37 protein-coding genes, 1 tRNA gene and 1 pseudogene (2 of these 39 only partly in view) are annotated in these 57,671 nt (G+C 34.0%); 10 read left to right on the forward strand and 29 right to left on the reverse strand.

Translation table 11 applies throughout. The features are described from left to right. The 7 genes from FDM27_RS13405 to FDM27_RS13435 form a co-directional block, all read right to left on the reverse strand. On the reverse strand, nt 1–308 hold the 5' end (the start) of the coding sequence (locus FDM27_RS13405; RefSeq protein ID WP_083382017.1) for a SusC/RagA family TonB-linked outer membrane protein. It extends 2,857 nt beyond the left edge of the window; only the first 308 of its 3,165 coding nucleotides appear in the window; the start codon lies at nt 306–308; the stop codon falls past the left edge of the window. Nucleotides 309–700: 392 nt separating this feature from the next. Further along, nucleotides 701–2,251 carry a sulfatase family protein gene (locus FDM27_RS13410; protein WP_140487203.1) on the reverse strand — a complete coding sequence of 517 codons (1,551 nt, stop codon included), beginning with the start codon at nt 2,249–2,251 and terminating at the stop codon, nt 701–703. A 25-nt stretch (nt 2,252–2,276) separates the two neighbouring features. Continuing rightward, nucleotides 2,277–3,698 (reverse strand): sulfatase, encoded by a 1,422-nt coding sequence (locus FDM27_RS13415; RefSeq protein ID WP_140487206.1) that lies wholly within the window; start codon nt 3,696–3,698, stop codon nt 2,277–2,279. Between the two features lie 7 nt (nt 3,699–3,705). Then, on the reverse strand, nt 3,706–6,774 hold the full coding sequence (locus tag FDM27_RS13420; RefSeq protein WP_140487208.1) for a chondroitinase family polysaccharide lyase: 3,069 nt from the start codon (nt 6,772–6,774) through the stop codon (nt 3,706–3,708). A 137-nt stretch (nt 6,775–6,911) separates the two neighbouring features. Beyond that, nucleotides 6,912–11,444: a polysaccharide lyase family 8 super-sandwich domain-containing protein gene (locus tag FDM27_RS13425; protein ID WP_140487210.1), complete on the reverse strand. Its 4,533-nt coding sequence runs from the start codon at nt 11,442–11,444 to the stop codon at nt 6,912–6,914. Beyond that, nucleotides 11,441–11,983, reverse strand: a complete 543-nt coding sequence (locus tag FDM27_RS13430; protein ID WP_071186025.1) for a hypothetical protein — start codon at nt 11,981–11,983, stop codon at nt 11,441–11,443. Before FDM27_RS13430 ends, FDM27_RS13425 begins: the two co-directional genes overlap by 4 nt. Before the next feature lie 587 nt (nt 11,984–12,570). Further along, nucleotides 12,571–13,554 (reverse strand): alpha/beta hydrolase, encoded by a 984-nt coding sequence (locus FDM27_RS13435; protein WP_140487212.1) that lies wholly within the window; start codon nt 13,552–13,554, stop codon nt 12,571–12,573. A gap of 304 nt (nt 13,555–13,858) precedes the next feature. Here FDM27_RS13435 and FDM27_RS13440 point away from each other — a divergent pair, with 304 nt between their 5' ends. Beyond that, nucleotides 13,859–15,073 carry an IS3 family transposase gene (locus FDM27_RS13440; RefSeq protein WP_140487214.1) on the forward strand — a complete coding sequence of 405 codons (1,215 nt, stop codon included), beginning with the start codon at nt 13,859–13,861 and terminating at the stop codon, nt 15,071–15,073. A gap of 36 nt (nt 15,074–15,109) precedes the next feature. Here FDM27_RS13440 and FDM27_RS13445 read toward each other — a convergent pair whose 3' ends face one another. The 6 genes from FDM27_RS13445 to istA all read right to left on the reverse strand — a co-directional run bounded on the left by FDM27_RS13445 (nt 15,110) and on the right by istA (nt 20,027). Continuing rightward, on the reverse strand, nt 15,110–15,550 hold the full coding sequence (locus tag FDM27_RS13445; protein ID WP_140487216.1) for a hypothetical protein: 441 nt from the start codon (nt 15,548–15,550) through the stop codon (nt 15,110–15,112). After that, a complete protein-coding gene (locus tag FDM27_RS13450; RefSeq protein ID WP_140487218.1) occupies nt 15,522–16,691 on the reverse strand; it encodes a nucleotidyltransferase in 1,170 nt (389 codons plus the stop codon). The genes FDM27_RS13445 and FDM27_RS13450 overlap by 29 nt, the downstream gene beginning before the upstream one ends. After that, the gene (locus FDM27_RS13455; protein WP_140487221.1) at nt 16,688–17,449 is read right to left on the reverse strand and encodes a hypothetical protein; all 762 of its coding nucleotides are present in this window, start codon (nt 17,447–17,449) and stop codon (nt 16,688–16,690) included. The genes FDM27_RS13450 and FDM27_RS13455 overlap by 4 nt, the downstream gene beginning before the upstream one ends. 80 nt (nt 17,450–17,529) lie before the next feature. Then, complete coding sequence (locus FDM27_RS16095; protein ID WP_181161672.1) at nt 17,530–17,673, reverse strand: hypothetical protein; 144 nt, start codon at nt 17,671–17,673, stop codon at nt 17,530–17,532. Nucleotides 17,674–17,725: 52 nt separating this feature from the next. Then, on the reverse strand, nt 17,726–18,463 hold the full coding sequence (istB, locus tag FDM27_RS13460; protein WP_140487223.1) for an IS21-like element helper ATPase IstB: 738 nt from the start codon (nt 18,461–18,463) through the stop codon (nt 17,726–17,728). 16 nt (nt 18,464–18,479) lie between these two features. After that, complete coding sequence (gene istA, locus FDM27_RS13465; protein WP_140487225.1) at nt 18,480–20,027, reverse strand: IS21 family transposase; 1,548 nt, start codon at nt 20,025–20,027, stop codon at nt 18,480–18,482. A 39-nt stretch (nt 20,028–20,066) separates the two neighbouring features. Here istA and FDM27_RS16100 point away from each other — a divergent pair, with 39 nt between their 5' ends. Together FDM27_RS16100 and FDM27_RS16285 are read left to right on the forward strand one after the other, a co-directional pair. Then, nucleotides 20,067–20,228 (forward strand): hypothetical protein, encoded by a 162-nt coding sequence (locus tag FDM27_RS16100; protein WP_181161673.1) that lies wholly within the window; start codon nt 20,067–20,069, stop codon nt 20,226–20,228. Nucleotides 20,229–20,268: 40 nt separating this feature from the next. Further along, on the forward strand, nt 20,269–20,484 hold the full coding sequence (locus FDM27_RS16285; RefSeq protein WP_410503848.1) for a hypothetical protein: 216 nt from the start codon (nt 20,269–20,271) through the stop codon (nt 20,482–20,484). A gap of 395 nt (nt 20,485–20,879) precedes the next feature. On the opposite strand, the gene FDM27_RS13475 is transcribed toward FDM27_RS16285, so the two are convergent. The 6 genes from FDM27_RS13475 to FDM27_RS13500 all read right to left on the reverse strand — a co-directional run bounded on the left by FDM27_RS13475 (nt 20,880) and on the right by FDM27_RS13500 (nt 31,783). After that, the gene (locus FDM27_RS13475; protein WP_140487228.1) at nt 20,880–23,060 is read right to left on the reverse strand and encodes a glycoside hydrolase family 97 protein; all 2,181 of its coding nucleotides are present in this window, start codon (nt 23,058–23,060) and stop codon (nt 20,880–20,882) included. Nucleotides 23,061–23,110: 50 nt separating this feature from the next. Then, the gene (locus FDM27_RS13480) at nt 23,111–24,478 is read right to left on the reverse strand and encodes an alpha-amylase family glycosyl hydrolase (protein ID WP_140487230.1); all 1,368 of its coding nucleotides are present in this window, start codon (nt 24,476–24,478) and stop codon (nt 23,111–23,113) included. A gap of 124 nt (nt 24,479–24,602) precedes the next feature. Next, on the reverse strand, nt 24,603–25,682 hold the full coding sequence (locus FDM27_RS13485; protein ID WP_140487232.1) for a SusE domain-containing protein: 1,080 nt from the start codon (nt 25,680–25,682) through the stop codon (nt 24,603–24,605). Between the two features lie 10 nt (nt 25,683–25,692). After that, nucleotides 25,693–27,207, reverse strand: a complete 1,515-nt coding sequence (locus FDM27_RS13490; RefSeq protein ID WP_140487234.1) for a RagB/SusD family nutrient uptake outer membrane protein — start codon at nt 27,205–27,207, stop codon at nt 25,693–25,695. Nucleotides 27,208–27,214: 7 nt separating this feature from the next. Beyond that, nucleotides 27,215–30,490, reverse strand: a complete 3,276-nt coding sequence (locus tag FDM27_RS13495) for a TonB-dependent receptor (RefSeq protein ID WP_140487237.1) — start codon at nt 30,488–30,490, stop codon at nt 27,215–27,217. A 129-nt stretch (nt 30,491–30,619) separates the two neighbouring features. Continuing rightward, a complete protein-coding gene (locus FDM27_RS13500; protein ID WP_140487239.1) occupies nt 30,620–31,783 on the reverse strand; it encodes a FecR family protein in 1,164 nt (387 codons plus the stop codon). Nucleotides 31,784–31,898: 115 nt separating this feature from the next. Between FDM27_RS13500 and FDM27_RS13505 the strand changes: the two genes are divergently transcribed. Next, nucleotides 31,899–32,495, forward strand: coding sequence for an RNA polymerase sigma factor (locus tag FDM27_RS13505; RefSeq protein ID WP_140487241.1), 597 nt, complete (start codon nt 31,899–31,901; stop codon nt 32,493–32,495). A gap of 62 nt (nt 32,496–32,557) precedes the next feature. Here the strand turns inward: FDM27_RS13505 and FDM27_RS13510 are convergent. Next, nucleotides 32,558–32,812 (reverse strand): annotated as a pseudogene (locus FDM27_RS13510) (IS3 family transposase); the annotation flags it as partial. A 57-nt stretch (nt 32,813–32,869) separates the two neighbouring features. On the opposite strand from FDM27_RS13510, the gene FDM27_RS13515 reads away from it, so the two are divergent. Continuing rightward, nucleotides 32,870–34,044, forward strand: a protein-coding gene (locus tag FDM27_RS13515) for an IS3 family transposase (RefSeq protein WP_255510544.1) whose coding sequence is annotated in 2 segments (ribosomal slippage) — nt 32,870–33,137 and nt 33,137–34,044 — 1,176 coding nt in all. Because the reading frame shifts where the segments join, the coding sequence is not laid out codon by codon here. A 1-nt stretch (nt 34,045) separates the two neighbouring features. Here FDM27_RS13515 and FDM27_RS13520 read toward each other — a convergent pair. Then, nucleotides 34,046–34,417, reverse strand: a complete 372-nt coding sequence (locus FDM27_RS13520) for a hypothetical protein (RefSeq protein WP_140487246.1) — start codon at nt 34,415–34,417, stop codon at nt 34,046–34,048. A gap of 99 nt (nt 34,418–34,516) precedes the next feature. Between FDM27_RS13520 and FDM27_RS13525 the strand changes: the two genes are divergently transcribed. Together FDM27_RS13525 and FDM27_RS16105 are read left to right on the forward strand one after the other, a co-directional pair. Continuing rightward, nucleotides 34,517–34,795: a YtxH domain-containing protein gene (locus FDM27_RS13525; protein WP_140487248.1), complete on the forward strand. Its 279-nt coding sequence runs from the start codon at nt 34,517–34,519 to the stop codon at nt 34,793–34,795. Nucleotides 34,796–35,154: 359 nt separating this feature from the next. Next, complete coding sequence (locus FDM27_RS16105) at nt 35,155–35,328, forward strand: hypothetical protein (protein ID WP_181161674.1); 174 nt, start codon at nt 35,155–35,157, stop codon at nt 35,326–35,328. Nucleotides 35,329–36,075: 747 nt separating this feature from the next. On the opposite strand, the gene FDM27_RS16110 is transcribed toward FDM27_RS16105, so the two are convergent. Then, nucleotides 36,076–36,173, reverse strand: a tRNA-Met gene (locus tag FDM27_RS16110). A 332-nt stretch (nt 36,174–36,505) separates the two neighbouring features. Here FDM27_RS16110 and FDM27_RS13535 point away from each other — a divergent pair. The 3 genes from FDM27_RS13535 to FDM27_RS13545 all read left to right on the forward strand — a co-directional run bounded on the left by FDM27_RS13535 (nt 36,506) and on the right by FDM27_RS13545 (nt 44,638). Further along, nucleotides 36,506–37,567 (forward strand): pectinesterase family protein, encoded by a 1,062-nt coding sequence (locus FDM27_RS13535; RefSeq protein WP_140487250.1) that lies wholly within the window; start codon nt 36,506–36,508, stop codon nt 37,565–37,567. After that, nucleotides 37,564–40,095 (forward strand): glycosyl hydrolase family 95 catalytic domain-containing protein, encoded by a 2,532-nt coding sequence (locus FDM27_RS13540; RefSeq protein WP_140487252.1) that lies wholly within the window; start codon nt 37,564–37,566, stop codon nt 40,093–40,095. Before FDM27_RS13535 ends, FDM27_RS13540 begins: the two co-directional genes overlap by 4 nt. Before the next feature lie 148 nt (nt 40,096–40,243). Beyond that, the gene (locus FDM27_RS13545) at nt 40,244–44,638 is read left to right on the forward strand and encodes a hybrid sensor histidine kinase/response regulator transcription factor (RefSeq protein ID WP_140487254.1); all 4,395 of its coding nucleotides are present in this window, start codon (nt 40,244–40,246) and stop codon (nt 44,636–44,638) included. 65 nt (nt 44,639–44,703) lie between these two features. On the opposite strand, the gene FDM27_RS13550 is transcribed toward FDM27_RS13545, so the two are convergent. The 7 genes from FDM27_RS13550 to FDM27_RS13580 all read right to left on the reverse strand — a co-directional run. Then, a complete protein-coding gene (locus FDM27_RS13550; protein WP_140487256.1) occupies nt 44,704–46,332 on the reverse strand; it encodes a glycoside hydrolase 43 family protein in 1,629 nt (542 codons plus the stop codon). Nucleotides 46,333–46,381: 49 nt separating this feature from the next. Beyond that, entirely contained in the window at nt 46,382–49,432 is a 3,051-nt protein-coding gene (locus FDM27_RS13555; protein WP_140487258.1) for a glycoside hydrolase family 2 protein, read from the reverse strand. A 14-nt stretch (nt 49,433–49,446) separates the two neighbouring features. Continuing rightward, nucleotides 49,447–51,915, reverse strand: coding sequence for a glycosyl hydrolase family 95 catalytic domain-containing protein (locus FDM27_RS13560; RefSeq protein WP_140487260.1), 2,469 nt, complete (start codon nt 51,913–51,915; stop codon nt 49,447–49,449). A gap of 72 nt (nt 51,916–51,987) precedes the next feature. Continuing rightward, nucleotides 51,988–52,683: a hypothetical protein gene (locus FDM27_RS13565; protein ID WP_140487262.1), complete on the reverse strand. Its 696-nt coding sequence runs from the start codon at nt 52,681–52,683 to the stop codon at nt 51,988–51,990. Then, complete coding sequence (locus FDM27_RS13570) at nt 52,680–55,325, reverse strand: T9SS type A sorting domain-containing protein (protein WP_140487264.1); 2,646 nt, start codon at nt 55,323–55,325, stop codon at nt 52,680–52,682. The genes FDM27_RS13565 and FDM27_RS13570 overlap by 4 nt, the downstream gene beginning before the upstream one ends. Before the next feature lie 141 nt (nt 55,326–55,466). After that, a complete protein-coding gene (locus tag FDM27_RS13575; RefSeq protein ID WP_219846417.1) occupies nt 55,467–56,513 on the reverse strand; it encodes a pectinesterase family protein in 1,047 nt (348 codons plus the stop codon). Nucleotides 56,514–56,644: 131 nt separating this feature from the next. Further along, nucleotides 56,645–57,671, reverse strand: partial view of a DUF5123 domain-containing protein gene (locus FDM27_RS13580; protein WP_140487266.1) — the 3' portion only. Its footprint extends 566 nt past the window's final position; the window shows 1,027 of its 1,593 coding nt (coding positions 567–1,593); its start codon lies off the right edge, out of view; the stop codon is at nt 56,645–56,647.

Genomic DNA, 57,671 nt, shown 5'->3' on the forward strand with positions numbered 1-57,671 from the left:
GCTACAGTTGTTTTATCTTGAACAGCAAGAGTACTGGTTTCAAAACCGATGTAAGTAAAAATCAATTGATCTTTTGATGCAGCGGTTATTTTAAATTGACCATTTCCATCTGTTAAAGTAGCTACTTTAGTCCCTTTTACAGAAACTGTAACCCCAGGAAGAGGTTCATTTAGATTATCATTTACTGAACCTGATATTATTCTGTTTTGTGCATGTATAAATGCTGGAGCAATCATACAAAAAACGCCCATTAAAAACTGCTTTAAAGCAATATTAAATATTGGGAATTTCAATTGGTAATTTTTCATAAGCCTCTATTTATATGGTTAATATGTTAGTTTATACTACAATATTATGCAAACGTTATTATATAAACAAGATAAAGCATGAAAAAATGTGCTCGAGCACAAAAAATTAACTAAAATGTAATAAAATGACCCTTGTTTTAATTTTTATTTTTTTTATTAGCTTAAAAAAACCATATTATTAACTATAAAAAAGTCATTTAGTTAGAATTATTATTTTTAAATTTTATTGTGGAAATAAGAACTAAAAAGTTGCTGAAATTAACTTAAAGAAAACCAACAATGTAAAATCTTAAAAACTAAAAAAGAATTAATTTAATAAATAAAAAATTGCATTCATAAGCCAATTTCGAATTGGAAAATGAATGCAATTTTTTTTAAAATTATTTTCTAATTTACTCTTTTATCTGAGTCTTTTCTTTTAACAACTTGGCTAACTCATTAACTTTATTTGGAAATTTTTTAGCTAAATTATTTTTTTCACCTAAATCTTCGTTTAAATCATACAATTGGGGTTCATTCGCATTACCTGTTTCAATACCCACTAATTGATCATAAGAAATTCCATCATTAGCAGGGATAAATTTCCAATTGTCTTTTACTATAGCAAGAGTTCCACCTTTACCTAATGTGTTTCCTCCTTGTTCTATTAAAATAGTTCTTCCTTTTTCTGATTTACCAAGAAAAGTTTCTAATGTATTTTCACTGTCTGGCGCATCTTCTTTTAGAATAGGTTGTTCCAATAAATTAGAAAAAGATGCTAATAAATCCATTTGACAAACCATTCCAGAAGATACTTTTGGTTTTACAACATCCGGCCAACTTAAAATAAATGGCACTCTTGTTCCCGCTTCCAGAACACTATACTTTCCACCTCTTAAAATTCCATTTGGGGTATGTCCATTTAGTTGACTTACTGCTTCATCTTGATAGCCATCATCCAAAACTGCACCATTATCACTTGTAAAAATAACCATCGTATTTTGGTTAATTCCCAATGTTTCTAGCTGTTTCATGATTTGACCTACCGTCCAATCTAACTGCAAAATTGCATCTCCACGATAACCCAGACCACTTTTTCCCTTAAACATCGTGGCAGGCATACGCGGAACATGAGGTTCAGTAAGAGCAAAATACAGAAAGAATGTTTTCTTATGATTCTCCTCTATAAATTCTTTTGCTTTTTCTAAAAAAGTTGTAGAAATTTCCTCATCAACCCATCTTGCTTTATTACCACCACTCATGTAACCGATACGTCCAATACCATTAACAATTGTATTGTCATGTCCTTGTCCTGGAGAAGATTTCATTTTTAATAATTCAGGATGCTCTTTCCCCGTAGGATCATTACCTACTTTACTACTGTAATCTACTTGAATTGGATCATTAGTATCTAAGGCAACAACCTTGTGATTTTCCATAAAAACGGATGGTACCCTATCAGCCGTTGCAGGGAAAATAAAGGAATAATCAAAACCAACTTCATTTGGGCCTGGCTTTATTTCTCCATTCCAATTTTTAGCTACCTGATCTCCTAAACCTAAATGCCATTTACCTACATTGGCTGTTCTATAACCTGCCTGCTGAAATAATTTTGGCAAAGTCATTTTATTTGTTGGAATAATTAAAGCTGCATCTCCCGGTAAAATCCCCGTTCCTGATTTTCTCCATGGATATTGCCCCGTAAGCAATGCGTATCTGGAAGGAGTACATGTTGCCGAAGTACAATGAGCATTGGTAAAACGTACCCCTTGATTAGCCAGTTTATCCAAATTTGGAGTTTTAAGCTTAGTTGCTCCATAGCAGCTTAAATCACCATATCCAAGATCATCTGCGTAAATAAAAATCACATTGGGTTTGGCTGAAATCTGTTTATTTTGAGACTCTTGGGAATAAAAACTAAAAGTTATTAAAGTTAAACAGCCAGTAATAATTGATTTTATCATTTTTAAAATTTATTTAAAGTTATTATTAATATGGCTTGTCAAAAAGAGCACTAGAAGACAATTTACTGTTACTTGGTAAGATTACTTTTTTTAGAAAAGAGGCGTCACCTGTAGATTTACACCAATCTAATAAATACTCTCGGTATTGATCTAAAATTTTTGAATGGGATTTAGAATCAGTTAAATTATTCATTTCTAAAGGGTCATTTTCAAGATCAAATAACTGTTCTCTATTTTTACCCCAACTGTATAAAACATATTTAAAACGTTTCCCAACAACCGCTCTACCACTTGAACCAAAAGCATTCTTACCTTCAAATTTAGTCTCAACAACAATAAAATCTCTATCTAAAGTACTATTTGATATTTCAAAAACCGTTTTTAAACTTTTTCCGCTTAATTGTCTTGGTACTTCAACACCAGCATATTCACAAATGGTAGGATACAAGTCAAGTCCATTCGAAATCAAAGTAGTATTGACTTGATTGGTTTTAATTTTTCCTTTATAACTAGCGATAAAAGGCACTTTAACAGACTCTTCAATAAGTGCCGTTTTTTGATTCCATCTGTGTGAAGCATTACCATCACCGTGGTCACTTGTAAATAGTATTAAAGTATTTTCTCTAAGATTAAGTTTATAAATAGCATCTAGAATTTTTCCAATTTCCAAATCTACTTTTTCAATCAATTTATAATAAGTATATCTATATTGACGCCAGTCTTCTTCTGTATAATTAGCAGTTGGATAAACTTTTTTGTTAGCATCTTGTTCCATTTTAAGAACTTCTGGAAATGAGTTCCCTTGCTGATAATTTTTAGGTAACTGTGGTGTCTCATGTAATGGTACACTCAAAATATTTCCATAAGGTAATGGCTCATTTCTTGCCCATTCGCATATATTATGAGGATTATCAAAAGACACCGTCAAAAAAAATGGCTTTTTTGATTCTTTTTTTGCTTTTAAATAATCAATACTTTTTTCAGCTAAACCAATGTCTCCCATAGGAGCTATCATATCAAAACCATTACCGGCAACCATACTTGATTCATGTGCGTGCCACTTTCCTCCGTATGCACAATCATAACCTGCAAGCTGTAGTGCTTTAGCAAGCATCAATTCTTTTTCAGATAATTTTATAATATTATCTCCAACTTCATTCGAATTTACGCCTAAATTATGAGGCATTTTACCTGTAAAAATGCTTGACCTTGACGGAGTACACAAAGGAAAAGTTACATACGTTTTTTCAAATCGCATACCACTTCTTGCTAACCTGTCTAAATTAGGAGTTTTTACATCTGCATTACCTGCAACACTCAATGCTTCTGCCTGATGTTGATCCGTCATTATTAATATAATGTTCGGTTTTTCTTTTTTTTGGGCATTAACTCCAATAAAAGCTCCAACAAACATTACAAAAAATAATATTTTAAATTTAGTAATCATAATAAATTTATTTGGTCAAATTAATTTTATTAGAAAATCCATGTCTACACTCTATAGTTATTAGTGTATTGTTACCCGTAATCACAATAGATTTGACTACTGAATTAGCTGCAAGTTTCCATTGCCCTTTTAAAGTAATACTCAATTCAACAGGCAAGCTATAGCCACTAATTGTCTTATCTTTTACTTCAGAAAAATTAAGATCTGGCTGAACCGCACTTATGGTAACATTTTCTCCTTTGTTTTTAATCATCAAAAGCGAAGGGACTGAAACACCTTTCAAAATAGAATTATCCAACTCTTTACTCGAATCAAATATTACGAAGCCTGTTGTTGAACTCTCATTATCTCTTACAATATGAGCCGTGTTATCAGCTCTCAAAATCTGATAGGATTTATCTTTTTCAATTTTATTTTCAAAAGAATTAATATCTTCCTTTTGAAGACCGGGATAAATAACATACTGATAAGAGGCGTCTTTAGGAGCTTTACCGTGTTCAATCCATGAAGAAGTAAAATTGCCTCTAGTAACGCTAATTCCTTTGTTTATTGAATTAATCTCTTTTGTTCTTATAGAATAACTATTAATATAAGATTCTTGAGTTTGTCTTCTAATTTCAATTGTATTGGGGGATAAAATATAGTATCCATTTTGATAAGCATCAATTAACCATTTTCGGGAATTACCAACTACTTCTATCTTCGATTGATAAGGAAACGTCGAAATGTCTTTCTTTTCAGATAAATAAATAGGCATCGAAGTACTACTCAGGAAATTTTGAAATAAGTTTGTTTGTATTGGATTTACAGTGTCAACGCTTGAAATTCCTGTTCCAATACAAATTAATTTATCTCCAAAAGAAAAAACAGATTTATTAGCCTTAAGTTTTCCTGGAAATCCTATATTTTTTTCTGGTCCATCTGCATTAGAACCTTTTGATTCATTTAATTTCATTCCAAAAACACCATTATTATCTAAAATTACTGCTCCTGCAAAAGTCTCCTCAGACCTAAACATTAACAATGGTGTATTAGGCTCTAATTCTTTAAACGGAAGATTTACAACTGTTGTTCCCGGATAACGATTCCAATCCCAACCTTCTTGCTTAAAACCACTCGCTTCATCTCCTCCAATATTATTTATCTGAATACTCCCATTTGCAGGATATCTTCCATATCTATTGGCATCAACATATATCTCTGAGGCCCAAACATATTTACTGTATCCTTTGATAAATGCGGCCCAATCATTTCTCCTATGAATAGCAGTTGCTGCATAAGTGAGTACATGATACCCCGGCAAAGTATCCTTTCCAACATTATCTATATCTGCAAATAAAGTAGTATTTAATTTATCGCTTTCGCCCCACAATCTTAAATAAGCAGCTGCCACTTCATTATCTATTTTGGAAGTACCTTCAGGATTTCCTGAACGAGCCATTAACAAAAATGAATTTTTCAAGGACTTAATAGAATAGTCTTTTAACGGATGGCGCCCTGCATTTCCAAAACCAAAATCCAACAATTGACTGTACAACCTTGTTGTCATTAATGCTTTCTTAAAGTTTTTGTGCCCGGCCTCGTTAATTCTAAATTGAGTTCCGGAAAGTGTAAAAATCACAGGAGGTATACTAGTAAAAGCTCCTAATCCATAAGCTGGATAATGCCCATTGTGATGCCATGAAGTACCATCTATCTTAAACACACCTATTTCGTTGTCCTGAGCCAGAGTTTTTGATATATAATTAGAATAAGCCTCTAATAATGCTGTTTGTTTTTCAACATTATCCGACATAAAAATTAGCATCAAATGATAAAAAGATTGAGTATTAAAATAATCAATATTAGCTTCAAATTCTTCTTCTGGTCCCAAAATCTTACCCAAATTAAAAATCCATTGTAGACTATTCCCCACCTCATTTAGTAAACCTGCATTCTTTAATGGTTCTTTCATCATATAAAAAGCATCTGTAAGCTCTCGAACATTATACCCTATATGATGTCTGGTACCTCCTGACGCTCCTTCCTGCCAACCTTGATCTAAAAAATATTGGGATGCAGTAATAAACATTTCTTCTATTTGAGCCTTATTTTCATCAGTGCTTTGAAGGTAATAACTAGCTATTTTCTTTAAAACTTTACCAAAATCTTGAATTTCTGAAAAATTTTTCTGATTTACATCTTCTCTATCAAAGTAAACCTGTTCAATTTTAAATGTCAAAGGAGCTCCTAAAACAGTCTCATTTTTCACCAGATTTAATTTAGCATATTCTTTTTTCGCTTTTAATAAATTATCACTCTTTTCAGTACTTTTATCAAAAGTATCATCAATACGTTGTTTAATAATCCGTATTTCTTCTTTTTGTAGATTTGAAACTGGTTTTACAAGCATTTCCTGAATGCGTTTCATATCTCGAATCAAAGGCATCCAATGATCTTTTCCTTCTTCTATATCTTTTTTAATAAAAGGTACCATCACATCTGGATAAGAGTGACGATCATCTTGATATTGAGAAAACACAATATCATCAAAAAACAATTTCCCTTTGCTCCTAATAGAACTACAACTTACTTTAAAAGTATCATAAGCTATAGCATCTCCTTTTTTGGGCGGATTACCATTCATCTCATAAAAAGGAACCCAAATAGTACGCCATCCAGTAAAATTTAATTTGATAGAAAACCAAACTTCTTCTTTACCTTCTTTTTCATAAGAAATTTTAATGATTTCATCCTGAGATTTTTCATTATACAAAGACATTACCAAAGTTGGGCTCGCAGGAAAATGATCTCCATATTTCAAAGGGCTATCCTTTTTACTCAATATTCCAAAATTAGAAGTTTTAAAAAAACTCACTCCTGACCATTCCCATTGTAATGATGATTTCCCAAATTGATGGTGTTTATTACTAATTGATAAACTACTCGACTTATTTTTTTTGAAATTGATTATCGAAGATTCACTCTCAAAGGATTCTTTAGCCGGATTACTTTCTTTTAGCTGCGCAAAAGACAAAACCCCTGTTATAAGAGTTATGGCTGTAATAAACTTTTTAGTCATTTTGATTCTTTTCATTTTTTTTACTATTAATTTCAATACTAAGCAGGTTCTATTTTTATTACCTAAACTAAAACTTAAAATCTATATGTTTAAAATTCCTAATCAAAATTTAAAACTTATTTTGATTAGGAATTTTCATGTTTTCTAATCACTTATTTTTTTATAATGGTGTACTGCGCTATTTGATTTCCATTTTGAATCACTACAAAATAAGTTCCAACAACCAGATCGCCAACATATAAATTTTGAGGTATAGTAGTAAATGCTATTTCCCTCATTTTATTTCCGTAAAAATTATACAAACTTATTTTTGCATTTACCGCTAATTCAGTTACACTAACATTTAGAAAATCCTGAACCGGATTTGGATAAACAACAACTGGTGTTGATCCATCTAAACCATTACCCGAACAAGTCCCCAAATGATCACCATGATCCAGATGTGATTGAACTGCTGATTTGGCTACACAAATGATTTTTCCGTTATGACAAATTTGTACTTTATCTGTATTATTACCACAGGATACATCCAAAGTATTAATAGTAATGGAAGCCGATGCATGGCACCCCCCTGCATAAGTTATTGTTACGGTATAAGTTCCTGCTTCTGAAACTTCAATAGTAGCTGTTTTCGCTCCCGTATTCCAGCTATATGCCTCAGCCTGATTATCTAAAACCAAGGCTGTTAGTGTCAATGATGATGGGCCATAACCGATATAGAGTGTGTTTTTCAAATCTACACTTGGATCCATTGCATAAACATCTGGAATTAACAATTGTACAGGAGGACATGCTACATTTACATTAACTATTTCTGATGTACTAACCGCATTATCATTATCAGTAGCTTTAGCGGTTATCGAATAATTTCCTGCCAAAACATTATCCCATTCAAAACTATACGGTCCAGTTACAACTTCTCCTAACTTATTCGCTTCATTAAAAAATTCAACCTTTGTAATTGTTCCATCTGCATCTGATGCATCTGCAGTAAGAGTAATTTTTGCAGGAGCATAAAAACTTTTATTTGACAAAGACGAATCTATTGTTACCAGTGGTGCGACAGGCTGCGGATCAATCACGGCATTAGTTCCTGAAGAAATACATCCGTCGGCATTTTTAGCATATACCGTATAATTACCCGGTGACAGATTCTCAAAAAGACCTGTAGTATTATCAAATGTGATTTCATCCAAACTAAAACTCAAATTAACAATTGTACTGCTAACCTGAATACTTCCTGCTTCAGTATACGTTGGCTGTGTAATATCTAAAATGGGGGCTTCAGGCGTTCCGTTTAACAGTGCACATGGATTTTCTAAAGCCAATTTTATTTCTACCGGAAGTCCATCAAAAGTAGTAAATGCAATTGTTGTAGCTGTTTCAGTTGCCGAAACAATATTGGCATTAGGATTAGTTTCCAGTAAATTCCATTTATTATTTAATGTTAGTGTGATTACTTTAGGAGAAGAAGGTGAGGCACCTAAATCAGGATTACTTACTGACAAAACAATTTGAGAATAGTTTTGATTTAAAGACCGATACATAACCAAACAAGGAGTATCATTTGCGTTAACAAAACCATTTGTTATGTCTGTATTTGCAGCTGGCAAAGCATAAGCCCAGGTTTTAGAAGTTATATGTTCGATTATTTGTTGGTTAGTGTTATTCTGATAAACTTTATAAGGTTTGTCCTCTGCTGATTGCATTTGCTGTGCAAAGTTGGTCATTTGAGATGAATTTGTAGCAGGTACACAAACAAACTCATACGAGTCATTTGCAGGAGCATTTCCATGATCAAGATAAGCCAGATGGTAATTATTTCCACTATTACTTGCGATAGTCTCATCCGATGGATTAACTTGATTTTGATAAGGAGTAATTTGGTTAGAATTTCTAATTTTTAAAGTTCCGGAATTAGGTAAGATGTAATAACCCGTGTTATAATTATCAATTATCCAGTTAGCCGAAGTCTCTCCAAATGATTCAGCACTTTGGTTGGTTTTTACCGCTCCATTAACCAAAATATCAGCTGAATTATTATTGAGTCTTTGAAACAAGGTTGTTACAGTCGAATTAACATCATCATTATTTTTAATACCATTTGCCAGACAAATAATGTAATTATCAATTGCAAAATAGGTTTTTGTAAACTCAAATGTAGCATTATGAGTTATAGTTCCATAAGAAATTCCAAACCCTAAATTATTACGCTCTTTAAATTTCATAGCAAACAAACCTGATTGTCCAACAGTATTAGACAAAACATCATTATTGATCTGATTTAAAGCTAATGAACCTGCAAAGCCATAGGTATTATATTCATCTACACGTTCTCTTTCGGCATGTAACTTATTCCAAGGTAAAACAATCGTTGTTGTACCCGGATTATAATTCCAGTCCCATCCTATATCACTATATCCATTTCCGGTTGTACTATTTCCTGGATATATAATTTCTAAAGCACCGTAGCTTTGATATCTTCCAAATCTATTTTGACCGGCATAAACCTCAGACCCCCATAAAACATCAGACTGTCCTTTCATGGAAGCAATCCAGTTATTTTTTCTATACACTCCTAAATTACCCGAGTTAAACTGAATGTAACCTTCTTCAAAAGGAGTAATTGTATTGTTGTTGAATTGGCTGTTAACACCATACTTTCTATTGTAAATTCCTGCCAAAACCGGATCTGCACCACCTAATCCTAAAATTTTACCTCCAGTTATTGCTACATTGGATAATGTTTGTGAGGATAAGGAAGTAGTTTTAATTTGTGGGTTTCTTCCTGCTAAAGCAAAAGATTTAACACCTGTGTCATTGCTATACATCGCTTGTGCATAAACGGCATCCCTAAATCTCTGATAAGTAGGTTGATCTATTTGAAAATTAGTTCCTTCTAAAGATTTCAATGCAACGGAAATTGTATTAAAGGCATACATATAACCGTCATAACCAACCCCATGATGATATGATAAACCATCTTTTTTCAAACCATCTTCCTGACCATAAGTATATATTAAAAAACGATCTAAAAATCTTTTTACCGTTTTTAAATAGCGTATTTTTTCATCATTAGTTTTAAACCAATCAGCATAAGCAAACAAGACATCAATATCCAAATACATTATATCAGTAAGAATAGCTCCGTTACTTTGTGTAATACTAAAATCATAACTTGAATCAAAAAGATATTTAAATGAATCAGTCTCTATAGAAAGAGTATTCCCAAACAAATCTTTCACATTGTCGGGAAGAAAATTATTCAGAAAAATTGCAGGACGGGTAAATGTGGGATAATCATAAAAATCAACTGCAGAATAAGCACTCGTTCCGTTATTACAAAACAAGCTTGATATATACCAAACAGTTTTAACTGCCTTATCGCTAATATTGGTATCGCTTGGATTGAATTTTAAATATCTGGCAAAAATTTTCAAGAAACCAATCTGTGCAGCACTTGTTATAGGATTTCCTGTTATAACATTCCCTGAAGCTGTAATATTCAACGCGTTATAATCACTAATTGCAGTATTTAATTGAGCCATTGTTGGAGCAGATGTTCCTAAAATCTGATTAGACAAACTCGCACGGATAGCTGCTAAATCATCTATTTCTGAAGTGGTAGCAGCTGTAAGTGGTAAATCGAAATTAAAGACAGGCTTACATACCGGAAGCATATTTATGAATTGTCCATTCACTTTTACATAATCTAAACCAGCCTGACGAACAGGATTCAAATCATCGGCACGAACAAATCGTATCCTAATTTGATCTCCATCACTTGATGCAGTAAAAATATGATTTAATGTAAGTGTTCCCACACTACCTGACGAGGTAGTAACTGCAGCAGTTTCTGCTAAAACAACATTATCAGTTACATTATAAATCTGCAACTTGAATTTGCAGTAAGAAACTGCGGTTTGCCAATATTTAGTTTCAATTGTAATTTGACCATTTGCAAAAGGGCTTCCAGTCAACAAATATTGAATTCCCTGTAAAGCAGGTGTATTGGAAGTTCCTTTAATAAGTACAGCCCCATCATTAAGACCATCTCCATTATCAGCATCAGTTTTAACGGTAGAAACAGGAGTAGTATCTTCAATTTTGGACCAGGAAAAATCACTTACATCGAAGTTAATCTGCGGTGCCTGCATACTAATAAATTGTCCATTTACTTTTAAATAGTCTATACCTGCCTGACGAACAGGATTTAAGTCATCGGCACGGACAAATCGAATTATAATTTGGTCACCAACACTTGAAGACGTAAAAGCATAAGATAATGGAGTTGTGCCTATACCTCCAGTTGTTGTAGTAATCACTGCTGATTCTGCCAAAACAACATTATCGGTTACATTATAGACCTGCATTTTAAATTTCAAAAACGAACTCCCTATCTGATAATAATTTAGCTCAAGATTAATTTGTTCACCAACAACAGGACTTCCAGCCAGTTGATATTGAACTCCTTGTAACGCAGGTGTATTTGCAGCACTTTTTAGCAACATTGCCCCATCGTTAAAACCATCGCCATTATCGGCATCAGTATTAACCACAGTTACGGGAGTAGTATTTTCAATTTTAGACCAATTAAAATGAGTAATGTCAATTGTAATTTGTCCTTGCATAACGCTTGAAATTAAAATCAAGCAAATGATTAAATGAGTAATTTTAATTTTCATTTCTTGCTTTTTTTGAGTTCAATAAACTGATCATTTATCTTTAAATAATCTAAAGCTACTACTCGTACTATATTTAGATCATCAGCTCGGACAAATCGAATAACAATTTTATCTCCTACGCTAGTATCAGTAAACTTATAATCCAAAGAAGCCGTACCTACTACTCCAGTAGAGGTGGTGATTACATCTGTCTCAGCCAATACAAGATTCTTAGTTAGATCATAAAGCTGCATTTTAAATTTCACATATGATGCTGCATTTTGGTAATATTTCGCTTCAAGGCTAATCTTTTCACTATTATGCGGACTTCCCGATAAAGAATATTGTATCCCTTGGAACTCTGGCGTGTTTGCAGTCCCTTTAATAACAATTGCACCATCATTAAGACCGTCTCCATTGTTGGCATCATTATTAACAATAATAACTGGGGTTCTATTTTCAATTCTAGACCAATTATATCCGACTTTGTCAATAGTAATTTGTGCTTTAGTAAAAGTTGTTATCAAAAACAAACAAATTGTGAGATGAGAAATTTTCATTTTATGATTTTTGGTTATTTTTTAGTAAATGTTTCTTCAAAATCATTTCAACATTTAAATTCGAGTTCCAAAATGTTGTACAAACCATTTTATCATTTTTTTAATCTTGTAATTAAGAAAACAAAAGAATCTATTCAAATCAAAATGCTAATCAGATTAATTATAAAGGCTTAAGCTATACAATATTATGAAAACGCTTTTATAAGAACAAGAAAAAAAAACAAAATGTTATCGAGCACATAATTATGTTTTCGAGCACATTTCAATAAATTCAGGGCTTAAAGAGCTAAAAAAAAAAATCAGAAAAAATAAAAAAATATGTAATTTCTTTCTAAAATTAAGACATATGTCAACAAAATAAATTAGAAATTAGTATTATAAAACCTTTTGATTTTTTACAATGATTATTCAACCATTTTCAGTATTCAAAAAAACTTCTCAAATTGTAAGTGGTTAAATAAACTAAATACTTTTCCAAACGAGCAAGAAAATTATAGAAAATCAGATTATAATCTTTAAATACCAATATCAGGTATATTCATCAAAAGAATGAAGTATTGAAAACTATATTTTATTTATAATTCTAATTATCCTACAAATATTTTCAAAATCCAATTAATACACGAATCAATCCAATTGATATCACTTGTTGGATTAACTATACCATAACCATGTCCCCCATTAGCATAGAAGAAAGATTCGACAGGAACTCTATTTTTTTGTAATGCAGCAATAAATAAAATTGAATTCTGTACTTTGACTGTATTATCATCAACAGAATGGGTAATAAATGTCGGAGGAGTTTCCGAAGTTACTTGAAGTTCATTCGAATATTCATTAATCTTTTGAGGATCTATAGATAAATTTGCTAATTTTTGTCTCGAGGTTTTCTTATCCATCAGAATTAGATTTAATTCTTTTGGGGATAACCCTTCTCCAATCAAATTGTATCTTGAAACAAAATCAGTTAAACTATCTGCCATGCTGATAACTGGATAATTTAAAATCATAAAATCAGGACGCAAACTTATTTTTAAAGGATTATCAATAAATTCTTTATTAAAATGTGTGCCTGCGGTAGAAGCCAAATGACCTCCAGCAGAACTTCCAGCAATTCCAATTTTATTGGGATTGATACCAAACATTTTAAAATTTCTCCTTACTATCTGAATAGCACGTTGAGCATCTTGTAAAGGAACAATTTGTTTATTGATAACATACTCAGCATTGGGTAAACGATACTTTAAAACAAAAGCTGCAATACCTTTTTCATTTAATTTTTTAGCTATATCATAACCTTCGTGATTAATTGCTAAACCCAAATAAGCCCCACCAGGACAAATAATAACTCCTATTCCTGTAGATTTACTTTTATCGGGTAAAAAAACTGTTAAATCTGGAGTATGAACTCTTGTAACAAATGAAAATTCTTCTGTTTCTGTCGAAAAAATGTCGGTGGTATCTACATCTTTAGAATTAGGTATTTTTTCATCATAAAGTGGAATCACTTTTTGTACATTACTAATTGTAAAACACGATAATTGGTCTATATTTAAAGATTGTTTTTTCATTTTTGAAATCATTTAGAGAATAAAAATATACTAAAACTACAAAATTTCATTTAGCGTACTTCAAAATCAAAACCAAAAGTACTACAATTCAAGTCTATTAAATATCTATGATCGCAGTAATACGCCCCAATTAATCAAATTTTCTTCAAAGTATATATCAAAAATTACGTCTTTTATCAAACTATCCGAAAGCTAATTATCGCAAAAGTATAGCATACAAAAAGTGGAGTTGCCTCCAAAAGTGCCACAGAAAATTAAGGCGAATTCTGTCTAAAGCGGTTTAAAAGCGGGATAAATCTGCGTTATGATCCTAGTACAACAGGACAGAATAACGCACCTAACTTTTGAAGGCATGAAAAGCAGCAGAAAAAAATACAGCGCCGAATTTAAAATCTGGGCCGCCAAAACCTGCATCGAGCATAAAAGCGTGCGGCTGGCCGCCGCCAAGCTGCGGATCAACAAGAACAGCCTGCAGCACTGGAAAAATCTCTTCCGGGAAGGAAAGCTCACCCTGCACCTGATAAGCGGTCCGGATCCGGACAGAAAGGAAACAGCCAGGCTGCACAAAGAACTCAAAAATATCACGCTGGAGCGGGACATATTGAAAGAAGGAGCCGGAATCCTACGCCGGGACAAACGCTCCGTATACCGGTTCATACGGGAAAATACAGGCAGATTTCCCGTCGGGAAAATGTGCGCTGTTTTTCAGGCGACTCCCAGCTGCTATTACAAATGGCTCAGAAGGCTTTCCACCGGCAGGGCCACGCACAAAGCTTTTGTAACCTCAGAGATCACCCGGATCTACCACTGGAGCCAGTGCAGATACGGAAGCCCGCGAATTGCAAAAGAACTCTCAGTTATCGGCATTAAGGTCTCCAGAGCCTTTGTCGCTAAAATTATGATGGAAAACCACCTGCGCAGCATTTTGAAAACGAAATTCAGAAAAACCACAGACTCCTCCCATAAATATCTGACCGCCCAAAACATACTGGAACAGGAATTCAGCACATCCCGCTGCAATGAGGTATGGGTTTCGGACATCACCTATATCCAAACCAATGAGGGCTGGCTCTACCTTACGGTGGTAATTGACCTTTTTGACCGAAAAGTGATTGGATGGTCGCTAAGCGAAACGCTCAAAGCGAAAGAAACCAGCATCAGGGCTTTCAAGAATGCGATAGTGAACCGTCCTTTAGAGAGCGGCCAGAAACTGCTGTTCCACTCGGACAAGGGCGCACAGTACGCCTGCCTGTGGTTTGCGTCAATGCTTGAAGGCACCGGCCAGATAACCCGCAGCATGAGCGGCAGGGGAAACTGCTATGACAATGCGGTAGCAGAGAGCTTTTTCAAAACGCTGAAAACCGAACTGGTCTACCATAACACCTATGCCACGAAAGAAAAAGCAAAGGAATCCCTTTCCAGCTACATAGAAAACTTTTATAATAAACATAGAAGGCATTCCGCTCTGGGAAATTTGACAATAGAAGAATTTCAGAAACGCAATCTTTCTATAAAATAGTGAATGCCTTTGTTTTGCAACTATGATTTTCACTAATCAGTGTTTTATCTCTTTATTCAGCCATACGCCATATTTCTTCCATTGATTATAAAAAACAATCCATTCCGTTATCCAAGGTATCATCTTAAATAAGGGAACAATCTGCATTATGGGCTTATCAATTACAGGATGATACAAGCACAATGACATATCACTGTACAAATGAATTTTACTGCTGTATTGTATCGATTTATCTCTAATATAGATTCTGTCAAATCTAATATCGAAAAATGGTGAATAATACAGCTCAATGTCGTAATTTTTTCCGTTTACAATTAAGTTTCCTCTTCCGTATAAAGATTTTGTTTCACTTTTAACCTCCATTTTCAACCATTTAAAATGCTGCTCAACTAATGCTTTTTGGATAATTAAAAAAACATGCCAATTCTTCCTGTTGCGCGCCTTCAGATCAGCTTCCAAAGTTGTGATGAGATTCATTTTTAATTCCTGTATTTGAATTTATTTGGCCTTGAGTATTTGTATAGGCCTTTCCGCCGATAATCAGACCGCTTACATTTGTAAAATCATCATCTGTATTCTTTGAAAAAGTTACTATCTGCTCATTTAAAGATTTTTTATAAACACCTTCTCCAAAAAGCTTAATGTAATCGTCTTTACCTGTTTCGAAAGAAGTTTTAAGATTCTGCCACTGAATATATAAATCTGAAATAAAACCATAAAAACTCTTAGAATGCTCATCAGTCCAACTGTCGGTAAAATCTTCCTGAGGATTAACTGGATTTAAAACTTCAAATTTTGCCTTTGATTTTACAGCGTCAAGATAGCTTCCTTTTATCTTTTCCAGTACATTGTCAATTGTATCAAAAATTGAATTTTCTCCATTGTAAAAATGAGCAGCCAGTGTTGTAATAACAATGCTTGACACTCTGTACTTTTTGTCGACGTAATATAAGTCCCTGCATCGTTTTATCAATTGAACACCCCTTTGAAGCGGTGTTTTCTGGTATAGCTCCACAGGCAGAGGTTCTGATTCCACCTTCGCCTCCATCAAAGCGCGCATATGCGTTATCAATACAGGATTCTTAACCGAATCGGCAATTCTTAAAAACCATTCCGAAAAGCCCTTTGGATTTCCTGAGGACCAGCTTCTCATCATTTTCTCTGGAATCGCAATCTTTTGTTTTTCAAAATGGGAGGGCATGCATGCTGGGAGAATATCCATATGAAAATCGCTTTTATAATTCAAACGGACGCATCTTTTCTTTTTTTCCATTATGGATTTATAGTAGCTGTCCTTCTCCAAAGCCTTAACTAATGCATTATAGATTTCATCAGGTGAATATCTATGATAGACATCATAAATATGAAGGACTGTATCCAAATCAAAATCCTCATTATTAATAGGTTTAATACTGGTCCCTATTCGCTTAGAACCCTGAGCATAAACCTCGATTTCTACATCTTTAAAAAAGTCCTCGTCATTTTTCAGAAGGTCGGCTACGGCATTATATGCACTTTCCATTCGCTCTAGACGGGTTTTATCCAGCTGTAATTCCTGCGCAATTCTAGCCAGAAGTTCATCTCTCTGTAATGCATAGTTTTTAAATATATCTATCATTCTTTCAAAGTTTTATTTATAATTAGTTTTGTGTGTTCTCCAATACGTGCTATCTGTTTCCCGTCTACTACAAGCCGAAGATGTTCAATATCATCACAATCTGCTATTGCAAATCCTCTTGCCAAATCTAAATCCTGCTGAGCTAAATCAATAAGACTTCTCTTCTGCTGCTCATTTGGAATAAGCTCAAAAACATCATAGATTTTTACCTCATAGCATTTAAAGTATTTACTCCAGTTTAGACTGTCAGAATATCTTCTTATATGTTTATAAGTGAGATTCTGAAAAACATCAGAATTCAGAATACTTGTATCTAAAAGTTCTTCTTTAAATTCCCGGTTTGGATCTGTTTCTCTCTCCTGCATGCTTTCAAACCAGTTCATTACCTCAATGACGTACTTTCCCCTAACCATAAATCGTAGATCTGAAGAGCTTTTTTTATCAGTATCCAACCCATTTCTTTTGTTATCGGGTTTATACTGCCATTTGTTGAAAAGAGAATCATCACCATATCTTTTATATACTCCTCCAACTGGCTGAAGCTGGTTTTCAATCCTTCGGTTCAGCACCAGCAGATATTTATTCGTATCTGGTATTTGAATCTTAAAAAGGTAACTGATTGAAAATCGAATATCCTTATTCTTATATGAACCAAATTTGGTTCTAAAAAAAACACTTAAATGTTTTCTGTTTTCCCAAGCTATTGCCGCCCCTTTAATAAATATAGGTTTCAATAATGCTGTAAATAAATCTGCCATGTATCTCTGTCATTTAAATATTATTGAAAGAGGGAAATTCTCCCTCTTTCAAAGAAACAATCTCATCGTTATTCATATTCTCAGGAATTTTGAAAAAAGAATTCTAAGCTAAAGTGCAAATTCCAGCGATATTGACCACCCAATTCCAATTTAAAGTGACCACCTGATTCCAATTCAAAATGACCACCTAATTCCGGAGCAAAATGACCACCTCCATTTTTCATTAAAAACTACTCTTTTTCATCTGTTAATTAGTATTCAAATATACTTAAAATATTACCCTTTGTTTATGCCTCTTTTCTTTCTCATAGATTCTCCATGTAATTCGAGTCGGTGAGATTGATGTATAAGCCTGTCCAAAATTGCATCAGCTATAGTTTTTTCGCCAATTATATCATACCAACCTTGCACTGGGATTTGTGATGTCACAATTATAGAAACGTTATTATGCCTGTCTTCAATGATTTCCAAAAGGGTAATTCGGTTGTGACTATCTAATGCTTGGAGTCCAAAATCGTCAAGTATAATGACGTCTTGCCTTTCAATTTTGGCAAGTTCTCGCAGGTAAGAACCATCTGCTTTGGCCATTTTTAATTTAGCAAACAACTTCGAAGTATTAAAATAACTTACTTTAAAACCTTGTATACAGGCTTGATAACCCAATGCGGTACCTAAATAACTTTTACCTACACCTGTACTTCCTGTAATTAAGATGTTTTCATTCTTTTCTACAAATTCACATTCTGCCAGACGCAGTACTGTGTTTCGGTCAAGATTTCGTGATACATCAAAATTGACGCTTTCAATATTTGATTTGTAATGGAATCGGGCATTCTTGATACTGCGTTCAATACGACGATTGTGCCTTTCGTCCCATTCGGCATCAATAATCATCGATACAAACTGATCGAGTGTGTAATGGTCTGTTTTCCCGCTTTCAATGGCTGTTTTAAAAGCATTAAACATACCATAAAGCTTCATTTGTTTCATTTTTGTTACTGTGGATTCATTCATGTTTTCAAGATTTAATTTAGTTATAATAATGTTTCCCTCTTATGTTACCGTGATTCGGGAGTTCTTGTTCGGGTTCTTGTTCAAAATCAATATGGTCTAAGTTGTTTTCCAAAATATTCTGTATCGTTTTAAAATTGTATATTCTAAAATCGAGTGCCCGTTTACAGGCATTTATTAATCGCTGCTTACCAACCTTCTTTTCGAAGTTTAGTATTCCTAAACAACTTTTATAAGCCTGTTCAGGATGGTTTCTGCTTTCGATTATCTGCATAATATATTCTCCTACTGATTCATCAATACTATTTGCCCAATCAATAAATCGGGCAGCACTCCACTGAGCTATAAATTGATGGGTACTGGCTAAATGTTCCGGGGTTGTGGTATAGACATAAGGTTTGTAATTTCGCTGATGGACAGCGATTCGATTGTATTTATAATAGATCTCCACGGTTGATTTGGTATACAAGAGTTTCGCTTTTTTCTTTACATATTGATACGGAACACTGTAGTAGTTTTTGTCTTGACTTAGTTGGACATGCCCGTTTTGCATTACCGTTGCAAAGGATTGGTATTTGATTTCAAAGCGTTCTTGTGGTAGTGGGCGCAGTTTTTGTTTCTCATCCTCTAAAAACAATTCTTTTCGAGAGTAAGGACGTCCTGTGAGTTTTCGACTATTATGAGTGTCTAATAAATCCCATATCTGCTGGTTTAATTCTTCTAGGCTAAAGAATTTAGTTTCTTTTAGGGTTACATAAATTCTTCTGTACAATATCTTAACAGCTCCTTCAACTAATGATTTATCTCTTGGTTTATAAGCTCTGGCAGGTAAGATTGTAGTTTCGTAATGTTCTGCTAAATCAGCCAAGGTTTCATTAATTGTCGGTTCAAAACGACTGCTTTTTATTACTGCAGATTTTAAATTATCCGGGACAATTGCCGCAGGAGTACCTTCAAAAAAGCGCATGGCATTTTCTACCGAAGTGACAAAATCTTCCTTCTGTTGGCTCATGGAAGCTTCGGCATAGGTGTATTGACTGGCTCCCAATATGACCACAAAAAATTGTACTTCTTTGATTTCCCCAGTGTCGTTATCAATAATGGAGAGTGTTTTTCCGGCATAATCCACATACATTTTATCTCCGGCTTTGTGGTTCATGTGCATTACCGGATTGACTCGTTTACTCCATTCTTTGTAATGATGAGCAAATTGTGAACTCCTGTAACCATCAGGGTTTGTGGCAATATATTGCTCCCACATATGTTGTATGGTAACGCCAACTTTTTTTAGTTCACGCTCCATTTTAGGAAAAAAATTATGAAGTGTCTGCAATTTGGGATTAATTGATTCAACAGTAGTCTGCGAAAACATAAGTTCTAGTTCCGCATCTGTTTTTTTATCAATTAATTCAAAGCTTAATCCGAGGACTTCGAATAAAGAAATATACTTCTTTACCGTATTCCTGGAAAGGGATAAGTAGCTACTTATAAATAACTTACTCTTTCCATCACAATAGAATTTAATTACTTTTCTAATTTTACTCATGTCTGTTATTTTGTTTGCCATAATCCGTATTTTTTTTAACGAATGTATGGTTCTAACAACATGAAAAAGTCAGTAGTTTTTAACAATCAATTTACCCCAAAGTTAGGTGGTCATTTTGAATTGGAAAGTGGTGGTCAGTTTGCTCCGGAACTGGTGGTCAATTTACACTGGAAAGTGGTGGTCAATTTGACCGGTTTTTCCAGTTGGATATGCAACCAGTAAAAGTCCTTTAGGACCTTGGAAAAAATCAACAGCGAATCCTATAATTTCACGAAATTTATTAAAAATAAATGGTCCAGGTCACGGTGACTTATTTTTAGACAAAGACAACCAATGGCAGTATGTACTTCATACCCATTATAGTATTACAAATGAAGCCCCAAGAAAGGCAGCAATCATTGAAATGAATTTTATTCAAAAAGAAAATGAATTGCAATTAGAAGCAAAAAAGGATAGTTTTCGATTTTTGAAAAACTAATAAAATAAAAAGTAATTTTACAATTTCCAAACCTCATATTGTTGCAAACTACACCAGAAAAGAATCGATAATATAAAGCATTTCAGATCAAAATATCAAAATAAAAACCTACAATTATAAACAACTCATAAAAAAATTATCTGTTCAAACGTTTGTTAAATTCTCTCATCAAATATATACGTAAACCCTATAGCTTCATCAATTTAATAACAACTGCTAATCCGTCTTATTTTACAATATCAATAACCTGATTATCATTTTATTACAACTAAACAAAAACGTCAATTGAAGTGTTTTTTTAGAAACAGAAAAGAATAAAAATTCTCAATATGTTACGTCCACTATCATTGACGTTTTTATTTAATCAAGGTTCGCCACGCTTAGCCTGACAAATTTTAGAGCTTATTTAAGCCTTTCATATCCGATGTAGTTCCTTCTTTAATACTAATGGCAACACCACCACCCGGAGCAATGTACTGTTTTAAAACACTTTTAGAAGTTACAACAACTTTAGTTACGGTATATTTTTGTGGGTTTTTATTCCAATTAGCATCTTTTGCATCTGCATAGATAGTAGCGATATATTTTTTACCAGCAGGAAGATAATCGAAAGTGATATTTGCAGTTCTTACATTTTCATCTGTAATTCCTCCAACAAACCATTCGTTTTTCGCTTTTGCTTTACGCGCAATAGTGATATAATCTCCAGGTTCAGCTTCCAGAATATAACTGTTGTCCCAATCTACGGCAACGTCCTTTATGAATTGAAATGCATCTGGAAAACGCTCGTAATTCCCCGGAATATCAGCAGCCATTTGTAAAGGGCTGTACATTGTAACATAATATGCCAGTTGTTTAACCAAAGTAGTATTTACACGTTGTGTACTTCCAGTACCATAATAAGAAAGATCTGTTTGAAAAATCCCAGGTGTAAAATCCATAGGTCCCCCCATTAAACGTGTAAATGGCAAAATGGTAGTATGGTCTGGAGATAGTCCTCCCATAGATTCAAATTCTGTTCCACGTGCTGATTCCTGTGCAATCCAGTTTGGGAAAGTTCGGTTCAATCCAGTTGGACGAACAGCTTCGTGACTATCAACCATAATTTTATAATCAGCTGCACGTTTAGCCACATGTATGTAATGATTGACCATCCATTGCCCGTCATGGTGTTCGCCACGTGGAATAATTTTGCCTACATAACCTGTTTTTACGGAATTATATCCGTTGTCTTTCATAAATTGAAACGCGCGGTCCAAACGTCGTTCATAATTGGTAGCCGAACCCGAAGTTTCATGGTGCATCATAATTTTCACTCCTTTTGAAGCTGCGTATCCATGCACTGCTTTTACATCAAAGTCTGGATAGGCTGTCATATAATCAAAAACTTCTTCTTTCCAGTTATTAATCCAGTCTTCCCATCCAATGTTCCAACCTTCGATAAGAATAGCGTCAAAACCATTTTTAGAGGCAAAATCAATATATTCTTTCGCACGTTCCGTTGTAGCTCCGTGTTTTCCGTTTGGCGTTAGTTTCGAAAAATCATCCGTTAGTTTTACATTGTTTTCTACTCCATATGCCCAAGTACTTTTACCCGCTACAAAATATTCCCACCAGATTCCAATGAATTTAATTGGTTTAATCCAAGATACATCTTTGTAACTTGTAGGTTCGTTTAGATTCAAAATCAATTTTGAAGCCAAAATCTCTGTTGCTTTATCACTCACAACAATAGTTCTCCATGGAGTTTGTGTGTCGGTTTGCATATAGCCTTTATTACCAACAGCATCTGGTGCCAAATGACTACGCATTTTATTGGTAACTGGATCTACTTCAAGATACATTGCGGGATAATTAATTAATGCTGCTTCGTGAATATTGATGTATAAACCATCAGCTGATTTCATCATAGATGGAGTTTGTACCGCTAATTCTTTAATTGGCCATTGTGAATTGATTTCGATAGTAGCTTTTTGCATTAAAGAAGGAATTTCTGAAATTTTAGAAGTCGTATAAGCATATTCATTGGTGTCATAATCTCCCGGAATCCAGAAAATTTTATGGTTTCCTGCCAATTGAAATTCAGTACGTTCTTCTTTAATTACAAAATAATTCAGGTCATTTTGTTTTGGAAATTCATATCTGAAACCCAATCCGTCGTTGAATAATCGGAAACGAATACGAATATATCGGTTGTTGTTTTTCGCTTGCGCTAAAGTGACAACCAATTCGTTGTAGTTATTACGAATTGTTTTTTCTTCACCCATAACTGGGTTCCAACTATTATCAACTGAAGATTGAGCCGTATTTGTGATGGAAAAACCATCCATAAATGAAGGCATATCTTTAAGTTCTAAACCTAATGAACTCGGTTGGATAACTGGCTTTTTCTTACAAGTCAATTGGTACGTTGGAACGCCATTTTCTTTTATTTCAAATTTTAAAGAAAGATTTTTGTTAGGCGAAAAGATTTCTTGTGCATGGGCCCATAATGAGTTCGCAAACACAAACAGTAAAAGCATAACTATCTTGCTCAAACGAATTTGAGGAAGCATTTTTTTAGATTGAAAATTCATGTAATTTATTTTTTATGCAAATTTATTTTTTTGCTAAAGTTGCTTTTGGATTAGTTTTTTAACACTAAATATTGGAATGGTGCTAATGTAATTTCGCTGCCAACTATTACCGTAGCAGCTGTAAAGGCATCTTTCCATGTTCCTTTTAATGTATTGGTAACAAGATACTTTGTAGTAGCATTGGTTAAGTTAGAAAGTATAAATACTTTTTCTGCATCCTTTACCATAGTAAATGCACTAATGGCATTATTGCTATATCCAGTATATGTTCCTTTTTTAATCGCATTGCTAGTATTTCTAAAAGCGATAATTTTTTTGTATTCAGCAAGCATTTCTGAATCTGCGGTTGACCAGTCGATTGGGGTGTTACTGAAATAATTAATTCTTTGTGCGTATCCAACTTCCTGTCCGTTATAAATCATTGGAACAGATTTCATGTAAGCGGCAACAACAAACGTAGCAACAGATCCTTTTTTACCTCCAAAAAGTTCTAATGGTGTTCCTTCAATCCAGTTCACGTCATGGTTGCTAGTATATCTAACTATTCTGTTTTGTTCGTTGTAATTAGTTGCATATTCTGTCGCATTAGAATCTTGTATAGTTGTTGCAGGCTTACCATCTTTAAAAAGCTGCTCTAAAGTACTGAAGAAATTAAACCCAAAAGTGTAATCAAAACCAGCATCAAAGTGATTTACTTTAGTACCTTCAGCCAACATCAATATTTTCTGGTCTTTTTTAATGTTTCTTAACTTAGAAATTGCCTCAGACCAAAAGCTCTGTGGAACAAAATCAGCATAATCACATCTAAAACCATCGATATTTGCAGTATAAACCCAGTATTCCATTGCATCAATCATAGCAGATCTTACTTCGGGATTTGTAAAATCCAATTGGGCAACATCAGCATATCCTGGAGGAGAAGCAATTTCACCAGTTTCGGAATTTTTTTGATACCAATCTGGATGAGCGGTAATCCAGGCATTGTCCCAAGCAGTATGGTTAGCAACCCAGTCCAGAATAACCGCCATATCTTTCTTATGTGCTTCTTCAACCAAAGTGCGCAGGTCTTCCAGAGTTCCAAAATCAGTATTTACCGCTTTGTAATCTTTAACCGCATAAGGAGATCCGATACCTTTTTCAATACCAATAGGGTAAATAGGCATTAAATAAATTACATTGGCTCCCAATTCCTTAATTTGTGTAAGTCTGTCCTGAACTCCTTTTAAGGTTCCTGCCTGACTAAAAGCACGTATATTAACTTGATAAATAATTGCATCTTCTTTTTTAGGCATTTTTTCAAATGAGGTACCATATTGAGGATAAGGCGAAGGAGTATTTGAATCATCATCAGAAGAACTACAAGAAACAAACGCTAACGTAAGCAGCAGTGCATAGACGAAATTTATATTGGATTTCATAATTTTAAATTTTAGTTTTTAATAAATTAAAAGTTTGTTTTAAATAAATAAAACGTTTAGAAGTAGCCTGCCCTCCATCAATGGAAGACAGGCAATACCCCAACCAAACTATGCTAGATTTTAATTATATTTTAGTTATAGTATAAGTAGCTGTTGGAGGATATCCATTAGTAGCTGGATCTACTTCCTCTATTTTGAAAGTGATTTCATAAGTTCCTGCTTCACCAATATAATAGGCTCCCGGATCGTCTAAATAAACTAAACCATCAGTTACATTTTTATGACCATAATTAATTGTCCAGGCATTGTTTAACCTGAATTTTACATTTCCACTCACTAGAGATGTAGTTATTTTCCATGTTTTTGTTACATGATCATAGCTCATTGGGGTACTATTGTCCCAACTTCCAGCTGTGGCATCACCAACAATTCCCCATGAGTAAGGAGTAGCTGTCCATTTTAAAGTATTTGTATTTACTTTTATAAGATAAGATCCTTCTCCCGGAAGTACAAAATCAACATCACTCGGTCTTTTTAGATCTGAATTTGTGTCACCTGCACCGTAAAAGAATTCCCAATTTCTTTCTTTATTCAATTTGAATCCTAAACCTGCTCCAGGTAAAACACTCATGTAGCCTTGATAAATGCCTTTTTCTATTTCAGGTAAAGCAGCTGCAGTTTCTATATTCCATCCCTGATAACTTCCAGGCATATATAATTCTCCAAAAACATATACGTTTAAATAAGGTGTAACAGTTAATGTAAGATTTTCGGAATAAATTTTATGATCTAAACGGGCTTCTACTCGAACAATTAATTTACCTGGAAGATCAGGAGTAAGTCCAAGATCCAGGGCAATTTTGTTTATTTCTTTTCCTAGAAGCGCTTTACTTAAAACGTCTTCTCCCACTACAACTATTTTGGCTTTTTGCCAAGCTGTAGGGCCAGTAATATCAGTAATTAAATCAAATTGTAAGCTGTAAGTAACAGGAGTTCCAACTGGAAATGTTACTGCTGGCCATGAAAATAACTCTACAGGTTCATCTTCACTGGCTTCTGTAAGTACTAAATTAGTTGTAGTTGCTTCCAGATTTGATGGAAATGTAACAGTTTTTAAAGTCGTTAATTCGGCATCATTTTCACAGGACGTACCTAAAAAAAGTAAACTGCCTAATAGGAATAATTTAGTTATATATTTTTTCATGATGTTCTTTTTATTGAGGGTAACCCGGATTTTGGTTTAACGATGGGTTAGCATTTCTAGCTGCTGTTGGAATTGGGAATAATTTTCTAAAATCAGGAGATTCAGCTGTTTTGAATTCCCTTGATAATAAAAATTTGTCAAAACGAATCATATCCTGTCTTCTATGTCCTTCCCAGTTTAATTCAAATCCTCTTTCATTATACACATCGTCAAGAGTTGGATTAGAATCTAATGCACTAAGTCCTGCACGAACTCTAATAGCATCAATAAATGGTTTTGCAGTTCCTGCATTTCCTAAACGAACATGACATTCAGCCATCATTAACATTACATCAGCATATCTGAAAATTGGAAAATCATTTGAAGCTCCTCCTCCGGTACTTTTTCCGGCAGGATAAAATTTCAGACAACGAACACCAGCTTGTGGGTCTGCTCCTGGGATATCTATAGAGTTGACCTCTAATGTATAATTAGTACCTCCATCCTGTGGCCCTACTAAAAACTGCTTTTTACGAATGTCATTATCGGCATATTTCATGTAAAAATCACTAGGAACAATAGTTCCATTCCAACCACTAAACCCAAATAAAACTTGTGCATGTGGTCCATTTAGACTTCTAACTCCGTAAATATTTCGAGATACAAGATCCACCGTAGCGAAAATGGATAAAATAGTCTCATCCTGAGGAGAAACATCTCCAAATAATTCATAATAGGTATTTCCTAATGGCGAATCATTACTAACAGCGGGATGAAGTGTAAACCCACCTTCGCTCACTTTATTACAAGCTGCTAAACACTCAGTCCATTTTGCTTCACCAGTATAAACCTCGGCATTTAAATATACTTTTGCTAATACGGTATAAGCTGCCCATTTGTTAAATCTTCCGTAGTAAGCTCCACCGTTCGTATTAGAAAGCAATTCTGCATTTTCTGTTAGTTCATTTACAACAAAATCAAAAACCTCTTTACGACTTGCTTGTGGGATTTCTGATGAAGGAGTTTTGTTATTGGTAGTAAGAGGAACGCTTCCAAAATCATCCATCAATAAATAATAAAAAAACGCACGGGCTACTTTAGCTTCCGCAATCCTCGAAGCATCTGCATTAGCTTTTTCTAATAACTCTATTGCTTGATTGGCTTTAAAAATAGCTCTGTATAACCAGTTCCATGTATTTTCTATAATCCCCTCACTTGCTAGCCATCCATGTTTGTGAAAACGGGCAAAATCCTGTTGCCAGTTACCGTCATTTCTATGCGGAATAACCTGCTCATCAGATGACATACAGTTCATATCATACCAGCCATTGTCTGCTCCCGCATAACCAACTCCATTATAACCTTCTCTTGTAAATTCTCCCGGAATTTGGGCATATATACTCGAGAGTAAACTGTTCATTCCTTCAGAAGTTGAATAAAATTCCTCCTCAGTATATTTGTCGTACACAGTTTCAGTAAGATCAGTACAACTAAATAAGGTAAGAAAACACAAGCTTCCTGTTAAAAATATATTTTTAATTTTCATTTTTTTACTATTTAAATTTTACACTTAAACCAAATGCAATACTTCTGGTACGAGGATAATAACCTCTGTCATTACCAAAGCTTAAATCGCTGCTTCCGTTTACATTAATTTCTGGATCCATACCTGAATAATCAGTAATCACGAATAAATTGTTTCCTGTAAGAGAAAATCGGATAGACTCGATATATCTATCAGTAAAGCGTAAACTATAACCTGCTGTAATATTTTCTAATCGAATGAAAGAACCATCCTCTAGCCATAAATCAGAACTGTAAGTCGAGGTACGTATACCTTTGTCAAGACCACTCTTTAAAATATTTGATGAACCAATGTTGTCTAGTGTGCTTAAATTTTGACCTAGAGAGTTGTAAATTTTATTTCCACCGGAACCTTTCAGTAATAGAGACATATCAAAATTTTTGTATCTGTATGAAGGGCTAAAACCAAAGGTATAGGTTGGTAAAGCAGAACCTGCATAGTAACGATCAGGACTTGAAGGTTCAAATCCAGGTTCAGTACCACTTCCATCAAGATCCGCTACAATTTCTCCTCCATTGCTATCTACACCTGCTGATTTAAAAATATAAAAAGCACCTGCTGGTTTTCCTTTAACCAAATAGGAGTTTGGTGCACCCCATCCTATGTAATTAGTAAGCAAATTCTCGTCACCAAATGTTCCGCTTAAATTTAGTACTTCATTTTTCATGAATGAAACATTCCCCGCCAAAGTAAGTGTGCTGTTATCTGTTTTAATCAAATCATATCCCAAAGAAACCTCTAAACCTTTGTTTAAAATACTTCCTACATTGGCTGTTATTCGATTATAATCATTTGTTTGTTGAGAAATTGTGTAATTAAATAATAAATCATCTGTTGTAGCAGTATATACATCAAATGTTCCTCTTAATCGATTGTCCAAAAGGGCAAAATCAAGACCAATATTAGTTTGCTTCTTTGTTTCCCACTTCAAATCAGGGTTTGCATTCTGACTTGGACCATAATAATTTATTGTTTCGCCACCAAAATTAACTAAACCTTGTGGTCCTACTAATGCAATAGATCCCTGAGGAAAAAGTCCTTGTTGGTTTCCGGTTATACCATAACCTGCACGCAATTTTAATTCGCTAAATAAATTCTGATTCTCCATAAAAGACTCTTTATTTATTTGCCATGCTACAGATGCAGATGGAAAATCTCCCCATTTATTATTAGCACCAAACACTGATGAGCCATCACGTCTGTAACTTGCTGTTACTAAATAACGATCTAATAAAGAATAATTAATACGTCCTAAAAAGGATACTAATGTTCTATCATTTTTATAAGAACTAAGATCTCCCGCTGCAACTTTTGAAACATCACCAAGTCGAAGTTGATTGTATGTTGTTATATCGCTAACAAAACCTTTAGCTCGTGCATAATTACCCTGATAGGTTTGATTTTGCCATTCATACAAAGCCAACGCATTTATAGTGTGAATACCAAATGTTTCTTTATAGTTAAGACTTGCATTGGTTAATTTTTCATTTTGTCTTTGATTGTTAATGTCTGCAAATCCTTTTTGATCAATAGCATACGCATTTGTTGATGCAGCTGGAAGATAATAACCACTCATTGCGCTTGTTTTTCTCCAGCTTCCAAACCAGCTTGCCGTTAAACCTTTAGCTAAATCCAAATCTGCCTTTAAGCTACCAAATAAATTATCTTCTTGCCTTTCATTAGTAACTGTTTGGGCAGCTGCATAAGGATTAAAGTATTGAAATACATTTGGATCAGTATAATAACTTCCGTCGGTATTAAAAACAGGATCTGTAGGTCTCATTAAATAAGCATTAGTAATCAGATTTGCAGAAAATTCTACTGCACCAATATCTCCAATACTATTATTCCCACTGAAAATCCCGTTGTTAAGATTAAATGTCAATTTTAATTTATCATTAAGACCTTTTTGTGTTGCTTGAATACGCCCAATGTATTTTTTATTGTCCGAGTTTATAACTACTCCTTCTTGTAAAATAGCTGTTATAGAGGCTCTATAATTAAATTTATCAGTTCCTCCTCCAAAAGATAAAGTATGAGTTTGTGAAATACCAGTTTGAGTCAAAAGTCCATACCAATCAGTATTTGAACCGTGATTTGCTGATGCTGCTACATCATATTTTTGAGCTGCACTCCACCATTCGTCAGCATTCAACATATCTAGTTTCTTTGGTATAAAATCTATCGAAATGGATGCGTTATACTCAATTGTTGATTTTCCTTCCTTATTTTTTTTTGTAGTTACAATAAGTACACCAGGTGCACCTCTTGAACCATAAATTGCAGTTGCTGAAGCATCTTTTAGGATATCTATACTTTCAATTTCACTTGGAGGTATCTGATTTAGTAAATCCATATTTCCCTGAATTCCATCTACTACTACTAAAGGATCATTTCCTCCCATTAAAGAACTAATCCCTCTAATACGGATACTTGGTGTTGAACCTGGTTCACTAGATGTTTGCGTAATGTTTACCCCGGCAGCTTTTCCTGAAATCAGTTGTAATGGACTTACAATTACTCCCTGGTTCATGTCTTTTGCTTTTACAGTAGTTATAGCTCCTGTAACATCTTTTCTAGAGGATGTACCGTAACCAACCACTACAATTTCTTGTAAATCTGTTGTTTCAGGGTAGAGTTGTATCGTTACATTTTGTTGACTTGCAGTAATTTTTTTAGATTTATATCCTTGATAACTAACCACAATTATAGCATCATCGTTATCAACAGTTATTTCAAAAACACCGTCAAAGTCTGTAATAACACCATTTTGTGTGTTTTCTACAATCACATTGGCTCCGGGTAAAGACATACCGTTTTCGTCAATGACTTTTCCTTTAATTATTTTTTTTAGAAAAAGATTATGTTCAGATTTTACTTCAAAAGGTTTTTTTAAAATTATCTGAGTTTCTTTAACCTTAAAATCGGTAGCAGTTCCTTTGAATAATTTGTTCAAGACAACATCTATCGTTTCGTTTTTGACACGAATAGAAATGACACGATTCAAATCAATATCATTCAGTTTATAGATAAAGCGAAAGTCTGTTTTTTGTTCAATGGTCTCAATAGCTTTTTCTACGGTAGTGTTTTCCAATTCCAAACTTACTTTTGTTTTTTGGGCATAAGAAGTGTTGGCTCGAATAGAAAACATGGCGACCAAAATAAATAATGTAGTTAGTTTCATTTTCAGGTCAAATTTGAACAATGGAAATTGCATACCAATGTTCTTTGGTTTTTTTTTCATAGTTTTGTAAATAGATTGTGTTTAATCAGTTATATTCAATCGCTTATTTAATCGGAAATTGTTCGCAGCTCTTTCCGATTTTTTTTATTCTTCTGTTTTTATTCTTTCATTTTTCATGGTTTTTAGTGGTTATTTAATTAGTATTTGATCATTTTTTATGTTGTATTTTATGCCATAAACATCATTAAAATAGCTTAATACTTTTTCTATAGACTCATTGCTTTTAAAGCTGGCATTAAATAATTCGTTTTCTAATTTTGTGTTTTGTGTTTCAATGCTAACATTATAATGTCTTTCTAGTTTTTTAGAAATATTTTTAAAACTCATATTTCTAAATGTTAATCCTCCTTGCATCCAAGATGTATAAGTGCTCGTAACCACTGAAGCTGTGTTAATACGTCTGTCCTTTTTACTAAAACTTCCCTTGAATCCAGGCTCTAGGATAGTATTTTTGGAAACATCAAATTTTTCGTTTGTTGGGTACATTCCAACAGAACCTTCCACCAGAACTACATCTGTTACATCATCTTCTGCATAATTTGAAACATTAAAATGAGTTCCCAAAACACGGATGTTTAAATTATCAGCATTAACAACAAAAGGATGTTTTTTGTCTTTTGAGACATCAAAAAAAGCTTCTCCATCTAAAAAAACTTGTCTATTTTGACCAGCAATAAACGCTACAGGATATTTAAGAGTAGATCCTGAATTTAAATGCACCAAGGTTCCGTCAGACAGTTCTAATTCAAATCGTTTTCCGTAAGGAATTTTAATAGTATTGTAGGCTAATTTGTTTAAAGGAGTTTTAATATCGTAAATAATTTTGTTTCCGTTTTGATTCCCTATTACATTTCCTTTAGAATCTGTTACTTTATTTTTTTTCCCTACAGTTATGACTTGTACTTCTCCATTTTCCAGTTGCAGTGTAATCTCATTTTTTGAGTTTACAAACACTTCCTTATCATTATTGTTAATAAAAAATTTCTTTTGCATTAAAAATCCGATTCCTAAAAACAGAATGGCAATTGCTGCATATCTCATTAGTATCCCTATCCTATATTTAGGCTCTTTTTTCTTTCCTTTTCTAATTTCTTTTAAAAGTTCATTTTTTATAGCGGTAATGTCAGGATCGTTCATAGCTAATGTTACTGCAAAATGCGTTTTTACATATTCCTGAAAAATCTCTTGATTTTCTTGACTTTCAATCCATTTATTTAATACATCTAAGTCATCCATGTTCGCGGATTGTGAGAAGTATTTAGTAATTATAATTTCAATTTCTTGGGAATTCATCGTTGTGCTTTTTTTATATAATACAAGACAAAATTACAATACCCTAATTTTTTATTAATATTTTTTTTAATATTGATATATTTTTTTTCTTTATTTTGCCTAATAAATACTTTTCATGGATTTTGATGATAATGCAATTTTAGTGCAATGCCTTGTAAATGGAGAAGAGAATGCCTATAAGTTTCTATTGAATAAATTTCATAGAAAATTACATGCTTATGCACTTACCTTAGTAAATGATCATTCGATGGCTCAGGATATTGTTCAAAATGTATTTTTAAAAACATGGAAATCCAGAAACAAACTCAATCCTGAATTTTCTATTCAGAGTTTTTTATACAAATCGGTTTATAATGAGTTTATCAATACCTATCAGCAAAATAAAGCTATGATGTTGTTGCAACAAAAATATATTGAATCTATTCAGAACGTTGTTGAAACGACAGATGATAGTTCTATAGAGCGTATGCTGGCTATTATCAATAAAGAAATACAAAATCTACCCCCTAAGTGCCAGCAAGTTTTTATTCTTAGTAAAAAAGAAGGTCTTACTAATATTGAAATAGCAGAACATTTGGATGTTTCTATTAAAACGGTGGAAGCTCAAATAAGTAAAGCTTACAAGATCCTAAAGGAAAAATTAAAAGACAAGTATAGTTTGATGTTATTTTTACTTTTTTCAAATCCAAATAAAAAACTGTTTGATGTATGAAAATTTAAGCCTTTTTTATTCAATAAAGGTGTTGGATGTGCAAATGAAAATTACAGTTTGAGTTAAGCTACATTTTTGTAAATGCAGTTTTGGTTATTAAACTCTTCTATTGTTTTATAATTTAAAGCACGATGTCTTCTTTTTCTATTATACCATATTTCGATGTATTCAAAAATTTCAAGTTTCATTTCTTCTTTTGATATTAGCTTATTTCCATAGATAAGTTCTGTTTTTAGAGATTTAAAGAAACTTTCTGCCACTGCGTTATCCCAGCAATTTCCTTTTCTACTCATACTCCTGATTACTCCATAAGACTTTGGATGTACTAATTTAGCTTACAGTGTGAGTTAAGACTAAAATCTTAATTTTAACACATGAAACAAGAAAGAAAAATTTATGATCCAGCTTTTAAAATTAAAGCTGTAGAATTGAGTAATGAAAGAAGTAATTTATCAGAGTTAGCCAGAGAACTTGGAATAAAAGTTTCATTGCTTTACAAATGGCGTAAAGATTACCAAGAGTATGGTGATGGCAGTTTTCCTGGAAAAGGAAATTTAAAATTGACACCTGAACAAGAACGTATTCACGAATTGGAGAAAAAATTGAAAGATGCAGAAATGGAACGTGATATATTAAAAAAAGCAATCAGCATTTTCTCCAAGAGCGGTCGATGAAATATAGGTTCATTAAGAATCATGAAAGCCTGTTTACGATTGAGAAAATGTGTTTGATTTTAAAAATCAGTCCAAGTGGTTATTATAAATGGAAAAACAGGAGTGTTTCAGAAAGATTACTAAAAAAGAATATGCTCAAAGAAAAAATAAAGGCTCTTTATTTTGAATTCAAGCAACGTTATGGTAGCCCAAGAATAACATCTGAGCTACATGCTTTAGGGTATCGAATATCACGATTTACTGTTGCAAAATACATGAGACAACTTGGTCTACGAAGTAAAGTAAGTAAGAAATTTAAAGTTACAACCAATTCAAAACACAACTATCTAATTGCTGATAATGTGCTCAACAGAAACTTTATGGTAACTAAACCTTCAGAAGTTTGGGTATCTGATATTACCTATATTCAAACAAAAGAAGGTTTTTTGTATTTAACAACAGTAATTGATTTATATGACCGAAAATTAATTGGTTGGAGCTTAAGCAATACCATGAGTACCGATGATACGTCCCTAGCTGCTTGGAGAATGGCTATAAAAAACAGAGCTGTTAAAAAAGGATTACTATTTCATTCCGATCAAGGGGTGCAATATGCAACTAAGAAATTTGCTAATACTATTAAGTCTTATGGAGTAATCAGGAGTATGAGTAGAAAAGGAAATTGCTGGGATAACGCAGTGGCAGAAAGTTTCTTTAAATCTCTAAAAACAGAACTTATCTATGGAAATAAGCTAATATCAAAAGAAGAAATGAAACTTGAAATTTTTGAATACATCGAAATATGGTATAATAGAAAAAGAAGACATCGTGCTTTAAATTATAAAACAATAGAAGAGTTTAATAACCAAAACTGCATTTACAAAAATGTAGCTTAACTCAAACTGTAATTTTCATTTGCACATCCATTTTATCAATAATATATTTGTCTAAAACCAATATGTCATTATTTTGCAAATACCGCTCTTTTACGCTTTCAATAGAATCTTTCTCTTTTGAAAAAACAGCAATACGTTTGTCTAAATAAGAAACGGTATTGTTGAATAACTTTTGCTTATTGAACACAATATTTTTATCGAGCAATACGATCAGTTCGTCAAGAATTTTTCTGGAACGTTCCGGATTTGTTCCTTCATGAGCCAGAAGTAAATTGGTGTTTTGATTATCAACTGTAGTCACACTAAGTGCCGATTTTAAATTTTTAATTGCTACAATCGTAGGTTCGAGACTTACAGCGTACTCTTTATTCATATAAAGAGAAAGATTCTGTTTAGCCTTAGCAATCAATTGAATCGTAAAAGGTAAATCTACTGACGTCCTGATTTAATTAATAAATTAAATTTTACATATATGAAAACAGATAAAATGGTATTAGGAATACTGGGCGGTATTGCTGCCGGAGCGATATTAGGAATATTATTTGCTCCCGAAAAAGGAAGCCAAACAAGAAAAAAAATTCTGGATAAAGGCACCGATTATGTCGATGGTCTAAAAGGTAAATTAGACAAAGTTATAGGGACAGTGACAAATAAATACGAAAATCTTTTGAAAGAAGGGGAAAACTTCATTTCAGAAAAAAAGGATTCTTATGATACTGTAAAAAACGAAATTAAAAATGGTGCTCTTTAATTTTTAAAACATGGAAACGAAAGCAACAACCCTAGAATTACTTTTTGAAAAAGCCGAGAATTATGTTAAAACAACCGTTGAGCTCACTAAACTAAATGTTATAGACAAGTCTTCCGATGTTTTATCTTCTCTAATGACGCAAATTATTATCCTTGCCTTTGTTGCTTTGTTTTCATTTTTAGTTAATATTGGAATTTCACTCTGGATTGGCGAACTATTAGGTAAATCGTTTTATGGCTTTTTTATAGTAGCCGGAGGTAATTTAGTCCTCATAATCCTACTGTATCTTTTTAGAAATTCATGGATTAAAATTCCTATCACTAATCTCATTATTGCTAAAATAGTAAACCCAAAACAGCATGAAAAAAAATACCCCTATCGATTTGTTAAAAGAAAATATTGCTGTTTTAAAATTCAAACAAGAAGAGGATTTAGCCATTCTTAAATGGCAATTGGAAACAACTTTTGATAGTCTTAAACCTCAAAACTTACTAAAAAGTGCTATTATGAGTATGACATCGGTAACTGGTTAAAAAAATAATCTGGTCAGCAATGCTATCGGATTAACAACAGGCTATCTCTCTAAAAAAATAATCTTAGGTGATAGTCATAATCCTGTCAAAAAAATTTTAGGCAGTATATTACAGTTTATCATTACCAATGTGGTTGCCAAAAAAACTAATACTTTTCAGTCAAAAAACATAAAAGAATAGTTTAGGAAATACTACTATTATTGAGTGTTCTTTTTTAGTATCTAGTGAGAAGGAGATTATGCTCGACCAAATAAAGGATTTTGTGCTTCTCAAAATCTACATTATTACGGATACAAATTACATATAAAAATGATAGTGTTCGACTTTATTTTATACTAATTCTAGTGTACTTTCAAATGTTTTGAGTCTCAAAAATTAGTATCCAAAAATAATATAGTTTTTTTGTTTGTATATACTTTGTTTTATTTCGTTCAGACTTGTACCTTATTTGTATTTCATAATTTGGAAACCCTGAAACAATTGGATAAAATACTTTTTCTTTACCTCCGTACTATTACAAATAAAAACTACGAAAGTCTAGTGTCGCTATTAGTGTAACCTTGTTCTTAACTATAAAATATAAAACCCCGTAATTACTGGGATTATTATAAAGGTCTCTAAGCCTCTTTCTCCGCCAGTAGAAGTTTCAAAAGAAACTTTAAAAGTCAAAAAGCCATTAAATACTAGTGTTTAAAGGCTTTTTGTTTTTTTATACTGTGTCAAAAAATACATACATTATCATTGTAGCGAAGACGGGAGTTGAACCCGTGACCTAAGGGTTATGAATCCTACGCTCTCTAAAGATGATAAATTGTGACCATGGAGGGATTTGAACCTACAGAGCTTTGTCACAATGAAAAATTAAAAATACAAAAATACACTGCTTGCTTAGAAAGTAAGTGCACTAAATACTATAATATAAAGTGATACCTTAACTAGATTCAACCTTGTAAACTTCAAAAAAAATTGCGGAAAGATTTAAACCTTCAACTACTTGCTTAAAAGCTGGTCTCCTAAATCTAGTAACTTTTATTGTTTTGAATTGTGAAATCACCCCTCTTTATGTGTAAAACACCACCGTACACATTGGCACTCAGCTATTACTTTTGTTAATTATTAGGGCTTTCAGGCTCCTGGATATAATATCAAGATCAATAATTAATTACCCTATACCAGTATGAAACCACTTGAGAATTTTTTTTTCCTAATCTTATTACTTCTTTCACTAAATCTGACATCGCTTTACGCCTCTACACCAAAAGAAAACACAATAGTAGTTGCACTTGACGGAACAGGTAATTTTAAAAGCATTCAGGAAGCGATTAACTCCGTAACTCCCAATAAAGAAGAACGAACAATCATATATATCAAAAACGGATTGTATCAAACCGAAAAGATTATAATAGCTGAGGATAAAAAAAATATCAGCTTTAAAGGAGAAAGCCGTGAAAAGACAATAATAAGCTACCATATTTACGATTGTAAAGGAGGATTAAATAACAAATGTCCTGCAGAGGATGCAGCAAAATGGTTCGGGCAAGCGATTCGTACTTCGGCTACAATTACCGTTCAGGGTAATGGTTTTCGAGCTGAAAATATTACTTTTCAAAACACCGCAGGACCAGTTGGTCAGGCACTAGCCATTACTATTCATTCTGATAAAAATATCTTTTTAAACTGTTCTTTTTTAGGTTATCAGGACACTATTTTACTGGGAAAAGACGGTACAAGAACTTATTTCAAAAATTGCTTGGTATTAGGACGAACAGATTACATTTTTGGAGGCGGAATTGGCTATTTCGACTCTTGTGAAATAAGAAGTTATGGCGGTGGCTGGATCACAGCTCCCAGCACTCCTAAAACGCAGAATTACGGATATATTTTTTATAAATGCAAACTTACTTATGCTCCAAATAGTCCCCAAAAAAAAGACGACAATCAACTAATAAGTCTGGGACGTCCCTGGCATAATTATCCAAAAGTTGCCTGGATAAAATGTGACATGAGCGATAAAATAGATCCTAAAGGCTGGCCTACAACATGGAACATGGATTATGCCTCTACCAGTAAAGATTTGCATTTGTACGAATACAAAAACACAGGCAAAGGAGCCAATATGACCAATCGTGCAAAATGGGTTGGAATACGTGAACTTACCAATCAGGAATCGGGACTCTATTCAGTAGAAAATGTTTTAAAAGGAAATGATAATTGGAATCCAAAAAATAGAAAAATATGAGAAAAATTATTTTCAGCTTATTGTGTGTTCTTACACATCATCTTTCGTTTGCTCAACAAGATTTGACTTTATGGTACAGTAGTCCTTCAAAAGCCTGGACTGATGCCTTACCGTTAGGAAACGGACGATTAGGAGCTATGGTTTACGGTATTCCGCAGCGGGATACTATTCAAATTAACGAAGATACCTTTTGGTCAGGAAGTCCATACCAAAACAACAATCCAAATACGTCAAAAAATCTCAAAAAAATACAGCAATATTTGCAGGACGAAAACTATATTGATGCCCAAAAACTGGCATTAACCAATATCATAGCTGACCGAAACAATACCTCACATGGACAAGTTTATCAATCTATAGGCAATCTGATATTGGATTTTCCCGGACATGAAAATTTCACCAATTTTAATAGAAAATTAGACTTAAACACAGCCGTTGCTACTACTAATTATAAAATTGGAAACATTGAATATCAAAGAGAAATATTCACTTCTTTCCCTGACCAGCTAATCATTATTCATCTAACATCCAGTAAAAAAGGAACTATCAGTTTTAACACCTCTTTTGTAGGCCCGTTAAAAAAGAATATGGTAACCGTAGCTACAACTGTTCCCTCAGGACAAAATGAACTTCTTGTCGCTACAGGAAAATGTACCCACGAAAAAGAAGAGAACATTTTAAATTTACTGCATTTCAACAACCAAATTAAAGTCAACTCCAAAGGCGGTGTACAAAAGGCCAATGCTAATAGTATTAATGTATCCAATGCTGACGAAGTGACAATTTATATTTCGGTAGCGACTAATTTTAAAAACTATAAAGATATTTCTGGAGATGCCGAAAAGAAAGCAAGTGAATATTTGACTAATTTTTCAAAAGACTACGAAACTGCCAAAAAAGACCATATAATCGCATACCAAAAACAATTTAAAAGTGTTGAACTAAATCTGGGGCAATCTTCTCAGTCAAAAAAACCTACTGATCAAAGAATTGCTGAATTTGCTAAAAATGATGACCCGGGATTAGTTTCTACTTATTTTCAATTTGGTCGTTATTTATTAATTAGCTCTTCGCAAAAAGAAACACAACCTGCCAATTTACAGGGAATTTGGAATCCAAATTCAGGTCAATACCCTGCATGGGACAGTAAATACACTACAAATATCAATGTAGAAATGAATTATTGGCCGGCAGAAGTTACCAATCTAACAGAATGTCACGATCCTTTTATCCAACTGGTAAAAGATGTGAGCATTACTGGGAAACAAACTGCTGCTGAAATGTACAACAGCCGTGGCTGGACCTTGCATCACAATACGGATTTGTGGAGGATGACAGGTGCTGTTGACAAAACAGCCGGAATATGGCCAACTTGTAATGCCTGGTTCAGTTCGCATTTATGGGAAAAATATCTTTTTTCTGGAGATAACAACTACCTGAAAGAAATCTATCCTATTCTGAAAAGTGCTTCTGAATTTTATCAGGACTTTTTAATTAAAGACAAAAAAACAGGTTATTTAGTAGTTTCACCATCCATTTCGCCAGAGCACACACCCGGACTACATAACTACGAAGAAACAAAACCCGATGGCAGCATAGTTAAAGAAAGGTGCAATGTGTATGCAGGAGTAACTATGGACAACCAAATGGTATTTGATTTATTGTCTAATACTATCGACGCAGCAAAGATTTTAGGAATTGACAAAGATTTCTCAAAACAACTTGAAAATCTTCGTTCCCAATTACCTCCTATGCAAATTGGTAAATACAGTCAGTTACAAGAATGGTTGGAAGACTGGGATAAAAAAAATGATGCTCATCGCCATCTTTCACATTTATGGGGGATGTTTCCCGGAAGACAAATATCAGCTTTTCAAACACCTGAACTTTTTGAAGCCTCAAGAAACTCTTTAATTGGACGAGGTGATGCCAGCAGAGGATGGTCTATGGGATGGAAAGTGTGTCTTTGGGCTCGCTATTTAGATGGAAATCATGCCTACAAGTTAATTCAAAACCAACTGAATTTAAAGCCTGCAAATGCTACTATCAAAGATCCCGACGGAGGAACTTACAGCAATATGTTTGATGCGCACCCTCCATTTCAAATTGATGGAAACTTTGGTTGTACTGCGGGAATTGCCGAAATGCTTATCCAAAGTCACGATGGTGCTTTAAGCCTCCTCCCTGCCCTTCCGGATGCGTGGAAAGAGGGTTCGGTTTCAGGACTAAGAGCCAGAGGTGGTTTTGAAATTGAAAAAATGATTTGGAAAAACAACAAATTAGCAAGTATCATCATTAAGTCCAACTTAGGTGGAAATCTTAGGTTAAGAAGCTATCACCAATTAACCGGAAATAATATTACTAAAGCTAAAGAAGAAAACCCAAATTATTTTTATCAATTCCAGCCTATTGAAAAAGCTAAGATTTCCCCACAAGCCAAACTGGAAGGAACAAATATAAAAACCGTTTATGAATATGATATTGATACTAAAAAAGGGCTCTCGTATCAATTTGAAATAGCGCAATAAAAAATTATTTTTTTATGCTATAAAAGGAAGAAGTTAGGTTTACAACCTCACTCCTTCCTTTTTGAATTACTGATTATCATAAAAAATAGTAATCTAAAAACATTTATATTATGTTATTTTTGTTTAACCCAACAAGTAGAAATCCAAAATGAAAATCCATACAAAAATTTATAGCATACTATTTTTTCTGTTATCGCTAATGCAATACTGCTTTGGTCAAGAAAATTTTTCATTTAAAAATTTCTTAGTCGAAGATGGGCTTCCACATAATATTGTTAATCACATCATACAAGATAAAAAAGGTTTTATCTGGCTAGCTACTACAAATGGCTTGAGTAAATACAACGGCTATCGCTTTCAAAACTACAAAACAGAACCTAAAGATCAGGTTGTAATGAAAAACAACCGAATTAACTGGATTGCTGAAGACTATTATGGTCGAATTTGGATGAAAGCTTATGCAAATGAGATGAAAGCCTATTGTTTTGATCCAAAAACAGAAGCTTTTTGGGGTACAGAACTTCTAAAAAACCTTCCAAACAACAACTTTGAAATAAGTCAAATTAAAATCCATAAATCAGGATTGGTTTGGTTACTTTCTAAAAAAAATGGAAGTATCGCCATTACTAACAAAAGCTATTCTTATAAAATATACCACATACAAAAACATACATTAAATACCAATACTATAAATGATGTTTTTGAAGACCGTCAAAAAAATTCCTGGTTATTAACCGATAAAGGAATCGCCTGTGTTCCATTTGGTAAAATAAACCAAGCTCCTTTCTATCTCATTCCTAAAAATAATAGTTCTAATGCTTTTAATACAGCGGTTGAATTAGATGATGAAATATGGTTTGGAGGCACAAATGGAATGATTATAAAATATGCCAAGGGAACCAAAACTTATAGAACTCTAAAACTAGCACTGGAGGCAAACATTATCAAGATTGAAAAACTGGACAAACAAAGAATCTTAGCAATAACTGACCAAAAAGGATTTTGTACAATCAATATTTATACGGGACAGATTGTCAATTACAATTCAGACAATCTTCCTAATTTAAAAGTAAAAAATCTCAGTCCTGTTTGTCTTACTAAAGGGCAGTTGTTATGGCTGACAAACAATGACAATTTGGGTATTTATTTGTTTAATTTTAAAAACCAGAAACTAACTTATTTCCCTGCCAAAACTGACATATATTCCACATCATTTAGCCCAACAGCAGCATTAGTTTTAACCGATTCTAAAGGCGATGTTTGGGTACAACCCCGCGGAGGTAATTTCTCTAAATACGATCCGTCCAACAATAAATTAATTTCTTTTACCTCTTCTTCCTCCTATTTTCCAAATAGTAATTTCAGTAATAGTTTACATACTGCTTTTTTTGACAAACAAGGAAACTTATGGTACAATTCGCAAACAACCGGAATTGTAAAAGTAGTTTTTAGCCAAACTAATTTCAAATCATTACATACCCACAATCAGGCTATCCCAACCTCCCGAAATGATGTCAGAGCACTATTTCAAGATAATCAGAAAAATATTTGGGTAGCTACTAAACAAAATCAAATCACTATTTATGACAAAAAGTTCAAAAAAATAGGTCATTTATCGCCCAATGGTCAATTACAAACCAACGCTATATGGGAAAAACCGGTTTATAGTATTATTCAGGATGCTCAATCCAATATATGGATTGGAACAAGAGGAAATGGTATTTACAAATTCTCTCCTTCTAATGGGGCTTATTCTTTTGCCGTTACCCATTACAAGAATGACAGCTCTAATCCCTATAGTTTGATTGATGATAATGTTTATTCCATATTTAAAGATAAAACAGGAAATCTTTGGGTAGGAACCTTAAAAGGACTCAACCGTATTGTCACTCAAAATCAAACTGTGCAATTTATCAATACTAATAATAAATGGAAATCTAATTTGATAAAAAAACACAGTAGTATCCGTTGTATTACACAAGACTCAAAAGGTTTTCTGTACATTGGAACTACCACAGGATTACTGGTTTTAGACCCTAAAAAAGACCTTAATTTACCTCAAAATGTAAAGGTTTATGAGATTACAAAAAATGAAAACCCTTCTTTAAACAGTAATGATATCATTGATTTTTCTATCTCAAAAAAAGGAAAAATCTACATTGCCACTGCCGATGGAGGTATTAGCAAAGTGGTTTCAAAAAATCAGGCTGGCTTTCCTTTGCAATTTAAAAACTACACCTTAAAAGAAGGATTACCCTCAAACAATATTCTTTCGATAGTTGAAGACAACGACGAAAACATTTGGATTACTACCGACTATCTTTTAGTTCGCTTTAATCCAATTGACGAACGCTTTGAAATTTTTTCGGATGTAAAGCCCGTAATGTCTTATCGAAATTTTACTGAAGCTACTAAAATTAAATTGGATACAGGAGAATTATTATTTGGATACTCCGAAGGATTGTTGCACTTTTTTCCTGACCAAATAAAGCCGAATAATTTCAAACCCTATTTAGCTTTGACAAATTTTCAATTATTCAACGAAGAAGTTCGTATCAACCAATCCTCTCCGTTATTGACTTCGATAGATAACAATAATAAAATAGAGTTAAAACACAATCAAAACTTCTTTAATATCGAGTTTGCCGCATTGGACTATATCAATCCTGAAAATATTAAATATGCCTATAAACTGGAGGGTTTTGATGAAAACTGGAACTATGTAAACAATCAAAGAACCGCTTTTTATACCAATGTACCTAAAGGAAGTTACACCTTCAAAGTTAAATCGACTAACAGCCAAGGTTATTGGGTAAACAACGAAAGAAGTATTACTATTAATGTTAAAGCTGCTTTCTGGAACACCACTGTTTCCTATATCGTTTACGCCTTACTGATTATTGGATGTATCATGCTTATTAATCGTACTGTTATTACCATTTATAGATTAAAAACGAATGCAAAAATTGAAAAAGATATGTTTGATATGAAACAAAAGTTTTTCATAGACATTTCGCATGAATTACGTACTCCTTTGACCTTAATTGCCGGACCAATTGAATATTTAATGAACGATACCCGAACACCCGAAATTATAAAAAAACAACTTTTATACGTATCCCAAAGTACCACGAGATTACAACGTCTTGTGAATCAGATTTTGGATTTTAGAAAAATTCAGGATCAGAAATTAAAAATTTCAGAGATTAATCTAACGGAATTTACCAGTGACATTTTTAATAATTTTATCGAAATTGCTCAGGAAAAAAAGATTAATTATAATTTAGAAATTAAAGCTGAGGACATCAAAGTATGGGCAGACAGAAATGCCTTGGAAAAAATTATTATGAATCTTTTATCCAATGCTTTTAAATATACTCCTGATGAAAAAGCAATTACCGTAGGTATTAATAAAAACGACAAGCAAATAATACTCACCGTAATCGATGAAGGTATTGGAATCTCTGAAGAACATCAAAACAGTATTTTTAATCGTTTTGCTTCATTTAATAAGAGTAGTAACCCAAGTACCGGTATTGGGTTATCTATGGTAAAAGAACTGGTTGAAAGACATCATGGAGAAGTTAATTTTGAAAGTAAAACGAATATTGGAAGTGCTTTTTCCATTTATTTCAAAACCGGAAACAGCCATTTTACTGATGAAGTAGAAATTATAAGCGAAGAAGAAAACAAAGAATCGGATGAACAAAAATTAATCAAAACCCAACCAATTGCACTTTATAAAAATCAGGAGAACAGCTCCGAAAAAATAAAAGTCCTAATTGTTGAAGATGATATAAAACTGCGCACTTTCCTTAAAAATATTCTGGAAGATGATTATGAAATTCTGGAAGCCGAAGATGGTGAAACAGGATATGAAAAAACACTGAACAGTTCTCCCGATTTTATAATTAGTGATATCATGATGCCAAAAATGAATGGTGTTGATTTATTGAAAAAAATCAGAACTAATATAGAAACCAGTCATGTTCCTGTTATTCTTTTAACAGCCAAAACTACTATAGAAAGTCAACTGGAAGGGCTTTCCTATGGCGCTGACGATTATATTACTAAACCTTTTAGTGTTTCCTACTTAAAAGCCCGAATTATCAATTTACTAGAACAACGTAAAAGATTGCAAAGCATTTTTGAATCTTATGATAAACCAAATGCTAAAGAATACAATCCCAAGCCTTATTTGATTACGAACCAAGATGAACAAATAATGCAAAAAGTAATGATGGTTATCGAAGAAAACATTGACAACAATGATTTTTCTGTTGAAGATTTAGGAGCTATAATTGGGCTTAATCGTACCTCTTTTAATAACAAAATAAAAAGTCTCACTGGTTTTACTCCTGTAGAATTCATAAGAGACATTCGTATTAAAAGAGCCGCACAATTACTCATTAACAGTCAGTTACTCATTAAAGAAATTACTTACATGACCGGGTTTTCGGATATAAAATATTTTAGTAAATCCTTTAAAAATAAATACGGTTTGACTCCAAGTGAATATCGCAATTCCATACCCAACAAATAAACTGCAAAAAAAGGATTGACTTAAATTCATAAGTCAATCCTTTTTTAATTTTCTAAAGATTATAATTAATTCTTAGTCACTCTAAACCAATCCACATTTATATAACCAGCATTGTTAATTTTGCCTTCTCTTAAAGCCACAAATCCCATTTTTGCTCCAATCCAGGTTCCTTCCGAGGCTTCAAATTCAGCATCTGCTTTGATGAATTTTTTATTATCGTAGCTGTAATAAAACTGGCATCTGGCTCCATTCTCAACTTTTACCCTAAAGTACAGTGAACTGCTATTTAAATCGGCTATTTCAGTAATGGTTTCTGCTTTTCCTTTATCGGATTTATCACCTATTGCCTGTATTAATTTCAGTTTTCCTTTAATTAGTTTTACTGCCAGATAACTATAACTTCTGCCCATGATTAAGAAACCAAATTCTTCATTATCAAAATTAGGTTTGAAATCAAATTTGGTAGTAGCTACAAATTCATTTGCCGGAAACTTTTGCGCCAAAATATTCGGTACCTGCCATAAACTCACATAATTATCCGGTTTAGGAATACAATTCAGTCTGTAATATCCCATTCCGGCTGATGGATATCCCCAAACTAATTGTTTGTTGGCATGCCACTGCCACTGCAATCCCTGAACAGCTCCATTAAATTCGTCTGATTCCGGAGGAGTTGCAATTGGATATTTCGCCTCAACATTTGGTTTTTTATAAGTAGCAACAGGTTCGCCAATTCCATTATGGTCATTATCTACGCCCATAACCGGCCAGTTGTCTTTCCAGTTCATCGGATTTAGATGAACCACACGCCCATAAGCTCCCTGATCCTGAAAATGAAGAAACCAATCTTCACCAGTTACCGTATCTACCCAGGCTCCCTGGTGTGGTCCATTAATTTTTGTTTTACCTTGTTCTAAAACTACCTTTTCCTCATAAGGTCCAAATATATTTTTGGAACGTAAAATTAACTGCCAACCAGTAGCCACACCACCAGCAGGTGCAAACACATAATAATATCCATTTCTTTTATAAAATTTAGGACCTTCAACCGTTTGATGTTTTTCATGACCATCAAACAGTATAATATCGTCATCATTAGCTTGCGTACCCTCTTCATTCATAGAACACAACATCAATACACTTTTTGTTCCTGCGCGACTTCCTGCAAGTGCATAACCTAAATAAGCTTTGCCATCTTCATCCCAAAACGGTGCTGGATCTATTACTCCTTTAACTGCTTTCATTAAAACAGGCTCACTCCATTTTCCACGAGGGTCTTTGGTTTTAATCATATAAATTCCAAAATCGGGATCCGGATAAAAAATATAGAATTCTCCTTTATGATAACGTATACAAGGTGCCCAAACTCCATTTCCATGTTGAATTTTATCATATACCTCAAAAGGAGGCTGCTTAGGTAAAGCATAATTGACCAATGACCAATTGACCAAATCATTGGAATGTAAAATTGGCAAGCCGGGGATACAATTAAAAGACGAAGCTGTCATATAATAATCCTTACCTACTCTGCAAACATCAGGATCTGAATAATCCGCATAAAGAACCGGATTTTTATAACTGCCATTCCCTAAATCGGAAACCCAAACCTCTGAAACATTTTTTTTGTCATTTTGTGCATTGGAAATACCAATAATAGCGACCATTAATGACAATGTAATTTTTATTTTTTTCACTTTTATATAATTAATTTATTCATTTCTAATAACTAAATAAACTGCGGGACTACTTTAACAAATTCAATAAAAGTTGTTGCCCTACAATGTTGGCTTTATTCTTAGCCGAAACATTAAACGTTTTCATAGAAGCATTTTCACCGTCGCCTTCAGCTTTTTTAAGCACTTCATTTTCTTTTATACAACTAAAGATATCTAATGCACAAAGAATTATTTTCCCTCTTCCGTGCGGGATTACACTTAAGGCAGAATAAACCTCTTGTTTATGATCAGAAACACATCCTACAATCGTTTCTCCGTTAAACATTCGAAGTCCTAATCGGTTTTTGTTGTAAGTTGCAAAACATTGGTATTCCCAATTGAACACACAAGATTGTGGCAAACCTTCAAACCATTTGCTGTCTTTCACAAAATAATTTCCTCCATACCAGGAAGTTCCTAATACTTTAGAACCTCTATAATCGGCAGCTTCTTTTTTAGCGAAATAAGTTGCCCAGGTATCTGTATCATTAACAACTACAATTGTATTTCCGTTATTAACCCATTCTAAAAGGTCTGTAACCAAAGGATTTCCTGTTTGCTGCGGTTTAAAACTACCAATAACCAGACAATTTCCTGAAGGAGTTCCGCTTTTATAATTTTTGAAACTAATCTTTTCGTAATCAAAATATTTACCAATCACTCCAGTCGTATCGGCAACCATAATAGCAGAAGCCATTTTTTCTTTATTCAGCTTTACAGCAAATAATTCGTCGCTTCCTGTTGCAATAACAGTATTGTCTTTCGAAACTAATTCGACATAAATCCTTGTATAACCTTCTGTTTGGGGAACAAAAAAGTTTTTAGCAGACAGCAATTCTCCATACACAATTCCGCCAGTTACCGTAACAGGAATTGTTTTTGTCCAGACCGTTTCTTTATTATTTGTTGCTTTAACCCTTAAATCAAAATTTCCTTTTATATCCTTTTCGTTCACAATGAAAAAATCAACAATTGTGGTATCTTTTACTGACAACACTTTATGATTCAACTTTACGGCCACATACAAAGGCTTATTGTAACGGGCAATTAAATCGGCATCACCTTTCAGGTTTCGGTAGTTATCCACTACACCAGAATGATTTTCCAATTTCATACTTTCCCAACCATTCACGGCGTAACCGTCAATGATATTGTTGATACGCACATTTTCAATCGTTCTTCCCTGATAATAAAAAGACACATTCCCCATTTTTCTGGTCAAACTATCTACGTTAGGAAACGACTTCTGGAAATCATTCTTCTTCAGGAAATTATCGTAAGCATCATACCATTTTAAATAATCATCGCTTTCCCAACCAATGTCTTTTCCTCTTTTTAGAATTTCATCTCTAATCAACTGTAATCTTGGCGGTGTACCAATAGCTCCTTCTTCTCCATAATAAATAATTTCATCTTTATGATCCGGAAAAATCTTGGCATAACTTTTAGGATTATTGTATAAATTATCGTGATACACACCGGGCCCTCCTGCATGATGCTGATCAAACCAACCGTAATTATAAAATTGATTGTTATAAGGTAAAAGATGTAATTTAAAACGGGGATCCGGTCCCATTTTTATTGCACCATTACTCGAATTGTAAGTCATAATTCTTGTTGGATCGTGCTTGTGACCGGCTAACATTTGCAAACTGTCTTTTTTCTGAGGCTCTGCTCCTCTTTCATTGTGCATATTGTAAATAACCAATGAAGGATGGCTTCGATCCCGTTTTATCATTCTAAAAAACTTTTCATCGCGAGCAGCAAAATAAAAATCGGCTTGTCTCTTTTCCAAATCGTTTTTAGGATTGAATTGGTTAGCCGGAAATTGATTGCCTCCCGGTTCCTGATAATACAATAAACCCAATTCATCGGCATAATCTAAAACATTAGTTTGTCCAATTGTACGATGAAAATTCAGCATGTTCAGACCAATAGCTTTGGCATCAGCGATTTGTTTTTTGGCCAGTTCATCACTTGGAGCAATTCCGTTTACCGGCCAAAATCCCCATGATATCGCTGTTCTTAATACAATTCGTTTGTTGTTGAGATAAAACTGTTTGTCTCCATCAATGTCTTTAGCTTCAAACCAACGGAAACCAAACTTTTTCTCCACCACATCTTTTATTTCATTGTCTTTTTTAAGCGAAGCTTTCAGCAAATATAAATTAGGGTTGTCAACATCCCAAAGTTTTGCGTTATCCAGTTTTATAGAAAAAGATTGAGAAACATTTTTACCCCGAACGGCTTCAATTGGATAGCTTTTTGACCAAACGGATGCACCCGTTTTTCTTTCGCTTACTTCCAATAAAACATTGCCTTTAAAAATTGTAGCTGTATTATTAGTCAACGAAATCTCGGCATCAACTTCATTTAAAGTTGGCTTGTTTTTGATAAAAATATCATTTACAAAAACATTATCCGTTGCCACAAGACTAACTTTTCCGGTAATACCACCAAAACCGTGAGTTGGGTTAGTGCGATAATCCCCCCACATATAATTAGAACTGTCTCTCCAGTCAAAATTTCCGTTAGGATCGGTAATTCTAACTGCTATCGAATTCATTTTACCAATAGTAACATAATTGGTAATATCGACATCAAAAGGAGTTCCGTTGATTAAATCATAGCCTGCCAACTTTTGGTTGACAAATACCTCAGCTCTGAAACGAACACTTTCAAAGTGCAAAACAATTCGTTTCCCTTTCATCGACTGCGGAACATTCACTTGGGTCGAAAACCAGGAAACTCCTAAATAATTGCCTGAAACTCCAAAAGGATTTTTATTGATACCCCAATGAAATTCTTCGACCGTAGCAGGAAGATGAACCGTTTTACTTTCTCCTTTTTCTAATGCCTGCCAACCGCCTGTAGGCAAATTGACAGCTAATTTCTTAACGTCAACAGGAGGAGTAAACAACACATCATTTTGCCATTGTGCCGCCGGATCCAACCATATTTTCCAATCATTATTGGAAAGATTTTGCTCTATTCTTTGTTGGGCAAATGAAGCTATGTTTATCAAATTAGTAAGCAAAATTACTGCTGTAATTTTTATATAATAGGGATTCTGTTTCATAAATTTCGGTTCAATTATTTTGCTTCAAAAACATAAGTTTTTCCAGCCACTGTATTAAAATCATACAACTTAGTTTTAGGAGATTGATAGCCTCTCAGAGCTGCTTTTTCTGAAATTAAAGGATCTTTGATAGCATTTACGTTATAGAAAATATTGGTATTTTCTCCTTTGGGTTGCTCTAATTTTACATCACCTACTAACATAACATCAGACGCTAATCGCAATCTGCAATTTCCTCCTAAAACCGATTTTATAATTAATTGTTTCAATTTTCCATTCTCCCATTCCATACCCACTTCAAAACCTCCTCTGGCTTTCAAACCGCTCACTTTTCCACTTTTAAAATCATCCGGCAAAGCAGGAAGCAGATAAATTGCGCCGTCATAACTTTGCAATAACATTTCGGTTATTCCGGCTGTACATCCAAAATTCCCATCAATTTGAAACGGCGGATGCGCATCTAAAAGATTCGGATAGGTTCCTCCTGATTCTCCTTTACTTTCTAATGGTGCCGGACTTAACTGGTCCTTTATCAATTTGAAAGCCCTGTTTCCATCCAATAATCTAGCCCACCAATTTACTTTCCAGCCCATAGACCATCCCGTTGAAACATCACCTCTGGAAATCAAAGTATTTTTAGCCGCTTCAATTAATTGCGGTGTTCTAAATGGTGAAATTTGTCCAGATGGAAACAAGCCGTACAAATGAGAAATATGTCTGTGATGATCATTTGGTTTGTCTAAATCATGAAGCCATTCCTGTAATTGTGAATATTGTCCTATCTGCATTGGCGGCAATCTTTTTAATGCAACCGCAACCGAATCAGCAAAACGACTATCGGTTTTTAAAATTTTAGAAGCATCAATGATATTATTGAAAACATCAAAAACCAATTGATTGTCCATCGTTGTTCCTGCAGAAACACCCACACTACTCTCATAAGTATTTTCGGGAGACATGGACGGAGCAACCACTAACCATTTATTTTCCGGCTCTTCCTGAAGCACATCCAGATAAAATTGGGCTGCACCTTTTAAAACCGGATAATATTCTTTTAAAAATGCTTTATCACCAGTGTAGAGATAATGTTGCCACAAATGTTGGGTAAGCCATGCACCACCCATTGGCCAAAGCCCATAAAATCCGCCATCAACCACTCCTGTCATGCGCCATAAATCGGTATTGTGGTGCATATTCCAACCTCGGGCGTGATACATTTCAGAAGCACTCTCTTTTCCTGTTTCGGCTAAATCTTTCAGCATACTAAATAACGGTTGATGCATTTCGCTCAGATTCGTTATTTCGGCAGGCCAATAATTCATTTCGGTATTGATATTTACCGTGTATTTACTGTCCCATGCAGGATTCAACTTATGATTCCAAATTCCCTGAAGATTCGCCGGCTGATTGCCTGGCTGCGAACTCGAAATAAGCAAATACCTTCCAAACTGAAAATAAAGCCCCACCAATTGTGGATCATAGGATGTAGCAAATTCTTTAATTCTTACATCAGTAGTTTTATTCGATTGAGGGGAATCTCCTAAAAACAATGATACTCTGTTAAAATACTTTTGGTACGCTGCCACGTGATTTTGGTAGGATTCTGCATAGCTTTTTTTAGAGGCTTTAGCTAAAATAGTAGTTGCTTTTTCTAATGGGTTAACTGAAAGATCTTTATAGTTTTTAAAATTAGTCGCTATCGAAATTCGAATAACAACCTCATCAGCATCCTTAACCGTTAGCTTGTCAGCGGTAGTTATTAAACTTCCGCCTTTTAAAGTACAGGCTGCTTCTCCAACAAATTTTACTTTACCAGTTTTATTATCTGTATCACCCGTTGTTCCTTCAAAAAACAATTTACCATCCTGAGTTTTAAAATTGCTAACTATTTGTGGACTTGTAGCTGACAATGAAAAACTAATGCTTTTTTTCTTATCAGCAGTTAATTTCACAATAATAACATCATCTGAAAAAGACGCAAAAAATTCTCGCCTGTACGTTATTCCGTTTGCTTTATAACTCACAGACGAAACCGCTTTTTCTATATCCAAATCTCTTTTGTAATCCGTATAATTTTCATGACCCGGAAATTCAATCCATAAACTCCCAACTGTCTGATAAGGCATTCCGTAATTCAAATCTTTTGGAGCCTGTCTCGGGAAAGTTTTATTGGCTAAATCCTGAGCTTCTTTATTTCTCCCTGCAAAAAGTAATTTCCTTATTTCTTCAATATTGGAATAGACATTTTTAGGAACGTTATTGCCTGGTTCACCAGCCCAAACAGTTTCTTCGTTTAATTGCAATTCTTCTTTTTGAGGATTTCCAAAAACCATTGCCCCCAAACGACCATTACCAATTGGTAAAGCTTCATTCCAGTTGGTTGACGGCGTATCATATTGCAATTTTAATTTCTGTTGGGCATTTCCCTGAAAAACACTTATATATAGCAATAAACAGCCCGCAATAATCTTAATTCGATTCATTCTCTATTTTTTTATTTGATGAAAAAATATAATTTTCTGATTTTATATTATCGAAAATTACTTTGTTCAAAGTTATTCGTAAGTATAAGTTACTATCGAAGTTGAATAAGACCCTTGTTTATCGATAGTATTGATTTTAATTTGATAAGTAGCATTCAGTACTGCTGCAAAATCGGCAATAGAACTAATAGTTTGATTGGTTAAAGACTGAATAACTACATTATCTTTTTTTATTTCTATGTCATATTTTAATTCACCAGTAGTAGAATCTTCATCTTTACCTACCCAAGATAAACTTGCCATGCTGGTACTTTTGTTTATGTTAAAGTTTATTACTGCTGTGTAAGGCACATAGTTTCCTATAGGATTTCCAGGTGTGGTAAACGAATTCGTTGCACTAGCATTCACTCCATCACTATTTTTGGCAGTTACAGTCCAGGAATAAGTTTTTCCTTTGTCCAAAATCACTTTGTAGGAAGTAGTGCTAATTTCTTTTTTCAACACTTCAGTCCCAGCCTGAGTTAGTACTAAAACATAGGAAGTTGCATAAGCAGCTCCAGTCCAACTAAAACTGATTTCAGCTTTGGTATTGTCACTGGCAACAACAGTATAGGCACTACAGTTTTCACCATTAGCAGGCAAGGATAAATTGGGTTTTGCCGGCAGATTCACTTTCGGCTCTCCATCTGAGTTGCCTCCGCCACAGGACACTAAAAGCCCTAAACTAACAGAGAAGCATATTGTTTTAATATTTTTTATTATTATCATTTTAAAATAACTTTAAATGTTTGTACTTCGGTTCCCTGAGTAATTCTTACCAGATACATTCCCACAGCAAATCCTTTTAAATTTACACTGGTAGTAGTGCTATTAACTTTTTGCTCCAGCATTAATGTTCCGCTGGTAGTGTACACTTGGATTAAACCGCTGTTTAATCCTTCAACATTTACTATATCGCTAGTTGGATTTGGATGTACAAAGGCTGTTGGACTCATTTTAAAAGTATCTTGAACTATTCCCTGACAATCACTATTAGTTTCAATAGTTACCGTGTTTGTAGATTGAAGCAAATTGGCATCGATTTCAATTTTAGCTATTTCACTGTTAGCTGTAATGTAAGTACTGCTAACACCATTAACCGTTACATTATACTCATTACTTCCGGAAACAGTATAAGTCACCGTTTTGTTAAATTCTTCTCTCTTAGCAGTCAGAGCCGAAATTTCTTTGACAACTACAGTATAACTTTCCTGGAAAGAAATAGAAGGTATCGAAACAGTAATCACATAAGTTCCTGCTGTAAGATCTGATTTCACCCAATTGGTTGTAGTAGTAATAGTTTGGTTATTTAATGCTAAGTTAAGTCCGTTTCCTGTGATGGTCAGGTTATACGTATAACCGTTCAAATCAGTACCAACACTAATTTTACCATTAGCCTTAGCCGGGCAAGTAGGTGTTTCTACATATACTTTAAGTTTAGGAGTAGCTGTTGAGGAATTGCCTGCAATGGTAATATTTGGAGTAGAGCTATTTACATCCATATCCACACCCAAATAGTAGCCTGGATGAGGCGGTTGATTATAGCCTGAATTTTGCCAAGCAATTGCCACTCTATACTGAGGATCGTGCATCAAAGTATATAATTTATGCGTAGTCGGAATATTGGTTGTATAAATCCCGATAGAAGTATTGTCATCTTTACGAAAGATTACCTCTTCTCTCCAATCCCCAAAAAGATCGGCACTTAAACATGGTGTTGCTTTAGTGGTATTGTTTGATGAATATCCTGTGGCAGTGAGCATATTAACCGTTTTTCCATTAATATAATCCCATTTGTCTATTTTATTCGAATCTAATAATTCACGGTTTAAATCTCCATCCCACCAAATAGAAAAATTCTGTGTCGGTTTTTTATTGCTTATAAGATTGCCTTTGCAGTCCATCAAATAGTTTGTGGTAGTTGTAACGCCTGAAGCATCTTTTACACCAGCACTACCAAAACATTCATATCCTTTGTAGCGTGGGTCAATATCTGCGGCATTACAACGTCCTACATCTGTATTTGCAGGTATTCCCCATAGTGTTGCTCCAGTTTTGGCATCCAAAAATACCAAACCATTGGTTTTATATTTAACTGGTTCTTCCAGACACATCCATATTTCTTGTCCGGGACGGTCGGGATCCATATCGGTCATATGTAAAGCATCACCGTGACCTAAAGTGTTGGCAAATAATAGTGTCCCATCGTCATTAATACCGCTTGAACCGTTAAAAATTTCGTCTTTACCATCCCCATCAACATCACCCACGGTCATTTGGTGATTTCCCATACCTGCCGCTCCAGAATTTCCGGAAGTATTACTATCAAAAATCCATCGTTGAGAAAGCGTACCGTTTCTCCAGTCCCAGGCCACACGTACTAATCTGGTATAGTAACCACGTCCCATTATTAAACTGGGTTTGGATCCGTCAAGATAAGCGATAGCAGCAACAAAACGTTCTGAACGTCCTCCGTAACTATCACCCCAGGAAGATACGCTTCCGCGCGCTGGCAAATAATTAGTGGTTGCCATAGCTTTACCGGTTTCTCCGTTAAAAATGGTTAAAAATTCAGGCCCCGATATAACTCCACCATAAGTACTTGTTGATGTTTTACTCCCATTTGGGTTTCTGTAATCTGCTGCTGCATCGCCAATAACTATTCCGGTTCCATCGATGGTTCCATCCGCAGTTTTACAGGCCAATTCAGCTTTCCCATCCGAATCCAAATCATACACCATAAACTGGGTATAATGGGCACCAGCACGAATGTTTCTTCCTAAATCGATTCTCCATAAACGTGTTCCGTCTAAGCGGTAGCAGTCAATGTAAACGTTACCCGTATAACCTGGCTGTGAATTGTCTTTTGAATTAGTTGGATCCCATTTTACAAATATCTCATATTGGCCATCACCGTCTACGTCGCCCACGCTACAATCGTTCACGTTATAGGTGTAGGCTATATTATCGGGAGTGGTACCTCCGGGAGGAACTTGCATGGGGATATCCAAATATTGATTTGCCCAAACAGTAGCTGATTCTGAAGCCGACTCTTCTACTCCATTAATAATAGCCCGAACAGTATAAGTACCGTTGGTAGTAGTTGCATGAGTATAATTTGTAGTAGTCGTAAAAGGACTTCCTGCCAGTTTTACACCGTCACAATATAAATTGTAGCTTACATCAGTGGATTCGGTTCCCAGCATTCTCCAGCCCACATACACCCTACTAGCATCGAGTCGTGTTGCGATAAGGCCTCGGTTTAGTTTTTCAACATTGCGCTGGGCTATTAGCTGAGTGGTTATCCCAAATAAAAACAGCATTAAAAATACTGTTTTTTTGAAAAGAAATATTTGTATTTTTTGGTTCATAGTTGGTCTAATTGGTTGTTATAAAGCTTTTAACACATAAATAATTCGTTGATTAACATTAAAAAATTGGAAATTAAAAAAGTATTTAAATTTAAAAAATACTGTCATCCTGAGTTAAGCCTAATGGACACAGCCAAAAATCTATTTTTTAGATATATCATCAAGGATTTTCTTTGGGTTCCAGTTATCGATAACCGGCTTTTCAGCATAGCTTTTAAAAATATTTTCTACACTATATTCTTTTACCTGATCAGCAGTTAAATGTTTCATCCATTTTACCCGTTCATTTGGATAAGCTCCGATGCCTGTAGAATTGTATTCGCCATAAAAAGTAGTAGTTTCGGCTTCCAGTTTACCCCAGTTATGCCAGCCTTCGGGTTTTATGTGTCCTCCCATTTCGCATTTAATAAATACCGTTTTAGCAAAATTTCTCCAAGGTCTTCCCAGATAATAGCTGCCATTTGCTGAATTTGTCGTCAATTTACAATTTAAAAAAACTAATCCATAAGGATTTTTTTCGTTCGTACTTGCGGCAGTAAGATAACCTCCTCCTGCTTTTGCAAAAATTTCGCATTGATCAAAAACAGCAGTTGAAGCTCCAAAAATAAAATCAACAGTCCCTTCAATGTAACAGTTTTTATAGTATTGTCTGCTTGTGGTACTACGCGGATAGAGTGTGTCCTGAAAACCCAGAAATTTACAATTATCAAAAATTATTTTATCTCCGTCAATTCGAACAGCTACGGCCTGTCCAACAGGTCCTGATGAATTTTCGAAGGTGATATTTTTAGCTTTAAAATTATCTCCAGTAACAATAAAACTGGCTGATCCGGATGTTCCTATATCTTGTCCTGAAGCATTTTTTTTCGAAGCATAATCATCATAAGTAAGAATAACATTGTCTTTACTTTCTCCAATTAAGCTAATGTTATTCTTATCCTTGATTACTTCCAATTTCTCTTTATAAATACCATTCTTTATTAGAATTCTAGTCTCCTTGGTCTTAAGAAGCGCTACCGAATTAAGAGCTTCCTTTACCGTTTTATAATTACCACTTCCGTCTTGAGCAACCACTATATCGTACTTATTTATTTTGATTGAAGTTTTAATAGTTTTAGAATCATTAGCTGCTTCAATAAAAAAACTGTTCATTAAAAACACAGAAGCCATTAAAATTTTTGCAATCATTATTTATTTTTTTATCAGTATTGTTTTTATTTTAGGTTCAATAAAAGAAATATCCCTTACTAATTTTGAATTAATTCAATCTTTAAAAAAGAGGGGAATCCTAAAAATTCCCCTCTACTATAAAAAATTATCTAGTTAAACCATCTTTTATCACCAGCAACTCCTGTTCCTGCAAAACCTATTCCTTCTTTAACATGGAAATCTCCAATGGCCGGATTAACAAACAAACCGTAAATATTAGATGGCACTACTGTTATACCATTAAATGGTCTAACATCTACGATCATGTCATTTGTTTTATAACTGCCTGTATAAGAAATAGGAATATTACTGTAATTTCCATTAGTATCATTGATTTTAGCACCTCCGTTAGGGCCTCCTAAAATAAGATTTTGAATAGAAACTTGTGAAGGTTTATTATTATCAAATAACCAAAGATGCCCCATTGATAGTGTAATATTTACACAAGTAATATTTTTAAAATTAACTTTAGTAGCAATACGGATGTCTCCAAATCTGGTGCTGATTTCTGTCAAAGTACAATTTGAGACATTAAGTGAACCTACTGTGGTAGTTCCTCCAAAATTAAACATTCCCCAACCTCCTGTGTTTGAAATCCATGAATTGTTTACATAAATATCTTTTATGACAGTTACACCACCGGCTCTAACTAAAGAATTGATATTAGATACATTACAACCTTCGATAAAAATGTTATTGACTGTTTTTCCTCCAAGATCAATAAAGAAATTTCCTGAAGAGGTTGTCGTCAAGTATTGAATTATGATATCTTTTATTTGAGTGGCAACATTAAATCTGGCATTAGTCAAAATTGGTAACTCACCATTACTACCTGTAGATCCTGTAAAAGCAATATTATTCACTCCTGTAGGAACCATAATTTCGCCCCCAATTGCATAAGTTTTACCCACTTCAAATTCTACCGTAATATCAGTAGCTCCACCTAATACAAGGTTACTTAAAACCGTATTTATGCTTGCTGCATTGTCAGCTTGTAAAACTTTGTAAACAGCACTATTAGAAATTCCTGTAGTTGTTATATTCAAAGTACCTCTATTATTCGCTCCATTAAAAATCTTAGCAATATATTTTGTCCCAATACTTAAATTGTCAAAACTAAGTTCACCCAATGTTATC

The sequence above is a fragment of the Flavobacterium sp. GSA192 genome, from assembly GCF_006386525.1.
GTDB classification, from domain to species: domain Bacteria; phylum Bacteroidota; class Bacteroidia; order Flavobacteriales; family Flavobacteriaceae; genus Flavobacterium; species Flavobacterium commune.

Excerpts from the sequence above, each read along its gene's own strand:
- istA (WP_140487225.1), bottom strand. The coding sequence starts at position 20,027 with ATGGCAAACAAAATAACAGACATGAGTAAAATTAGAAAAGTAATTAAA.
- FDM27_RS13450 (WP_140487218.1), bottom strand. The coding sequence starts at position 16,691 with ATGATAGATATATTTAAAAACTATGCATTACAGAGAGATGAACTTCTG.
- FDM27_RS13415 (WP_140487206.1), bottom strand. The coding sequence starts at position 3,698 with ATGATTACTAAATTTAAAATATTATTTTTTGTAATGTTTGTTGGAGCT.
- FDM27_RS13425 (WP_140487210.1), bottom strand. The coding sequence starts at position 11,444 with ATGAAAATTAAAATTACTCATTTAATCATTTGCTTGATTTTAATTTCA.
- FDM27_RS13475 (WP_140487228.1), bottom strand. The coding sequence starts at position 23,060 with ATGAATTTTCAATCTAAAAAAATGCTTCCTCAAATTCGTTTGAGCAAG.
- FDM27_RS13565 (WP_140487262.1), bottom strand. The coding sequence starts at position 52,683 with ATGATAATAATAAAAAATATTAAAACAATATGCTTCTCTGTTAGTTTA.
- FDM27_RS13480 (WP_140487230.1), bottom strand. The coding sequence starts at position 24,478 with ATGAAATCCAATATAAATTTCGTCTATGCACTGCTGCTTACGTTAGCG.
- FDM27_RS13500 (WP_140487239.1), bottom strand. The coding sequence starts at position 31,783 with ATGAATTCCCAAGAAATTGAAATTATAATTACTAAATACTTCTCACAA.
- FDM27_RS13495 (WP_140487237.1), bottom strand. The coding sequence starts at position 30,490 with ATGAAAAAAAAACCAAAGAACATTGGTATGCAATTTCCATTGTTCAAA.
- FDM27_RS13420 (WP_140487208.1), bottom strand. The coding sequence starts at position 6,774 with ATGAAAAGAATCAAAATGACTAAAAAGTTTATTACAGCCATAACTCTT.
- FDM27_RS16105 (WP_181161674.1), top strand. The coding sequence starts at position 35,155 with ATGAAAAAAAATACCCCTATCGATTTGTTAAAAGAAAATATTGCTGTT.
- FDM27_RS13485 (WP_140487232.1), bottom strand. The coding sequence starts at position 25,682 with ATGAAAAAATATATAACTAAATTATTCCTATTAGGCAGTTTACTTTTT.
- FDM27_RS13410 (WP_140487203.1), bottom strand. The coding sequence starts at position 2,251 with ATGATAAAATCAATTATTACTGGCTGTTTAACTTTAATAACTTTTAGT.
- FDM27_RS13520 (WP_140487246.1), bottom strand. The coding sequence starts at position 34,417 with ATGAATAAAGAGTACGCTGTAAGTCTCGAACCTACGATTGTAGCAATT.
- FDM27_RS13490 (WP_140487234.1), bottom strand. The coding sequence starts at position 27,207 with ATGAAAATTAAAAATATATTTTTAACAGGAAGCTTGTGTTTTCTTACC.
- FDM27_RS13455 (WP_140487221.1), bottom strand. The coding sequence starts at position 17,449 with ATGGCAGATTTATTTACAGCATTATTGAAACCTATATTTATTAAAGGG.
- FDM27_RS13560 (WP_140487260.1), bottom strand. The coding sequence starts at position 51,915 with ATGAATCGAATTAAGATTATTGCGGGCTGTTTATTGCTATATATAAGT.
- FDM27_RS13505 (WP_140487241.1), top strand. The coding sequence starts at position 31,899 with ATGGATTTTGATGATAATGCAATTTTAGTGCAATGCCTTGTAAATGGA.
- FDM27_RS13525 (WP_140487248.1), top strand. The coding sequence starts at position 34,517 with ATGAAAACAGATAAAATGGTATTAGGAATACTGGGCGGTATTGCTGCC.
- istB (WP_140487223.1), bottom strand. The coding sequence starts at position 18,463 with ATGAATGAATCCACAGTAACAAAAATGAAACAAATGAAGCTTTATGGT.
- FDM27_RS13440 (WP_140487214.1), top strand. The coding sequence starts at position 13,859 with ATGATCCTAGTACAACAGGACAGAATAACGCACCTAACTTTTGAAGGC.
- FDM27_RS13570 (WP_140487264.1), bottom strand. The coding sequence starts at position 55,325 with ATGAACCAAAAAATACAAATATTTCTTTTCAAAAAAACAGTATTTTTA.
- FDM27_RS13445 (WP_140487216.1), bottom strand. The coding sequence starts at position 15,550 with ATGAATCTCATCACAACTTTGGAAGCTGATCTGAAGGCGCGCAACAGG.
- FDM27_RS13575 (WP_219846417.1), bottom strand. The coding sequence starts at position 56,513 with ATGATTGCAAAAATTTTAATGGCTTCTGTGTTTTTAATGAACAGTTTT.
- FDM27_RS16095 (WP_181161672.1), bottom strand. The coding sequence starts at position 17,673 with ATGAAAAATGGAGGTGGTCATTTTGCTCCGGAATTAGGTGGTCATTTT.
- FDM27_RS13540 (WP_140487252.1), top strand. The coding sequence starts at position 37,564 with ATGAGAAAAATTATTTTCAGCTTATTGTGTGTTCTTACACATCATCTT.
- FDM27_RS13535 (WP_140487250.1), top strand. The coding sequence starts at position 36,506 with ATGAAACCACTTGAGAATTTTTTTTTCCTAATCTTATTACTTCTTTCA.
- FDM27_RS13545 (WP_140487254.1), top strand. The coding sequence starts at position 40,244 with ATGAAAATCCATACAAAAATTTATAGCATACTATTTTTTCTGTTATCG.
- FDM27_RS13555 (WP_140487258.1), bottom strand. The coding sequence starts at position 49,432 with ATGAAACAGAATCCCTATTATATAAAAATTACAGCAGTAATTTTGCTT.
- FDM27_RS13430 (WP_071186025.1), bottom strand. The coding sequence starts at position 11,983 with ATGAAAATTTCTCATCTCACAATTTGTTTGTTTTTGATAACAACTTTT.
- FDM27_RS13435 (WP_140487212.1), bottom strand. The coding sequence starts at position 13,554 with ATGAAAAAACAATCTTTAAATATAGACCAATTATCGTGTTTTACAATT.
- FDM27_RS16100 (WP_181161673.1), top strand. The coding sequence starts at position 20,067 with ATGAAAAAGTCAGTAGTTTTTAACAATCAATTTACCCCAAAGTTAGGT.